Raw genomic sequence first — 57671 nt, 5'->3', positions numbered from 1 at the left:
TTACGCCGGAGTAGCCCGTTACGCTCTGAAGCGGGCGGGTGCGGCCCAAGCCCAGGAACATCGCTACTCTCCGTCAAGGCGCTGTGACCGTAAGCATCGTGCCCTCCATGAGGAGCTTGCCCTCCAATCAGCCATTCGACAACCTCCAGCTATGACGGCACGAGTCAACTGCTCCAGATTGCGCCTTGAAGCAGCTGATACAGCGGGAAAGCCGTTCCCAATTGCACGTGGACTGGCTTTGGCGGACACCTTCAACGGTGTCCGGACCCCCTCCATTGCCAAGGCCACGACACCGTCCATCGCCTGTTTTAGTTCACGTTCCGAGGCCAATTTTATAGGACGGGGCAGCTGCCAGCCTGGCGCTGGAAGGACCCGTGCTGCGAGGGGGCATGTGGCCCGATCCCGGGAGACCAGATGGCCTGCACGCATGCAGCGTGCAGCCGCCCCTATAAAGGGAGGCACTCCGCGCAATCCGCCGTGCACCACCATGAAGAGCCGAGCTTGCCGCGTGGTGTCCGGCGAGGTCAGAAACCGTACCGCCGGACAGGCAGTTTCAGGATGTCGGAAGGGTTCCAGGCCTTCAGGAGCCGCCGCGGACGCGATGCACCTGACCAGACGCCCAATCCCCAGGGGTTGCCGAGGCTTCCTGCCAGGATGGCCATCAGCGGCCTGTCTATCCCCGCCGTGGGGCAGGAGGCAATCTGCCTCAGGACCTTCCGGTCGTCCTTGCTCATTGCCGGGACGGAGGTGCCTGGGTGCGTGTGCCAATCCCCGAGATAGGTCGTGGTGCCGTTTGTCTCTGCAAACCGCCGAGCAATCACTTCCTCCTGCCAGCCATAGTCCGGCTGGAAGAACATCCGGGCGTGCTGGGCGTCCGGGCCGGGGCCGAGTACGTCGGTGATCACGTAGTCCTCACCGCTGCGATACCCCAGCAATGCCCCGCCGGTCTCGTCGGGGCACTTGCGTTCCGCCTCCGAGCACATGCCTCTGAAAAGGTCGTTGCCAAGCCAGACTATCCCTGGCATTCGCAACCACCGAACCGCGGCACGCCGTGGGCACGCCAGGCGGGCAGGCCGAGTTCCTCCTTGAAATCGAGCACGGCGGCGAACGTCTCGGCTGTGCGTCTTGGGTCAAGGGCCTGGACTGCCATCCGGACGCCTTGGAGGCTCACCTCGAGCAGGTCGTAGCCGGCGCCGGCGAAGGTCGGGTGGTTGCAGCCCGCGGGCAGGACCTCGGCGGCATCGTCGTGGCCCGGCTCCTGGATGGCTCCATCCTGGTACATGGCGTGCTGAAGGCAGAACCAGCAGCCTTGTCCATCCCGCGGCATGAAACGGGCGACGATGCCGCCCTTTGCACCGGGAGTCGCCGACGCGTAGATGTAGGGAATGCCGACCTCACGGCAGCGGTCGGACATATAGTGCTGGACGCCCACTTCCGCCGTCGCGTCGATCACCAAGTGAACGCCCTCCATGACCTCGTCAAGCGTCACCCCCTCGACAGGCCCTTCCGGCACCGCCGCGCCGCCGACCACGCCGGTGTAGGCCGTGACCTTGGCTTGGGGCCAGTGCTGCTTGATGTGGGCGGCCAGCGCCGCCGACTTGGACTCGCCGAAGAAGGACTGCCCGAGCGGCCAGCGCACGGTCGGCCCGGGTTCGACATGGTCATAGTCGAACAGCGTGAGGCGGCCCAGGCCCGCCTTGCTCAGTTCGACCGCGATCTGTCCGCCGATAGCACCGCACCCGACAAGTAGCACGTGTCGGTCACGAAGGATCTGAGTGGCCGGAACCCGCGCCCCCATGTCCTGCCGGCCGGCCCGCAAGCCGCGGATCCTGGCAACGCGGAAATCCCGCGTTCCCTTGGGGCGGTGGATCAGGAACGTCACGAAGCTGAAACCCCTGATGCCCTTCTGGATCTCCTCGGCGGCGAGCAGCGCCGCGACAGCGAACTGCCATTTCTTCCCGCCGACAGTGGACTCCTTGAGCCTGCGGTCGAGGCCGGGGAACAGGTGCGCCACTTTCGCCCAGTGCGCGTCGGGTTTCTCCTCCATGTCGAGGCCGTCCACAACGGCGAAGGGAAACTCGATCGTGAAACTGCCAGGGGCGGATTGGAATGGAACGACTTCGACCGGGATCTCGCGCCCGCCTGTCTTGGCCTTGGTTATGGCCATCCGCAGGAGCAACCGCTCCCCGGATGCCAAGAGAGCGCCCTTCGCCACGAGGGAACCAGATCGCGCACCAGCCGGTGGCGCCCAGGCGCTGTCGAAGAGCACGTATGACGGGTCATCGTAGGGCAGGTAGCCGGCGCGAATCTCGGCCTGCTGCTCGACCAGCGGGCGGCCGCCGTCGATCGCATCGAGCAGGGCCGGGATGCGCTCCTCGAGGAAGCCCGCGACCGTCGTCTCCGGGTGCCACTCCTGCGTTCGGGGCCCGAGCAGGCACAGGACGCCGTCAATAGGGTTCTGATGCTCCGGGAAACGGCCCGGCGGGGCGTAGACCGCCGGGCGGAAGTAGGGGAACTGGGCTGGGTAGGCGACGCGCAGGGGCAGGGCTTCTCCGTCCAGCGGGAACTCCACGTGGACGACAAGAAAGCCCTGAGCCTCGGCGGCCGGATCAACACGTACGCGCCACCCTCGGGCCTCAAAGGCGTCCATCTCCGCCTGCCGGAGACCGGGCAGCGTCTCCCACCAGAGCCGCATCAGCCTACCTGGCGCGGCTTCGGCGGCACCGGGGGGTTCTTGGGGCCGTTCGGCCGCCCCTCGGGCGGGCCGGGCGGGAGCCCGTCCGGTGGGCCATGAGGGACGCCATCCGGGCGGCCGGGAGGATTGCCCTTCCCATTGTTGTCGTTCTGAGGCATCGGACTCTCCATGATCAGGGATGACGAATCATGGGGACATCAGAGCAAGTAGCTCGTTAAAATTCGGTAACGTGCATTTATTCGACCCGAACTCCTCGTATTCTTGAGCGAACCGAACGGTCGTGCGCAACATTCATGAAGGAACCAGGTCGACCTATGCGCTGGATTCCCGGCATGCGAAGCGTCGGCGGTAGGAAGCGCTGCGAGCCACCGACCATGCCCGTCCGGGCAGCGGTTGATGGTATGCCGCGAAGGGCTTTTCGGAAGAGTTCCTTGGCATCTTGCGCGGGCGTAGCAGGTTGTTGGTCGTATGCGCCGGTGCGCCGGGATGCGCTAGTCTGATCTGTGGGCCGCACTGTATGGTAAGTGGGGGCGATGGGACCTGGGTCGCCTTGGGCCACTAAAGATCGCGATAGCTCAGAGCGGGCGACTCCCGACTGGAGCGTTACGTGCTAGCGCTGAGGAGGAGGTGCCCAGGCCCACGGTTTCAAGTCGGCCAGCCGTTGCTGGACTGCGCCATGTGTGGCAGGTGTCGGTCCGGCTCCAACTTTTCCGGCTGACGCGGCCAACTGGACCGTGTTGGGTCGCGGCGCATGTCCTCGGGCCCTACAATCGATCGGGCCATCCAGGCCTTGACAATTGAATCGCGACACCCCGCTTGCGGACCTGCTTCAACGATCCTGGCCGCACCGCTCCGCATGCCTCCTTCGATATTTCCCGTGATGCCGAGAACCACCTCCGGCTTGGACCGACCGTCCGAGCCTCCGCCGGCCTATGGACACGGCCCACGATAACGTCGCCCCGAGGCCTGACTGCCGCTGCGATGGCAAGCCCTGATCCGCCCGCCATGTCGCATCGGAGATTCTCTGCCCCGAGCATCCCGTGGCGCCTTTGCATGGCATCATGGGCTTTGATCGATGCGACTTGATATCACCGGACGTCGCTCCGCACCGTGGATCCGCTTGAGGACCTCGTGGCTGAGAAGGCTCAGCGCTTGGCTGGGCCAAAGCAGGGCTGTCGGATCCCTGGGCTTCGGCGCGCGGGCGGTCTCGTGCTCGAAGGGAATGCACCATTCGGCCGATGACGTGGTCCCATTCGCCGGGATATGCTTTTCGAGTCCCTCCACCTCCTGCTGACCGGGGTGACGATGCGCTTGCTCCCGGCTGCAGCCTCCTCCACTTCGGTTTGGCGAAGCCGGCGCTGCACAGCCAGGACGGGGATGTTTGTCATGGCGCCCGGCAGGACAGCATCATCCCGGCGGAAATGCCGCAGCGCGCAGTTGCCGGCTTCCAGCGCCCCCAGGCTCCGCCGTCGACGGCTACGGCACAGCGGGCAACGAGACGGCGCCCCTCGAGCCGGGGCGCGGTAATCTTTGCGCCGCCAGTGTGCTGTTGCGCGAAGGTTGCCGCTAACGGACGTTTAACTCTTTCGAGGGGAGTATTCGGCTGTTTTTAATGTAAAGGCCCGCTGTCATGCTTCGCCTTCCCATCCGCATCGTCCTTCCGGCAGCCATTGGCGGCTTGGCGCTTCTTTCCGTGTCCATGTCCGGCCGCGATGCCTGGGAGGCGTACGGGCATTACGCGCACTCCAGAGCCTATTTGGATGTGAATCGAATTTCGGCGCTTCTGTTGAACGCTGCGGGTGATCTGGCCCAGGAGCGTGGGGTGACCAACGGGAGCTTGCATGCGGCTGCTCCCATTACCGTCCAGAAGCGCGACCAGATCGCGGCGCTCCGCCAGACCGCCACGCGGGCGTTGAGCGAAGCCATGGAGAAGCTCAAGGGCATTCCCGGGATGAGGGAGCGCGCGGACCTGCTGACCGCCTTGCAGAACTCCATGGCAGAATACGAGAACGTGCGCCGGAACGCCGATCTGGCGCTGTCCCAACCGGCGAACGGTCGAGACGCAGCTGTCAGGGACGCCTTCTTCCAGAATGTCACGACCTTCATTGCCGTCGTGCAGGACCTGCGTATGCTACTTGAGGCGCTGGTCCTGCCGGCCGCCCCGGAAACACTGCAACTGGTCCAGTTCCGCCACCAAGCCTTCGAGATCTCCGAGTTCGCTGGTCAGGAACGCGGACTCATGGGAGGCCTGATCGCCTCGGGAGCAGCACTGGACGCGGAGCGGGCGCGCTTCCTTGCGCACGGGCGCGGTCGGATTGAGGCAGCTTGGTCCGCCATGAAGGCCCTGCGGGCGCAACCGAACATGCCGCAGGAGGTTCTGCGCGCCATCGACCCCGTGGAAGCAGCCTATTTCCGCGACTTCGACGCCACCCGTCGAGCCGTACTCGAGGGGGCAGCCGAGGGAAGCTATCCGATTTCTGCGGATGAGTGGATCGGGCGGGCGACGGCAGGCATCAACACGATCCTGGCACTCTCTCGGGCGGTCAGCACAGAGGTGGAGGCTGCGGTCGCGGCCGCGGCCAGTTCCCGCCTCATCGCCCTTTCCACCAGCCTGGCGCTCCTCCTGGTCAGCACGGGCGTGGCCGCCGCCGCGGCTTGGCTTGTCCTCGTCCGGATCGTGGCGTCGCTCTCGGCCATGACCACCGCGATGGGGCGGCTCGCCGCCGGGGACAACACCGTCGATGTGCCCGGCACGGACCGCACGGACGAGGTCGGGGCCATGGCCGAGGCGGTGCTCGTCTTCAAACGCAATGCGATCGAGCGCTTGCGACTGGAGGCGGAGCAGGCGGAACAACGCGAGGCCCGTGAACGCCGCCTCCGCACGCAAGAGCAACTGATCGCCCGGTTCGAGGCCTCCGTTGCAACAACGCTGAAGACAGTGGCGTCGGCGGCGACCGAGTTGGACGGCACGGCGAAAAGCATGTCAAGCATCGCCGCGGAAGCAAGCCGGCAAGCCTCCGCGTCAGCGGCTGCGGCCGAGCAGACTTCCGCCAACGTCCAGACGGTTGCCTCCGCTGCGGAGGAGATGTCCGCGTCCATCCGCGAGATCGCCCAACAGGTTGCCCGGTCCAACAGCATCGCGGGCCAGGCGGTTCGCGAAACCGAGCGGACGGACGAAACCGTCCGCGGCCTCTCGGCGGCCGCCTCGCAGATCGGCGATGTCATCAAGCTGATCCAGGACATCGCGGCGAAAACCAACCTGCTGGCCTTGAACGCAACCATTGAGGCGGCCAGGGCCGGCGAGGCTGGCAAGGGCTTTGCCGTTGTCGCCAGCGAGGTGAAGGCGCTCGCGAACCAGACAGCCAGGGCCACCGAGGAAATCGGCCAGCAGATCGCGGCCATGCAGGAGGTCAGCAGCGAGGCGGTCACGGCGATCCAGGCGATCGGCCGTACCATCACCTCCATCAACGATGCGGCGTCCGCGATCGCGGCCGCGGTCGAGGAGCAGCACGCGACCACAGACGAAATCAGCCGGAATGTGCAGCAGGCGGCGGCTGGGACGCGGGAGGTTTCTACGAACATCGTCCAGGCCACGCAATCGGCTGCGGAAACCGGTGCTGCTGCACAGCAGGTCATGGGGGCGGCGGCCGAACTGTCCCGGCAGTCAGAGGGGTTACGCGCTGACGTCGAGCGGTTCCTGGACGGCATCCGGGCTGCATGAACCTGGCATTTGACGACCCTGCGGGCAAGCGTGGTCAGGATTGGGGCAAGTGCAGACCATCCAGCTTCATATCAGCCTTGCGGAAATGTAGCTAAATTTTAGCGAAATTACATGCGCATTTCTGCCTATCGGAGTATGTTTAGGCCTCAAGGATTAACCCATATGGGAGATCGCTATGAACTTGGGGCAGTTCCGGATTTCAGCGAAGATCTTTGCTCTCATCACCTTGCTCGCCGCAGTTGCTGCTATCATCACAGGTACCAGCATAGTTGGGCTGCGTGCGATGGAAGGCGCCGTCATAAAGGTGGAGGTCGCCGCGTCGGAGGCACTGCTGGGCGCGCGCATGAACACCGCTCTGGTCGCCCTCAGCAGAGCGGAATACGAACTGGCCGCGAATCCCACGCCCGACAGCCTGCGCGAAGCCGAGATCAGGATCGCCGAGGAAAGGCGGGGTCTGGAGGAGCGCTTGGCTACCATAAGGACCACAGCCGATAACGCGCAACGCGAGATGCTGCTTCGAGTGGAGGCCCTGTACGCTCGATACCTGCCGCGGCTGGAACAGACATTGGAGACGGCTAGGCGCAAGGTTGGTTCGGTCGAGCTCAGCGATGCACAGAGGGAATTGCTGGCGTCTGTGCAGGAAAGCCGCGAGGCGGCTTCTGCATTCCGGGCGGAAGTCGTGAAGTACCTTGAATATACTGACGAGCAGGCGGCGGCGACGGTCGAGTATTCCCGCAGGGCATACTTCCGCACGCTATGGACGATGTGCATCGTCGCAGGTGTCGGCATATTCATCGGCGTCGTTGCCGGGCGGCTTGTCTCGCAACGCGGCATCGTCAAGCCGATCGCCGCGGTTGCTGCCGGCCTCCGCCGCCTGGCCGAGGGGGACCTGAATGTCGAGGTGTTCGGGATCGGACGCCGGGACGAAATTGGCGACATCGCGGATGCCGCGCAGGTATTCAAGGAGAATGCCGTTACGCGGGTTCGGCTGGAGGCGGAGCAAAAGGCATCTACCGATCGCCAATTGCATCGGGCAAGGATGATCGAGGCGAACATTGAGCGGTTCGATGGCACGGTGCGATCTATGCTCGATGGCTTGGCCTCGGCTGCAACCGAGATGCGCGCCACCTCCGAAGGCATGTCGGCGACCGCTGAACAGACCAGCCGCCAAGCTCAGGCGGTAGCCGCCGGCGCCAACCAGGCGTCCAGCAACGTCCAGACCGTGGCAGCCGCCACGGAGGAACTGGCGGCCTCCATCCTTGAGGTAACCCGCCAGATGACGCAGTCCGCCAGCACCGCCGGGCGAGCGGTGGCTCAGGTGGAGCAGACGGACGGAGCCGTCCGGCACCTCTCCCAGGCGGTGGGGCGGATTGGAGAGGTGGCTGACCTGATCAAGTCGATTGCCGGTCAGACTAACCTGCTGGCCCTGAATGCTACCATCGAGGCGGCACGGGCTGGCGAGGCGGGAAAGGGCTTCGCCGTGGTCGCCAGCGAGGTCAAGAGCCTTGCAAATCAGACGGCCCAAGCCACGGAGGAGATCGCCTCCCAGATTGCCGCCGTGCAGGATGCGACACGCCAATCGGTCGAGGCAATTAGGATGATTGGCGGCACGGTCCGCGAAATGGACGGCATCTCCGCCCAGGTTGCCGCCGCGGCCGAGGAACAGTCTGCCGCGACATCGGAGATTACGCGGAACGTGACCGAAGCGGCCCGCGGCACGTCGGAGGTGTCGCAGAACATTGACGGGGTGAGCCAGGGTGCCGGTGAAACGGGCGCTGCAGCCAGCCAGGTGCTCGCCTCCGCCGGTGAGCTTGGGCGCCATGCTGGAGTATTGCGCAGCGAGGTCGACAGGTTTCTCGCGGCCATCCGCTCTGCCTGAGCAGCAGGGACCGGTCCAGCCGGGCGCATGGGAGCGTCCGGCTGGGGCGGGAAAGTTGCCCACAGCATCCGAGGAATTGAAGGAACCAAGCGATGTCATCCGCTTCTGCTGCGACCATCTCACTGCACCCGCGCGCACGGCTAGAAATGGCGCGTCGCTTAGGCATGCTGCAAGCCGAGCTCGGGAGCTACGTGCTTCAAATGTGCAAGCAGCGGGATTTTGTAGCTGCCGTTGCGCTGGACGGTGGACGGGCCGAAATCCTACAGGATTATGTGGGTGTTCTGGCAGACGCGACCGAACTGCTCTCTACGGTTCCCGACCTGATGCACGACTTGCAGCACGGGACGCCCAGTTCCGCGTCGGTACAACAAGTGCTGAGCAACTGCGCCAATGTCCTTGACCGGATCCAACTATACCGGCGACAGCTGACCACAGACGAAAATGCAGGACCGGCCGCTACGGTCAGGTTCGCAGGTGCAGCCTGCGAATAGCGGAATTCGCGTCCGCCCTGGAACGCTCCTGCTCATGCGATAAAGTGGGCTGGAGCGGCCGTGACCTACCGGGCTCAGTACGATTGCCGCAATCGGCAGGACGAGGTTTCCCTAAAGACGCTGCGGACCGACCTTGCAGGGCGCAGCAACACCCTTGTAACGACACGGCCGGCGCGCAGATTGCCGCAATTCATACTAAACCCGGCCCGATCGCAAGTGGCGGCTGCACGGATTTGCGATGAAACATATATCGGCCACACGGATGCTTTCCCCGCTTCAGGTGCTTGGCAGCTTATATATAGTTAACGTGCAAATAACCTTGAATCCATGCGCCATGTAATATGTATTAGCTACGGCTTGATCTGACAGGTGAAGGATTGTCCGGTTTTGGCGGACTGTCCGATTGCAGATTATGCGGCCATGAGCTTCTCCTTTGCCAGTGGAAGCGTGTCGAGGAAGGTCTGCATTGGGGTCTTGCCATAACACCAGCGCCCCTGGTGCGATCGCTCCTCATTGTACTGGCGCATCCAGGCGTCCAGATCCGCCTGCAGCTCCTCGATGCTGGCGTAGATGCGCTTGCGGAACGCGATCCGATAGAACTCGTCCAGGACGGTTTTGTGGAAGTGCTCGCAGATCCCATTGGTCTGCGGGCTCCTGGCCTTGGTGCGGCTGTGGTCGATGTTCTCCACCGCCAGATAGAGCTCATACTCATGGCTCTGGTGGCTGCCGCAGAACTCCGTGCCACGGTCGGTGAGGATGCGGCTGATGCGGATGGCGTGCTCGTCAAAGAAGGGCACCACCCGATCATTCAGGATCTCGGCCGCGGTGATCGGTGTCTTGCGGTCATAGAGCTTGGCGAAGGCCACCTTGCTGTAAGTGTCGATCACGGTCTGCTGGTACACCCGCCCTACACCCTTGAGCGTGCCCACATAGAAGGTGTCCTGGGCCACGCAATAGCCCGGGCATTCGCTCTCGAACTCGCCATGCGCCTCCTGGTCCTGGCGGGCCTTCTTCAGGGCCGCCAGCTGCGCCTCGGTGAGCACGCCGCCCTCCTGGGCCATCTTGGCTTCCAGCGCTTTCAGGCGCTTCTTCATGGTTTCCAGATCGTGGCGCTGCCAGACACAGCGCACACCGGCCGGGGATACGGACAGGCCTTGCTGCTTGAGCGCATTGGCGACCCGCAGCTGGCCCCAGGCCGGCTGTTCGACAGCCAGTTCGACAACAGCACGCTCGATCTCGGGGGCGACCCGGTTTTTCAGCACCGGCTTGCGCCGGGTCATCTCCCCTGCAGGGCCATCTCGCCCCCCTGCTCATAGAGCTCCTTGAAGCGGTAGAAGCTGTCGCGCGAGTAGCCCATGATCTGGCAGGCCTTGCTGACATTGCCGAGCTGCCGGGCCAATTCCAGCAGCCCGACCTTGGCACGAATGACTTTCTGCTCCTGGGTCATGTGACACCTCGTCCGATCCGCCGGGGCGTTGCGGAGCGCCGGCTCGGGTGAGCGCTCCGCAACGCCCTCGGCTCCTCCTCAAAACACAAGATGTCAGATTAAGTCTCAGCTAGTGCATGTAATACGAATGTATGCCGGATCTAGTTCCAACTCAGCTTGCCGCGGTGGAACCAGCACCGCAGAAGGGGAGAGCATGGTGCGGGCAACAATCCAAACTTTGATGTCTCGCGGGCGCACCCAGGACAGCCAGCGTGGCGCGGGCGCGGTTCTTGACAGGCTTCCCATTGCCGTCATGACCTGTGATATTCGAACTTTCCGGATCGACTATGCCAACGCGGAGTCTCGCAGGCTGCTGCAAAGCATCCGGCACGTGCTGCGGATCGACCCCGCCCAGATCGTAGGCACGAGTGTCGATATCTTCCACAAGCATCCTGAACATCAGCGCAGGCTGATGTCTGATCCGAAGAACCTGCCGCACAAGGCGCGCATCACGGTGGGGGAAGAAGTCCTAGACCTCCACATTGACGCCGTGCATGACATCAGGGGCACTTACACCCATGCGGCCCTGACCTGGTCGGTCGTAACTGAAAGGGTGCGGGTGGAAAAGGAAAGCCGCCGCCTGCTCCAGATGATCGACCGGATGCCGATCAATGTGATGACCTGCGATCCGGATGACGACTTCAGGATCAACTACCTGAACCAAACGAGCCGCGAAACGCTCAAGCGCATTGAAGCCCACCTTCCAACCCCGGCCGATAGGATGCTCGGCCAGACCATCGATGTTTTCCACAAGCAGCCAACGCACCAGCGCAAGCTGCTCGCGGATCCTAGGAATCTGCCGCATCAGGCCAACATCCGCGTCGGTCCCGAAGTATTGAACTTGCGCGTTTCCGCGATCACCGACGGAACCGGCGCCTATCTCGGGCCCATGCTCACCTGGGCCATCATCAGCGACCAAGTCAAAATGGAAGAAAGCGTGTCCGAGGTGGTGCGATCTGTGTCCGCCAGCGCCGCCCAGATGGACGGCTCCGCCCGGCACCTGCTCGAACTGGCTGGCAATGGCGTCGGTCTCGCCGGCTCGGTCGCCGAGGCGGCCGAGCAGATGTCGGCTGCGATCGGTGCGATCACCGACAGGATTGCCGAGGCCTCGCGCATCGCCGGAAGCGCGGCCGAGGAGGCGGAACGAACCGACGGCTTGGTGTCGGGGTTGGCCGAAGTGGCAGCGGAAGTGAGCAAGATCACCGACGTGATCGGAGCAATTGCCGCGCAGACGAACCTACTGGCCCTGAATGCTACAATCGAGGCGGCAAGGGCTGGCGAGGCCGGGAAGGGCTTCGCCGTGGTCGCCGGCGAGGTCAAGAGCCTGGCCAACCAAACCAGCCGGGCCACGGAGGACATCAAGCGTCAGATCGAGCGCATGCAGGAAGCCACCGGTGCCACTGTCGCGGCGATCGGCCGGATTGGCAGCACGATCCAAGCGCTAAACGCTATTGCGGCCCAGGTGGCCACGGCCGCGGAGGAACAGAGCGTCACCACGGCGGAGGTCTCCCGAAACATATCAGGCGTGTCCGCTGCGAGTCGTGAAACAGGGAACGCCGCCCAGACGGTGGGGAATGCGGCGACGCAACTGAATCAGGCGTCGGGCCGACTAAGTGCGGAGATCGACGAATTCTTGAAAGCGGCGCGTCGGTAGGAGCGGCAGCAAAGTGTCATTCAGCTAAAGGAAAAATATTCCCAAGAGTATGCAATGCAGGAAAGGCAAAGGCCAGAGCCACGGAGCATGTGCAACCGGAAACGACTGGCTGCTGTTCATGGCAGTTTCTGACCTCTTCCGCAACGGGGGGGAATGGGGCTGCCTTCGAATACGGCAATCCAAGGCGACCTTCGTGCGGAGCGACAAGCTCGAGAACCCGCGACAGGCCCGGTTTCTAGGCTGCTTGCTGGGCTTGGCAAGGCCCCTTGTCTCTGATGAGCTATGGGCGGTAGTGAAGCCGCTGTTGCCTCCAGAGCACCCGCGTCCGAAAGGTGGCCGCCCGCCGGTTGACAACCGGGCGGCGCTGACCGGGAGCCTGTTTGTGCCGAAGTCCGGCCTGCCCTGGGAGATGCTGCCCCAGGAGATGGGCTGCGGCTGCGGCATGAGTTGCTGGCGCCGGCTGCGGGACTGGCACCAGGCTGGTGTTTGGGACCGCCTGCATGGGGTGCTCCTTACCAAGCTGCACCAGACTGACCGCATCGATGGGACCCGTGCCTCGCTTGACAGCGCCGCGATCCGGGCAAAAAAAGGGGCGCTGGCACGGGCCCGAACCTGAACCTGAACCGCTCCGGATTTGTTGGTGTGGACGGCCCTACGGTATCGATTGTGCCAAAACGCCGCCTCGCAGATCGCCTCGGCATCATTGTGGTCGTTCTTGCTTTGCTTGACGAAGGGCTTCATGTACTGCGGCGGAATCAGCTTCACCCAGTTTTCCATGCCGGTGAGCAGACGCCCCCAGTGATGCGAACCAGCACAGGCTTCCAGGGCGACCTCCGTCGCCGAAAGCTTCTCAAAGAACCCTGCAATCTGCGACCGCCTCAATTCACGCCGAAGAACCGGACGCTCCTGGGCATCCACCCCGTGCAGCGTGAAGACATGTTTGGACGTGTCGATCGAAATGCGCTGGATCTCCATCTGCTGGCGCTCCCTCGGCGTTGGTCGATGACGCTACCTTGGCACAACGATGCCGTAGGGCCGTCCACACCAACAAACCCGGAGCGGTTCACTACTTTTATTCCTGCCGTTCGAGTTCCAGGAGGCGCTCGGCGAGGAGCAGCCGCGCCAAGCGGCCAGCCGGTCCCCGGAAGGGAAGCCGCACAATGTCGCCCATGCCCGCCTCCCACGATGTGGTATGCGTAACCCGGGTATTCCGTCAGGGCAGCGCGGGAGCTTGCGTTCCCGACGCCAGGAAAGCCTCCCGCAGTTCCAATGCTGCTGCCGCCACCCCCGCAAGCCGCGCCAGCACGATGCGCTGATCCGGCGCGAGCGATCGCGGGGCATGTGAAATGATGCAGAACGAGCCCAGGGCAAAGCCGTCGCGGGTCAGGATCGGGGCCCCGGCGTAGAAGCGGATATGCGGCTTGCCGGTAACCAAGGGGCTGTGAGCAAAACGGGCATCGAGCCGGGCATCCTCCACCACCAGCGGATCACGTTGTAGAATGGTTTTGCGACAGAAGGAGGTCGCGCGGGGCGTTTCCCTTGCGTCCAGCCCCCGGACCGACTTGAACTAGAGCCTGGACTCGTCCAGCAGGGAAATCAGTGCGATCGGCACGCCGAAATAGGCTTGCGCCCAGCGGGTCAGCCGGTCGAACGCCTCCTCGTCGGCAGTGTCCAGTATGCGGCGGGCATGCAGGGCCTCCAGCCGTTTTCGCTCCGCGTTAGTGCCATGGTCCATGATGTCCGAATGCATTGCGATCTCCTCTGCTCGACAATCCGGCACGGGCGGTCAGCGCGCCAGCACCTCGGCGGCCTGCTTGGTGCTGCCGACCGCGTGCGTGACCTGGTCCACGGCGGCCGCGATCTCGCCGATGCTTTTCGTGAGCGCTTCAACACCCGCCGCGGCGCTCTGCATGGTGCTCGACATGGCAAGGGTGACGGCGCTCTGCTCCTCGACGGCGCCGGCCGTGCCAGCCACATGCTCCCGCACCGTGCCGATGGCTCCGCGGATTTCCGTCAGCGCACCCACCACCTCGGATGAGACGTCTTGAACCTGCTGGATCTCCCGCGCGATCTGGCTGGTGGCATTGGCGGCCTGACCGGCCAGGTTCTTGACCTCGGTAGCCACCACGGCGAAGCCGCGCCCGGCTTCGCCGGCGCGGGCGGCCTCAATGGTGGCGTTGAGCGCCAGCAGGTTGATCTGGCCTGCGATCTGCCGGATCAGGTCGACGATGCCGGTCATCTGCTGCGCTGCGCCGACGAGTTGCTGGGTCGCACGGTCGGCAGCCTCGGCACGGCCGAAGGCGCCCTCGGCGGCCTCCCGCGACTTGACCATGCTTTCAGAGATTTCACGGATGGACGCGGACAGTTCCTCCACGCTGGAGGCGACCATCTGCACATCGCCGGAGGTGTGGGCCGCGGCTTGCGTGGCGCTGCGGGTCTGTTCCGTCGATGTGCGGATGGCGGTGTCGACCTCGGCGAAGTTCCCGTCGATCAGCGACTTGAGGCTGATCAGCAGGTCGACCTGCTTGGTGACGTCGGTGGCAAACTTCACCACCTTGCAGGGCCTTCCGTTCAGGTCGAGCACCGGATTGTAGGATGCCTCGATCCAGACCGAGGAGCCGCCCTTGCTGACTCTCTTGAACTGCCCGGCCTGGTATTCGCCACCCCGGAGGCGCTCCCAGAACTGTGTATACTCGGCTCTGCTTCGCGTCGCGGCATCCAGGAACATGGAATGGTGACGCCCCTGCACTTCGGAGAGCGTGTAGCCCAGGGCCTTCAGGAAGTTCGGGTTCGCCGTGCGGATAGTCCCGTCGAGCTCGAACTCGATGACGGCCTGCGACCGCTCAATCGCGTTCACTTTCCCGCGGAGGTCCGCATGCTCGGCTTTCTGCCGCGTCACATCGGTCGCGTACTTCACAACCTTGAACGTCCTGCCCTTGGCGTCGGCCACGGGATTGTAGGACGCCTCGATCCAGACCTCACGACCACCCTTGCCGATGCGCCTGTACTGGGCTGCGTGGAACTCGCCCCGACGGAGGCCGTCCCAGAACTGGCGGTAGTCCGCACTGTCCCGGCCACCGGGTTCCATGAACATGGAATGATGCCTACCCTGGATCTCCGCCAGGGAATAGCCCATCAGCTTGAGGAAATTCTCGTTGGCACCGAGGATTTGGCCTTCCGGCGTGAACTCGATGACAGCCAACGCCTTGTTCAGGGCGGCGAACTCCGCCTTGAGCGCCTGCAACTCGCGTGCTTGAGCTAGACCGAACATCCGCTATCTCCGAAGTTGGAACAGCCTGTGTACGGGAATGAACATAAAACAGATTATAAACCAGGATAAAATATAACGAAATTTTGGCTAGAATGCCCCATTCGGGTGAGGGGGTCGTCCGGACCTCATATTGAACCGCCATGGCAGGGCGGGTGCCCGCAGATGCACCAGGAAGGGAACCTGCCACTGGTCATTTTCATTGGTTCTGAAGTGATCGAGTGGGAGCGGCGACATGGAGAAATCCGTCCTTACGGATGTAGGAGTCCGCCTGCATTGCCTGAGCAACCTGGACATCTCGGGGCGCGGCTCGGTCGATCAGCTGGCACAAGCCGCCTGGGAGGCGCAGGGCGGACCGCCCTGCCTGCTTGCTGCACAAAGGCTGCTGGAGCAATGCCGGGCGGGTCGGGCCGTGTTCCTGGCCAGCGGTTGGCATGACCGCCAGGGCGTGAATTCCAGGATCGCCGAGACGGACGGCCCGCCGGGGGCTGCGGTGCTCGGACTTGCCCTGCACAAGGCAACCGGCGCAATTCCGGTGTTCCTCACCGAGGAGGACCTGATCGGGCCGATATCGCAGGTGGTGCGCGCGGCTGGGCTCAGCACCCTGCGCATCGAGGAGGCGGTCGCGGGCATGAAGAAGGCTCCGTCGCCCATCCATGGAGCCGCTGTCCTCCGGTTTCCGCGCAACCGCCAGGAGGCGGAGGCCCACGCCGATCACCTGTTGAACGCCTATGAACCCACTGCCCTCATTTCCGTGGAGGTTGGGGGGGAGGATAGCGAAGGGGAAATCCACACATTCCGCGGCACTCCGGCGACCGAGGCGACCCCGAAGTTCGATGCTCTGTTCAGGAAGGCGCGGGACCGGTGCCTTCTGACCGTCGGGATCGGGGACGGCGGCAATGAGCTCGGCTTCGGCAGCATCCGGGATCAGCTGGGCGGCGTGCTCAGCCGCGCTGCCGAAAAGGTCGGGCGGGATCCGGCGCCGGTCACCAAAGTCGAGGTGCTGGTGACGGCGGCCGTTTCGAATTGGGGGGCATATGCGGTCGCCGCCTGCCTCGCGGCGGCGAGTGGTAACCTGGACCTGCTCCACACGCCGGATGCGGAAAGCCGCCTGCTCACGGCCAGCGCGGACGCCGGGCTTATCGACGGAATGTCCGGGTATACAACACCCAGTGCTGATGGTATGCCGTTGGCCGTACACCGGGGGGTGCTGACCCTCATGGGGGAGATTGTCCGGCAGGCCACAGGTTAGGAGCAGCAGAGCGGCGGCACTGCCAAAGAAAAGACCGCCGATGAGCGGCGGTCTTCAGTTCTGGAGACGGCAACCATCCGTCAGCCGTTCACAACAGAGAACAGGAGCACTTGTCCCGCCTGGAGCATCTCATGCAGGCGCGGAAGCGCCGCCATGGGTACCGTTCCGTATAGGCAGGCGCCAAGGGTACCGACCCGGATGCAGGAACATGCCGGAAGCCCCTCTACCACTCATTGGCAAGCGTAGGCCTGTTGCGGAACATGATAGAAGCCGCCTTTTTGGCGGCAATCCGATAAGCATGGACTTCCCGACAATAAGCGCATGGGCCGCCGCAGACGGCATCGACCCCGACCTGAACGAGGGCGCCTTGCGCGCGATGCTCGCCAGTCTGTTGAGCACCGCCGACGCAGCGATCTTCGTCAAGGACAGGAGCGGCCGCTATCTGGCTATGAACGAGTACGGGGCCAGGCTCCACGGGTGCTCCGCAGAGTCGTTCATCGGCCGGCAGGACGCGGAGTTCCACAGCGGCGAGGATGTGGCCCGTTTCCGGGAGGGTGACCGCCACGTCCTGGAGGCCGGCACTGCGGTCACCTACGATGTGCCCGTCACCATCAATGGTGTCCGGTCCATCTTCTCCACGACGAAGTCGCCCGTGCGCGGCCCGGACGGGCAGGTGCTCGGGGTACTGGGAATTGCAAGGGACGTGACCGCGACGCGTCAGGTAGAGGAAGACGGTGAGCGCGTCCTTGAGCGGGAGGCATTCTTCCGGGGGGTTTTCGATGCGGAGGTAACCGGGGTCAGCATCTTCGACGCCGTGACCGGCGAGACCCTCGCGGCGAATGACCGGCTCCTGGACCTGCTGGGCTACACGCGGGAGGAATTCGACCGCGGCGAGATGGACTGGCGTGCCGTGACCCCGGCCGAGTACCTGCCCATGGACGAGCGTGCTGCCGCGCAGATCCGGGAAAGAGGCTGGGCAGACAGTTTCGAGAAGGAGTATGCGCGGCGGGACGGGACACGGATCTGGGTGCGGCTGCATTCCACGCCGGTTCCCGGGCGACACGGCCAGGTCGCCCTTTCCGTCGAGGACATCACCGCGTGGAGGGCGGCACAGGCGGAGCGGGAGGAACTGCTCGCGGACCTGAGGATGGAGCGTGCCCGCCTGGAGTTGGTGCTCGAGCAGATGCCCGTCGGGCTGATCGTCACCGAAGTTCCCTCCGGCCGCATCCTCTCCTACAACCGCGCGGCCGAGGAGATCCTTGGCCATCCCTTGCTTCCGGCCGACGATGTCGGGGGCTACGGCGCCTATGGCGGTTTGCATCCGGATGGTCGCCTGTACGCGCCGGAGGAGTATCCCACGGCCCGCGCTGTCCTCCTCGGCGAGCGGGTGGAGGACAGCAACCTGTTGTACCGGCGCCGGGATGGCACCACGCGTCGCCTGTCGGTCCGCGCGGCTCCCGTCGGCCCGCCCGGTGAGCCCCCCGAAGCGGTTGTGTGCGCCTTCCTGGACGTGGAGGATCAGCGCAGGGCGGAGGCTGCCCTCAAGGAAAGTGAGGCCCGGTTCCGCGGGGTGTTCGAGTCCCGGGTCATGGGCATGGCCATCTATGACGCGAACATTGATCAGGCGCTGGCGGTCAACGACCGCCTGCTGGAGATCACCGGGGGCAGCCGGGAGGAGTTCAATCGCGGCGAATGGCACTGGCGGAACACGACACCGCCCGAGTTCATCGAGGTGAGCCAGAGGGCCGTGGCGCAGATCCGCGAGCGCGGCTGGTGGGATCCGTACGAGAAGGATTTCCAGCACCGGGACGGACGGCGCGTCACCGCCCGCCTCACCTGCGCGCCTTTGCCCGGAGAGCCGGGCCGCATCGCTGTCACTGTCGAGGACATCACTAGCCGCAGGCGCGCGGAGGAGGCCCTTCGCCAGAGTGAGCAGCGATTCAGGGCATTGGCTGATTCCATGCCGCAGATCGTATGGTCTACCAGGCAGGACGGCTACCACGACTATTTCAACAGCCGCTGGTATGCGTACACGGGTGCTGGTGAGGGTGAGGCGGATGGCGATGCATGGCTCGCTCTTTTCCACCCCGACGACCGGGAATGCACCCGGCAGGTTTGGCACAATTCACTCGCGACTGGTGACCTATACGAAATGGAGTACCGGTTGCGGTCCAAAGATGGAGCATACCGTTGGTTCATCGGGCGGGCCCTGCCTGAGCGGGATGCGGATGGCCGGATCGTCCGGTGGTACGGGACATGCACCGACATTGAGGAGCAGAAGCGGTTCGAGGCGGAGCTCGCGGACAGCCGGACGCGTCTGGAACTGGCCCAGGAGGCTGCAGGTGTCGGCACCTTTGAATGGGATGTCAGGGCCAACGTGATGCGATGGTCGGCGTCCCTCTACAAACTCTACGGCCGGAACCCGGCGGAGGGACCCTACAGCCTGGAACGCTCGATCTCGCTTCTGCATCCCCATGACCAGTCCCGCGCCGTGGCAGCCGTCATGGACCTGGTGGAAAACCCGCGTCCGCTGGACGTGGAGTTCCGTGCGGTGCTGCCGGACGGCACGTTCCGCTGGCTGCTCACCCGGTACCGTCCTGAACCCGGTCTGGACGGACGTGCGGCAGTCGTCCGTGGCGTCGATATGGACATCACCGAGCGTAAGAGGGCGGAGGAGCGTGAGCAGCTGCTGATGCGGGAAGTGGATCATCGGGCCAAGAATGCTCTGGCCGTGGTCCTGTCCTTGGTGCGGCTCACCCGGGCCGACACGAAGGCCGAGTTCGCGGAGGCGATCGAAGGCCGGGTGGCGGCCATGGCGCGCGCGCATTCCCTGCTGGCCCGGGACAGGTGGACGGGCGGACGCCTCGCGGCCCTGCTCGCCGAGGAGCTCGATATGGTTTCGCCAGCGCAGGCCAACGTGTCCGGACCCGATATAACCTTTGTCGCCGACGCCGTCCTTCCTATCGGGCTCACCCTGCATGAGCTCGCGACCAATGCCGCCAAGTATGGCGCCCTCTCGACTGAGGCCGGGCGACTGGACGTAGGATGGCACATTGCGCCCGAGGGCGATCTGGTCCTGCTCTGGCGGGAGCGCGGCGGACCACCTGTGCAACCGCCGACGCGGAGTGGCTTCGGGTCGCTGCTGGTGCGCACCAGCATCGAGGAGCAACTGGGTGGCCGGTTGACCCTCGACTGGCGCCCGGCAGGGCTCTATCTGGAGATGCGGCTTCCGGCAGAGCACTGGACCTTTGCGGCTGCATCCGCCTCCAGCGAACCACAGGACGGTGCCGTTCCCCTTAGTCTCCCCCGGCGGGTCCTGGTAGTGGAGGACGGAGCCCTAATCGCCATGGAGCTCGAGGATGCCTTGCGCAAGTTGGGGTGTGACGTTGTAGGCCCGGCCCTGTCCCTTGCGCATGCCGAGCGCTTGGCGCGTGACGCCGAACTGGATGCGGCCGTGCTCGACGTGAACCTGCACGGGCAGTCATCGCTTGCCCTGGCGCGGAAACTACACGCGCGTGGCGTGCCGGTGTTGCTATGCACCGGCTATGAGGACGTCACGGACGCGGACGTGGAGAAATTGCCGCGGTTGGGCAAGCCGTTCTCAAGGTCGGCCTTGGAAGCGGCCTTGGCAAGGCTGGTCGCCAGGGAGCCGAAGCACCAAATCGGTTGAGGCGCCATTCACGACGACTGCGTCCAGTGTTGAGAGCGGCGAACCGCGCCGATGTGCGTGGCCAGCTGCGGGAGCAATGAACTTCTGCCGCGACGCCTTTCCATGCGTGTAGGCGACGCATACATGGGAATACCAGGCCGATGTATCAATGTGGTATGAAATGGTGGCCCAATTCAGTACCACCGAAGTCCGGAATAGACTCTTCCTCAAGGTCCCATGCCCCCCACCATGCTTTTGCCCAATAATGAACCGGGACCGGCCTATGGCGTCTGACCGAGATGCGGCCCGGAAGGTATGGCCGACGGGCGGCGGGACCATGGGAGCGCTGCTCCGGTCGCATGACTGGGCGCGTACGACCCTGGGGCCGGTGGAAGCCTGGCCACAAAGCTTGAAAACGGCGATCGGGATCATGCTCAGCACCCGGCATCCCGTTCACGTCTTCTGGGGTGCTGAGCACATCTGCTTCTACAACGACGGCTTCGCGGCTTCGCTTGGGCCGGAAAAGCATCCGGCCATCCTGGGGGCGCCTGGGCAGGATGCCTGGCCCGAGATCTGGCCCATCATCGGCCCCCAGATCGACCAGGTCATGGCTGGCGGAGAGCCGACCTGGCATGAGAACCAGCTGGTGTCCATCGTCCGGCATGGCAAGCAGGATGAAGTCTACTGGACCTACAGCTACGGCCCGATCGCCGACCCAGATGCCCCGGACGGCGTCGGCGGCGTGCTGGTGATCATCTCGGAAACCACCAAAGCGGTGCTCGCGCGCCATGAGCAGGATCTGCGTCTCCGGGCAACGCAGGCCAATGTCGGGGTCGGCATCCAGGAAGTGGATGCCGAAGGCCATTACCTTTTCATCAACGAGACGTTTACCCGGGTGACCGGCTACGTGCTCGCGGACTTCGACGGGCGGACTTTCTTTGATTCCATTGAGGGAGAGGACGACCGGGTCCAAGCGCACGACAACTTCGCCCGCCTGATCCGGGGCGAGGTGGACAGCTACGCCGAGGAGCGGCCCTATACCAGCAAGGGCGGCCGTCGCTGGTGGGCGGAGGTCCGGGTCACAGCCGTCCGGGACGGGCATGGACGCTTCCTGCACGCCATCCGTGCTGTCCAGGACGTCACCGCGAGGCGGGAGGCGGAGGAGGCGCTAAAGGCGGCACGCGACGAGGCAGAGCGGGCGCGCACCGTCGCCGAGGACGCCAACCGGGCCAAGTCGCGTTTCTTGGCCGCTGCGAGCCATGACCTGCGCCAACCCGCGATGGCGGCGGGCCTGTATCTGGGGCTGCTGGAGAGCCGCGTGCAGGATCCGGATCTCCGCGGCCTCGTGGAGATGGCCTCGTTGTCCCTGGAGGGCCTGCGCGGCATGTTGAACGGCCTTTTGGAAACGGCCCGCTTCGAGGCGGGCGTGGTCCAGCCAAAGCTGGAAGCCTTCGCGCTCCAGGGACTGCTGCACAGGTTGGGGGTAGAATTCGAGGGACCTGCGCGCGCGGCGCGGCTGTCGCTCAGGGTGCCGCCGACCACCGTTACCGTGCGGAGCGATCGCCTGCTGCTGGAGCTCATCCTGCGCAACCTGATTTCCAATGCCGTGAAGTACACCGAATCCGGCGAGGTGGCCGTAGCATGCGTGCGCGAGGAGGGGTGGGTGCGCATAGACGTCACCGATACCGGACCGGGCATACGGCCGGAGCACCTGGAGCGGATTTTCGACGATTTCGCGCAGCTGGGAGAGGAGAGCCGGTCAACGGGCTTTGGACTGGGCCTGTCCACGGCCCGGCGCGCGGCTGCTGTGCTGGAGCACAAACTGGAGGTGCGCTCAAGTCCCGGGTGCGGGTCGACGTTCAGCGTCTGGGTTCCGGAGGGAAGGGAGACCGCCCCGCCGCCGTTGCCGCGATGCCAGGAAAGAGCTCTGGCAGCACACAAGGTTCTGATCGTAGAAGACGACCGGATGGTGGCGGCGGCCCTGTCCATGACCTTGGAGGATTGGGGGCTGGAGGCCACCGTTGCGCACTCCGTTGCGGATGCGCGAAAGGAATTGGCACGGGAGCGGTTCGGTGTGGTCATCTCGGATTTCCAGCTGCCGGACGGCGACGGGTTTGATGCGATAGAGGCAGCACGGGCAGCGGGCTCCGCCTCCGTCCTGCTGACCGGGGATACCAGGCCGCGGACCCTCCGGAGAGCCCACGAGGCAGGTTTGCGGCTGCTGACCAAGCCAGTGGACGTATGGGCGCTAAGGGAAACGGTGCTGGCGCTTACGGATGAACGCGCAGCCACGAAGCCAGACCGGCGGTAGCAGGAGCGAGGTAGGGCCTTCTCCAGCTGCAAGTCGCCTGGCGAGCACGCGCAGGCATGTTCGCCCTGTGCTGATTCGCTATCCCGGCGGAAACCCTGGCCTCCGGCGCCAGCCGCAGCGGCGGACCCGATCGGGGGCGGGCAGGGCGGCGATGTCATGCGACGGCAGGGGGAGCGCTAGCATCCGTCCCGTTCGAGGCCGTCGGCGGGCAATCCCAACCCGCGCGGACAGGATCTCTCCCGTTACGGGTGGCTGCGGCATCTATGCCGGTGCGAGCTTTTTCTGCAGCCGTCTCGATAGGCCGCTATGATGCAGGTACATCTCGTCGAACTTGCCTGCGTCCGCGAGACTTGCGGCGTCGTTGACCATCAGTTTCTGCCCGTCAATGTCGATCAGCCCGGCTTCTCGGAGGCGGCGCAACGTCCGGTTCACGTGGACAAGGCTGAGCCCAAGCGCATCCGCCAGGGTTTCCTGAGTGACCGGCAGAATGAACTGCCCTTTGTATGCCAGCTGGACGACTTGCAAGCGACGCAGCAACTCGGCGAGGAGATGCGCCATGCGCTCGAAGGCGGTGCGCCGCCCCAAGCTGAGCAGCCGCTCGGCGATGATCGACTCCTCCCGGGCACTCGACCAGGCAAGCGCGGCGGCAAGCCGGGGGAAGCGCTTGAAGATCTCGACGATCCGGTCGATTTCCACTGCGGCCGTGGTCGCGCCTGTCAGCGTGGTCACAGTATGGTCGGCAATTTCGAAGAGGTGGGCATACAACCCGATAAAGTCGCCGGGAATAACGAAGTTGACCACCTGCCGGCGACCGTCCGGGAGCGCCTTGTGGCGGATCGCCCACCCGGAGAGCAAGACATGGGCGGAGGCAAACTGCTCCCCCTGATGGATGATGTCGATCCGCGGCCGCACCACTTCGGCCCGGTCCACAAGCTGGCTTATATATGCCCGCTCCGGTTCAGAGAGTGGAACATAGCTCTCTAGCTTGAGGTGCAGCGCCGTTTCTTTCCGATCGGAGCCCAGCAGAGAGCAAGATTTTGGGGCCATCAACCTGACCTTTGTATGCCAACTGTCATCCTGCTCATCGGTTATACCGTCCGATGGAGACCCACGGATCATGGGCTGAAGAGGATTCCGCTTTTGCCCCGGGAAGGGCTATGTCCTGGGTTAAACCAGATGAGATTTTATTGAGTACAGATTGCGACGCTTCGGCCGCGGAACTGTTAATGGACCCGCCGTCGGCGTGTCGGCGTGTAATCTCTAAAGGCGTGGTACGTGGGGGCGTTCTCATGGGTAATAATCAGGATGGGGTCATGGGGCGGGCTGCATTCTCGATTTGCGAGAGCCTGTTGCTGACGCTCCTTGATCGCGGGCTCCTGAAGACGGAGGACGTGGTCGACGCCCTCGAGGACGCGGCTGCCGCTCATCGCAATGCGAATGGCTCGGCCGAGCACAGGGAGCGCGAGGCTGCGGCGGCTCAAGTGATCGAAGCACTCATTGGAAACCTCCCTTCGATGCAGCAGGGCCAGGACACGGTGCCGAAAGACAATACCTGAGAGCGGGAAGGCGGGGCCGCGCCAAGCCGGAGCTTCCGGTCTCGTCACGGAATGTCAGCGAGGCGGGAGCACCTCACCGGCCGGTCGAAGGTCTTCCTCCCCTATGGGGAAGTTGATGACGCAAGCGACACCGGTCGGCGCATAGTCGAGGCGAACGTTTCCGTCCAATTCGTGCGCAAGCATCTGCTCGATCAGCTGCGATCCGAATCCTCTCCGGTGCGGGGACGTGACCGCGGGGCCGCCGGCCTCCTGCCATGTCAAGGTAAGCCGGCGCGGCGACGCTCCGTCGAGCGACCATTCTAACCGTACGCTGCCACCCTCCCGCGATAGGGCGCCATACTTTGCGGCGTTCGTGCAAAGCTCGTGGAGAGCCATGACGACTGATACCGCAGCACGCGCAGGCACGCGAACACGCGGGCCAGCTATGGCGAAGTTGCCGGCCCTTCCGCGGTATGGAGCGGTTACCGTGCCCACGACGTCGTGAAGTTCAGTGGCCCCCCAGTTTTCCTTGGTGAGCAGGGCGTACGCGTTGGCGAGAGCCAACATGCGGCTCTCGAAATCCAGGCTCGCCTCGTTCCGCTGCTGCCCGATGGTCATCCGGGCGATGCCCAGGACCAAGGATAGCGTGTTTTTCAGGCGGTGGTTCAACTCACCGATCAGGAGCCGCTGATGTTCCTCTAACCGGACGCGCTCCGTCACGTCGGAGCCCTGGACGAGAATGCCCGTGACCTGTCCCGCCCTGTCGGTGATCGGCTGGAAAGCCCAGTCCGTGAAGCGCTCCCCTGCCGGTGGTGTGGCTTCGCCCTCAAGAGAAACATTCAAGGCACGGCCCGTATGCGCCTCTCCGGTGGCGTGGACACGGTCCAGGATATCAAGGAATGCTTGGTGGTCAGGTCCGCAGAGCGCCTCGCGGGCGGTCTTCCCGACCAAGCGGTGGCGGCCCGGGAGCCGCAGGAAAGCATTGCTGGCGAAGCTCACCCTGTGGGCAGGGCCTTCGAAATAGGCAAGGTAGCCGGGCGCCTGCCCAATGAGCGTCCGCAGCCGCTCAGCTTCTTCGCAAGTGGATCTCGCACTGGACTCCCCCGCCATCTCCCAGCCTGTGCAGAACACGCCCGACACTCGCCCGTCCCGGTCGCGCACGGGCGTGGACGAGAAGCGGAAGCGGGCCGCGCCTGGATCGCCGTTCCGGCGAAGATCGAAAGGAATGCCAAGTGTATCGGCGACTTCGCCTGCGTAGACGCGGTCCAGGACCGGGCCAGCGCGCTCCGCCAGGCGGCCGAACACATCCGCGAAGGCTTGCCCCAGCGCCGACGGATGCTGCTGCCTGCACAACGGGATGAAGGCGTCATTGTACAGCAAGGTGCGCTCGGGTCCCCAGACAATGAACGTTGGCTGGTTTGAGCCGAGCATCACGGACACCAGGGCCTTCAGGGACTGCGGCCAGCCAGCGGCCTGGCCGAGCGGCGTTTCGGACCAATCGCGCGCGCGCATGAGCGTACCGGTGTGCCCCCCGCCGGCCAGGAATGCCAGGCGCGTGCCAGCCAATTCACTGATCATGATCCGCCGAACGCCTTTTCGAGGTGGTGGTTTGCCGATCCGAGAGGACAGCTTGGGCGAGGATGGGCCCGAAACGCGATCTCGACTCCGGAGAAGCGCCGCTACGATAGATGGGTGCTGACGCCAGGGCAGTTGCGCACCTGGGGTCGAGGGGAATGCCGTTTAGGACGCACGTGCGGACTCCATGCGGGAAATGCAGTGTTCCTTATGCTAATCATTCGCGTTGATGCTGGCGGGAATGTGCGTACCGATCCTAGCAGGTCGGTACGCGGTACGTCTTTAACCTATGACCAATTACGGGTGCTCCCCGGTGCCGCTTGTCCTTCTGGGGATGGCTGGCGCAGGCGTGGATTTCCGATGTTGAGCTTCCATGTGCCCGTCGAGTGCCAGCCCCTACGGTGTTGGCGTCCGGCAGAAACTTCACCAGCCGGATGTGCTGGCAAACTTGGACTGAGGCGCCGACCCAGTGGCCTTTGTCGACACGCGTTTGTCGATAGTCCTTCGCTTGACGGCCCCATGGGCCCGCTGAGTGCGGCCAGGCACGATTTGAGAGTTCCGGATGCCGATAGCGAAACGCTCGATATTCGTGCCTTGGGCATGCGATCGGCAGGTGACCTTTCCGGCCCGATGCCGCCGAATTCTGTGCCGCAGGGAAGGATGCCGTGCCGACTTCTCCTAGGCCTCTCGCCGTCCCGCTGCAAGCTCTATCCGCGGGCGCCCTGTCCGGGGGCGGTATGTCTGGTGCCTATGGAACCAAGCTGCCGGAGGCGGCATGTTTGCCGTAGCTGGCCCTTTCCCGATGATCTTGCCGTTGGCGGCCGTCAGCAGCGCCAGGGGCATTCGGATGGCATGCGCCGTCGGCGGGAAATTGAGGAAGCCGCCGGTATGCTTGCCAGGGGCATGAGGTGGGCTGCATCTTCGGTCCTCTCCAGCACGGGGCCGAACTGTGCCCGGCGACCCCGTGCTGGGGGCGCATGCGGGGCAAAGTCGCCACAAATAATGCCAGTGGCGGGCAGGCGGCGGTACGGGTGCGGGACGGAAGCCCATTGTGCGCTTGCCTCTGTGGCTCAGTTCGGAGCGGCGCCAGGCGGCTTCGCCACAACCCTCCGGGAGCCACCGCGGGAGACGCCGGAAGACGGCTCCAGCAACCCCGATCCGCGAGTCGAAGGAGGCCAGCCGCCGCGGAAGTCCGCTGCGCCCCTTGGAAAACATTGGGCCGCGCCGTTTGCGAAAGGCAATTCACGCTCGTGTCGTTTTGGGAGAGGAGCTTGCGCCAGTGGCATCTTCAATATCGAGGTGTCTCACCTCGGGAAGGCCAATGGCACCCTTGCCGTGCCCGCCTTGCGAGATATTGTCCCTTGCGCAGCCCGCCGATGGGCCACAGGCTGCAACGGATTTGAGACTGGCCGGACACGGTGGTCCCGGTGCTTATCAGGATCAAGGGCATAGATGACATCCACTCCGTCGACCAGCACGCTGCACCGAACTTCCTGCAGCGGAGCCATCGGGTGGGGCGAAGAGGAGCGGAAGGCACAGCTGGCTGTCGTCCTGGACCTGTCGTCTGACGCGATTATCGGCATTGCCGCGGCAGACAAGCGCATTGTAAGCTGGAATCCCGCGGCAACCCGCCTTTTCGGCCACTCGCAGGCCAGTGCCATCGGCGCAACCGCCAGCAAGCTGCTGCCCGACCTTTTCCCTGATGCGGCGGACGCTATACTGGCGCGCGCGCTTGCCGGTGAGAAGGTGGAGGCGGAGGCTGTCCACCGGCACGGCAACGGTACCGCGGTTGGCATCGCGGTCACGGCAGTTCCCATTGCGTCGGCGGATGGAATGGCATCCGGGATAACCGTACTCTGCCGCGTGGCCGGTCCCGACCAGCAGGCTTCCGCCACGTTGCTGGGTTCAGAGAGCAGATTTCAAGCCATTGCCGATTCTGTCGACCAGATGATCTGGTCGGCGCGGCCGGACGGCTACCACGAGTATTACAACCGCCGTTGGTACGAGTTCACCGGCGTGCCCGAGGGCTCTACGGATGGGAGAGGGTGGAGCCATATGTTCCATCCTGACGATCGGGAGCACGCCTGGGCACGGTGGCGTCATTCTCTCTCCACCGGCGAGCCTTATCATGTCGAGTACCGGCTGAGGCATCGCTCCGGCGAGTACCGCTGGGTGATTGGCCGCGCCCAACCTGAGCGGGACGAGGCAGGCCGGATTGTTCGCTGGCACGGGACATGTACCGATGTCCATGATTTGAAGCAGGCGGAAGCGGCCCTCCGGGACAGCGAGGAACGGTTCCGCTTCGCGCTCGAGGCCGCTGGCGGCGTCGGCACATGGAATTGGGATATCCAGGGTGACCGCCTCGTTGCCGATGCTGCTTTTGCGGCCCTTTACTGCGTCGACCCCGTGAAGGCGGCCAAGGGCCTGCCTATCGCCTCGTACGTAACTGGGATCCATCCGGAAGACCGTTACCGCGTCCGCGCTCAGATCCAGCGGGCTCTTGCCTGCGGCGGCGACTTCACCGCTGAGTACCGGGTCGTTGCGTTGAACGGGACAGAGCGCTGGGTGCTGGCCCGCGGGCAGTGCTTCATGGACGGGGAGGGCAGGCCTGTCCGCTTCCCCGGCGTCGCGATCGACATCACCGACCGCAAGCGGACGGAGGAGGCGCTGGCGGTTAGCCAGCGGCGGCTGCAGGCGATCCTGGATACGGTGCCGGTGGGCATAATCATCGCCGATGCCCCGTCAGGGCGCATCGTCGGAGGGAACAAGCAGGCCGAAAGCATTTTCGGGCGCCCGATTCTCCCGTCGTCTGGCATCAGCGACTATGGCAGTTGGGCATGCTACCACCCGGATGGGCGCGAGGTGGCTGCGGCGGAATATCCCCTGGCGCGCGTCATTGCGGGGGCGGAGAAGCAGTCCGAACTCGAAGTGCTCTATCAGCGAGACGCCGTCCGGAAAACCTGGGTGCGCCTGATCGCGGCCCCGATCCTGGACGAGGCGGGCCGGGTCGCAGGAGGCGTCGTGGCCTGCCTCGACATAGACAGAAATCGCCGGACCGAGGCGGCGTTGCGTGAGGCGCACGAGCGCATCGAACTGGCGCTCAACAGCGGCGCCATCGTCGGCACCTGGGTCTGGGATATCCAGGCCGACCGTCTCACGGCGGACGAGCGTTTCGCGCACGCCTTCGCCCTGGACCCGAAGCAATGCCAAAAGGGTTTGCCGCTCAATGCGGTGACGGATTCTATCCATCCCGGGGACAAGGCGCGTGTGGAAGCGTTGATCGCCGCCGCCCTGGAGCAGGGCGGGAGCTTCAGCGCCGAGTACAGGGTCCTCCAGCCCAACGGCTTGTGTCGCTGGATCGAGGCGAGCGGTCGCTGCGATCTCGACAGCAACGGTCGACCGCTCCGGTTCCCGGGCGTGCTCATCGACATCGAGCACCGCAAGCAGGCCGAGGATAGACTTTGGCGGAGCGAGGTCGAGGCCCGTGAGCGCATGCGCCTGTTCAAGGCCGTGATCGATGCCGTGCCGGCCCTCATCTACGTGAAGGACCGGGAGGGCCGCATGCAGATCGCCAACGGCCCGGTCCTGGACCTGATCGGCAAGCCCTGGGGCGAAGTCGAGGGCCGCTCGGATCTCGAGTTCCTCGACGACTCGGAACAGGCCGCCCGGGTCATGGCGACCGACCGCCGCATCATGGAGGCCGGGCTGACGGAGGAGCTTGAAGAGGTTGTCGGCCATGACGAACATGGCCCACGCATTTGGCTCTCCCACAAGGCTGCGTTCAGGAATGAACAGGGTATTGTTGTCGGCCTGGTCGGGACCTCCACGGACCTGACCGCGCGCAAGCGGGCCGAGAACGACCGGCAGCTTCTCGTCCGCGAGCTCAACCACCGCGTCAAGAACCTCTTCTCGATCACTACAGGCATGGTCAACATGACGGCGCGCTCGGCCAGCAGCGTCCGCGACATGGCTTCGGCGCTGACCGGCAGGCTGATGGCGCTGGCGCAGGCCCATGAGCTCATACGGCCCGCGGTGACCGGGATCAGCTTCGGAGACGAGACCACCTCGCTTGACGAGCTCGTGAAGGCCATTCTTGCCCCCCATCTTCCCCCGGACACGGGCCGGTTGTGCAGCGGGGGGCCGGATGTGCGCATTGGGCCGACGGCCGCAACCAGCCTCGCGCTGGTGCTCCATGAGCTTGCCACCAACGCAGCCAAGTACGGTGCGCTCTCCACGCCCGCAGGATGCCTGGATGTCGCTTGGGCCTCCGCCGAGGGCCAGTTGACTGTGACCTGGAAGGAGGTTGGCGGGCCGGCCGTGGACGCCCCGCCCGCCCGCGAAGGCTTCGGATCGCGGCTGGCCCGCATGGGGATGGGCAGTCAACTGAATGGTACTATATTGTATGCCTGGCGGACGATAGGTGCCGAGATCACATTGGTAGCCTCGCTCGAGCGGCTCGGAAAGTGAACTGGCGGGGGAAACGTTGGTTGTCATGCGGAAGCGCATTAACGTAAGTGTGCAATATGGCTCAACTTGAGTCCGACATCGTTCATCCAAGCCTTGGCAGGGCCGAAGTGCTCGTCGTCGAGGATGAGCCGTTTATCGCAATGGACCTTGTTTATGCCGTTGAGGACGCGAATGGCATGCCGGTTGGTCCCGCGGCAACGGTGCGGCAGGCGTTGGCAATGGTGAAGGCCCAGGACATCAAGGCCGCGATCCTGGACGTGAACCTTCCAGACGGGGATGTCGGGCCAGTTCTGGAAGCCTTGATCGAGAGGTCGGCGGCGGTGGTCGTCCATACCGGAACGGCCTTGCCCCCGGAGGTCAGGGTCCGGTTTCCGCAAGTGCCGATCTATGCGAAGCCAACGCCAGCCGTAGTGTTGACAAGCCGCCTCGCAAGCGAGCTAAAGCGGTGATTCACTTGTGTAGCGGAGGGGCCAGGCTCCTGTTGGGTGCTCCCGAAAGGACTCCGCTGTCCTGCGGCCTTATCGAAAAGGCTTCGGACGGCATCCATTGGTCCGATGGGATTCGGCATTCCGGCGCGACGTCTTGCCAGGGCGTCTCATACAAGCGCTCGTTGGTAGCCGGAGGAGCGGCGCCCGCGGTTATCCTATGTTAATGCGCGCCTAGGCTGGGGTGCGTAGGCAGGGATTTAGGGGCGGGCACTTCGAAGGAGGAGTCCGACCCCACATTGCTCCCGCTTTGGCTGGATGCTTCGCTGACTTCCGCCGCATCGGTAGCGTGAGGCGAATGAGGAATGGAAGTGCAATGCCGACGTGTCCGGATGGCGGTGCAGACCTCGACACCCTTGCCGACGCCGACTTGGATGCCCTCAGCTTTGGTGTGATCCAGCTGGACGGCCGTGGAATTGTAACCCGTTACAATGCCGCGGAGAGCCGCTTTTCGGGCCGGCGGCCGGAGGAGGTGCTGGGCCGTCACTTCTTCCGCGAGGTGGCGCCTTGCACCAACCTACCCGCCTTCCACGGCCGCTTCCTCCAAGGCGTGCGCAGCGGCGCCTTGGATGAGAGTTTCGTGTACACGTTCAGCTTTACGCCACGCCCGGTCCGGGTCGCTGTCACGATGTGGAAAGCCCGGTCGCCGGACCGCTTCTGGATCACCGTCAGGCCGCTCGAATACCTCGAGAAGCGCACAAGGGCGGCAGTTCCCGCCATTGAGCAGAACGCGTCGGCCGAACAGGAGACCCTGAGTGCTTGCGCCCGAGAGACGATCCATATGCCGGGAGCGATTCAGCCCCACATGGCGCTGCTCGTCGCCGACCCGGTGACTTGGTGCGTTCGGGCATGCAGCGCCAACGCCGGGGAGGCATTCGGCTGCGGAGCTGACGACCTCATCGGGCGCGTGCTGGGCGATCTGTTCCCGGCAACTTTCACCTCGGAAATCACCCAGGTCCGGGCTCGTGCTGATCTGGCGCCCGGTCCGGCCCGTCAGGTCCAGCTTCCAATCCAGCTTGGCGGGATCGACTACCTGGCAAGTGTTCACGAGCATGCAGGCAACATCCTGGTCGAGCTCGAACGTGTTCCGCAGGACCGTGACTTCGCCGTGCCCAGTCGGGCCGCTGTTCGCAACGCCGTGTCACGATTGCGGTCCGTGACCGATGCCAAGGAGCTTGCACAGGCGGTTGTCGAGGAGGGCAGGGCGCTGACGGGTTTCGAGCGGGTGCTCGTCTACCGCTTCGACCGGGACTGGAACGGCGATGCAATTGCCGAGAGCAAAGTTGAAGACTGGGAACAGTCGCTCCTCGGCTTGCGCTTTCCTGCTTCCGACATCCCGGCCCAGGCCAGGGCGTTGTATGTCATCGCCCCGCCACGCTTCGTGGTCGACCGCGACTACGCGCCGGTGCCCTTGCTCCCAGGGGATCGCCTCGAAGGCGTCCCCATCGACCTCAGTTTCGCTACGTCCCGGAGCCTGTCGCCAAGCCACCTGGAGTACCAGCGGAACCTGGGTGTGAACGGGTCAATGTCAGCCTCCATCATCGTCGACGGACGGCTCTGGGGCCTGGTGATTGGCCACCATAGGCAGCCCCACTATGTGGCCCCGGAAACTCGTGCCGCGGTGTCGACGTTGGTCGAGGCGTTCAGTTTGCGCCTTGAGGGCGTCCAGGCTGATGACCTCTCCCGCCGTTATCGACAGCATGTTGCTGCCCAGGCGGCTCTGCTGGACCGGATGGCCGGGGCGGAGGATCTGGCCGGAGCGCTCCTGCATGGTCCCGTCACCCTGCTGAACCTGTTCGACGCGACCGGCGCGGCGATCGTGGACGATCGCGAGGTCTGTTTGCTCGGTGCGGCACCGGACCAGGGCCAAGTGCTGGACCTGGTGGATTGGCTCCTCGGCCAAGAGCCAGCCCAGACAAGTTTCGCTACGGAGCACCTGTCCCACCTGTACCCGCAGGCTGCCGCCTACCGCAGTATGGCCAGCGGGCTCCTGGCCGCCTTCAGTCCGGACCGTCGGCGGGCGCTGCTCTGGTTCAGGCACGAGGTGGTGAGGACCGTCGCCTGGGGCGGCGATCCCCGCCGGCCGGTGGGGGAGGCGCCCGATGGCGGCACGGCGGTCCTGCCCCGCCGCAGCTTCGAGCGATGGTTGGAGGAAAAGGCAGGATCGAGCACCCCCTGGGAGACGTGGCACCTGGACATCGCCAAGGCTCTTGCTGATGCCCTCGATGGCGTGGTCTGGCGTCAGAACCGGCAGATCGCCACCCTGAACGCCAAGCAGGAGGAACTCATCGCCGTCCTTCTCGACAAGGAAAAGCTCCTTGCCCAGAAGGACGTCTTGGTGCGAGAGGTCGACCACCGGGTCAAGAACTCGCTCCAGATTGTGGCCTCGTTCCTCCAGATGCAGGCGCGGGCGGCTGGCGATCCGTCCAGCGCGGCGGCGCTGCAAGAGGCCTATGCCCGGGTGATGAGCGTCGCGCGGGTTCATGGCAGCCTTTATCAGGCTGAGAATGTGGAGGAGGTGGATATCGGGCAGACCATCAGGCGATTATGCGAGGACCTCGCCCCGATTGCCGGGGACGGGCGAGACTTGGTGGTCCGAGCCGGCGAGGGCCTGATGATGCCGTACCGCAAGGCCGTGGGGATATCGATCATCGCGGCCGAACTGATCACCAACGCTATCAAGTACGCTTACCCGCCGGGACAGACCGGGAGCGTGGAGGTCAGGATCAGCCCCGATGCGGACGGTTGCGTGTGCATGGTGATCTCCGACCAAGGACGCGGCTTCCCGGCCGATCTCGTTGCAGGCGTTGGCCCGGGCGGGCTCGGCATGCGGGTGGTGAAAGCCATGCTCGATCAGATCAACGGGCGCATGCGCATCGAGAACGTCAACGGCGCGCGCTTCACGATCTGCGCTTAGCATCGACGCAGCCCAGGTCGGATGGACGTGTGTCCCGGACGGGCAGAGGGTGAAATCATCCCATTGCGTCGGGCCGTCCACTGGCAATCTCCTTGGAGCCTCTGCTTCCGACCACGCCTTCGGCCACATCTCCACGCGACCTGTCTTGAGAACCCTCCGGTGCGGGGCCAGCAGCTGCTGAGAGGCACGCCGGTTCGGAGCAGCGATCGTACGCCATTCCAGCGGGTGATCCTCCACATGCGGGGGCGCCGGTCACTTCCGCGGAGCGGGCACCGGGGGCACGAGCTCAGCTTCCGCGGCTGGAATACCAGTCCACCACGGTCATAGCGGCCTTGGCAAGCTGGCGTCCGGACGCATCAGTTGCTCTGAGCGCGTCGAAGAGGGCGCGCGGCAGCGCCCCCATGTAGCGGTCGTAATCGTCCGCTATGCGATCAGCTATCTGCGCGGCAGCGCCGCCCGTGGCGCCCAACGGGACGACGTGGCGTCCCGAGGCCGCTGCCGCCTCGAATTCCGAAATGACCCCGTTCGCGGTGATCCTCCGCGAACCACCGCCCATGGCCTCGTCGTCCTTCTCTCCCCCGACGAACACAACGATGCCCGCCTGGGCGAGCATGTCCTCGCGGTAGCGGGCCTGAAGGTCGGCGAGGTTCGGCCCGCTCTGGGGAAAAGGCCGCAACAGCAACGACCGGTCCAGGTTGGGCGAACCCGCCGCGTAGAGTTCCTCAAGGGCGCCGGACAGGAGCGCGGCGCCGACGGTCAGGCCAAAGCCGCTCACGATCCGCTTGCCGCTGGAAGCGAGGAGGCGACCAAGCTCGGTGGATGTCTCTACCAGCAATTTGCGGCGTAGCGGATCGCCGGGCTCGGTGTCATGCAAGGGGAAGCTGCCGGAGACGAGGACGCTTTCGAGGAAGAGCCGCCGCTCGACCGCGGCAAGCACCTCCTCGATCTCGTCGAAACGGTCGATCTCGAGAACCTCGATGCTGTAGCGGGCTAGGTCCCTCACCAGGTGCTCGTGGCGCTTCGTGTCGTACTCATGCTTCTCCCGGTCTTTCCTGCCCCCGCCCTGCGGTTTGGGGGGCCTGCGGAGGATCGTGAAATGCGACTGATGGTTACGGTCCGGATTGGCTTCGCGGATGGCCGCGAACACGTGCGAGAGATTTGGATCCCGGAAGCCGACGCCCAGGAACAGCATGCTCGTCGTGGTGAGGCGGCTCGTGAGCAACGGGATGAAACCGGGTCTCCTGGCCCGGTAAAGCTCGTAATCCTCCTTCGCGAGCACGATGCCTTCCGGTTCCCGGACGGTGCCGTGCATCTTGTAAAAGACGGTATGCGCGCCAGCATGTGGCCGGGTCAGGGACGCTTGGTTGGGCCTCACCTCCATCTGCTTTTTCGCCTCGGCCCAGGCGCGCTCGGGCAGCGTGTCGTAGTTGGTCGACCAGAGCTCAGGGATCGGCAGGCGCGCAAGGATGCGGAACGACCGGGGAATCCCGCGGTTCTCCGGGAACTCCTTGACGATCAGTTCGGTAATGCGGGTGCGCGCGTTGCTCTTGTGGTTCAGGTAGAACTGCGCGAGGCCGGGAAGGTCGTCCTCGCGCGATGCATCCAGGCCGATCTCCTGCGCTATGTCCTTCAGCAGTCCGGCCCAGTCGGGATACATGGCCGGGCGTGACAGGCCTGCGCCGATGAAGACGCTGATCGTTCCGGCCCGGAACCTTTCCGCGAGCGCCTCGATGAATTTGTCTTTGTGCACCGCAAATCCCTTGGTTGCGGACCCGCCATGTTGCCCTTGGATCCCCAAGGCCAGTGGGCGCCCTGGCGGCTCGGACGCACAATGTTCGAGCGCCCGGGCCGGTGGGCCGGTCAGCGACCGGCGTGTCTTGCCGCCGCGTCAACCCATGTCGCGAAGTTGTTGTACCCGTCGTCCTGCACCCAGTCGTAAACAGGAAAAAGGTCCGATAGCGTGGGAGTCGTCCCTGCCGTCAGGTAAGTCGCCGAGGAGGCGGGAATAGGGTCGGCATCGTCGTAGACAGCCCACTTCCCGTTCTCCAGCACGTTGGGCACGAGTTTGGCGGAGCGCTCGCTCCAGCCGTAGCCAAGATAGTCAAAGATGTTCGGGCCTTCGGGGTCCGTGCTCCGGGTCCGGGGGTCCTTGAGGTCGTGGACCCGTACGCCGAAAATCCCGTTCCCCTTCTCGATGCTCTTGAAGACTTCGTACTGCACCCACCGGCGCTCGTAGGTCTCGGTGCCAATCAGGACGCATGTGACGGATGATCCGGCCAGACCCTTGTTGATGGCGCGCTTGACGGCCACGGAGCCTTCCTTTTTCGCCAATTCTTCGAGGGAGCCGTCGAAGTAACCCGCTTCCTTGCGGTTGGGCTTGGTCACCCAGTGGTTCTTGACTTGGTGCAGCCGCATCACGTCGCGATCAAAATGGAAGCTGAAATAGACCCACCGCATGGTGGTGGGCGCGTTGAAAAACATGGCGATGTCATCCTTGAAGACGTAGCCAAGCGCGGCGAGGATCCCCATCCCGAGCAGGCGCGACAATCCGAACTCCCGTATGCGTGCCGCCGGGGACTGGGCCCACGGACGGCCAACGTTCGTCCATTCTGATGCCCGGCACCAACGTTGTCATGCGCAATCTGGATGCAGGGGCATTAGCGGGGTATCCTCCGGCGGATGCCTGGAGGGCGCCCCGCCTGCCGTTGCCGCCGTTACGGCGGAGCGGGCAGTAAATTCTTAACCGTGGAGCGGAAAACTGCCGAGGCGACCGCCGTGGCGGATCAACCTGGCACGAGGGACATGATGGCGCTCCTTACAGAACAGCGGCTTAGGGCAAGGGCTCAACGCGAGTTCCAGCGTTCCTACAAACCGGCTCCCCAGCGCTTGAACGAGGCCGTAGCCGCGGCGTCCAGGACGGATCACTTCGACGTGTTCCTGAGCCACTCCATAAAGGACGCGGAGCTCGTGGACGGGGCCAGGCTGGAGCTAGAGGACAAGGGGCTGGTGGTCTACGTCGACTGGATCGTCGACGCGCAGCTGTCACGGGAGTCGGTCACGCCGGACACCGCCCGCGTGCTGCGAACCCGCATGCTGCAATCTGAATCGCTCCTCTACATGCATACCGAGAACTCGCCTTCGTCGAAGTGGATGCCGTGGGAGTTGGGGTTCTTTGACGGCCGCAAGGGGGCTGTCGCGATCCTGCCGGTGGTAAAGAGACCGGCCAGCACATTCGCCGGTCAGGAGTACCTGGGCATCTACCCATACGTCGACGCCGACATGGCCGTCGGCAGCGGGCGGGAGGAGCTCCGGGTCAACAAATCGATATACGAGTACTCCAGCTTCCAATCTTGGAAGAGCGACCCGGGAAAGCTCCGCAGATAGCTGCGGCCGGACGCCCCTTGCGCCGGAGGATACAAGAGGCCCTGCCATGCGCCTGGACTGTCCGGTGCACCGTGCCCGCTGCCCGGCCCGAAATGGCCCAGGTCGAGGTCGGGACGACGCTGTGCGCCACTCCCGGAAACATCGCGAGTTGCCGGACCCTATGTGGGTCCGGAGCGGTATGAATTTTCCCGCTCAGCAAGTTCTGGAAAGGAATCGGTCAGCAACTTGCCTCCAACAGCGATGTTGTCGTACGAGTGCTCCTCAAAGTGAATCGTTAGAAGCTCAGCAGAATGCCCTGTGGCGCTTTCAAAGGCGCGTGTCACTGCTTCTGCGCAGGCAATCTTCACTTCACGAGTAAGTCGTGGGGAGTAGATGACGATGTGCGGCATGCCATGCCTCTCCGATTGCTGCCGCAGGCCTTGGATGCAGTGCCATCGGCCAGCCAGCATGATGGGTCTTCCGCCATCATATCACCCGTCATCGCCCACGCGCCCGCACGACAGCCGCCGCACCGCATGCGATGAGCGCACGTGCCGCAGGCGCCACTCACCTCGCGGGACTTCAAGGTTCTGACGGTGGGTGAGGTCGACCAGATCTCTGCGAGCGGCCGCTCTTTGAGATTCCCGAGGGACAGGGGGAACATCACGCACGGCGTAACATCCCCGGTGGGGGCGATGCAACCGATGCTGATCCCGGCTTGGCAACCGCCACGGCAATTCCCCGCGTCGGGCGAAAGCGCTGCGAGGCCTGAAGAATGCGCTGTCAGGTGTAGCTCCGGATGGCGAATCTTGGCGTCGAGCCAGATCTCGAGCAGGCGTTTCGCTGTCGAAGGCGCTAGCGCCTCGATGGCCGCGCCCCGCCCCGTCGGTACGAACTGCGACAAGTTGAAGCCATGGACCCCGAGTTCCAGGGCGATGCCTATTATTTCAGGCAGAAGATGCGCGTTGCTGCGCATCGCGGTGAAACAGATGTGGGTGCGCAGCCCTGCATCTAGGCTCCGCCGGATTGCACCGACCGCGTGGTCGAACGCGCCGCTCCCGCGCACGCGCTCATGCGCTTCGCGCGTGCCGTCAAGGCTGACCTGCAGCCGGTCCAAACCCGCAACCTTCAGCGAGCGGGCCCGCCGGCCCGTCATGGGATAGCCATTGGTACTCGTGCCGGTCGACATCCCCTCGTCGCGGGCAAACCGGATCAGTTCCTCGAGGTCCCGCCGAAGCAGCGGCTCGCCGCCGGAAAAGGCGACATCGACAACACCGACCGCCGACATCTGGCGCAGTATGGCCTGCGCCTCTGCTGTCGAATACCCCAGCGACCCATGGCTGTCGGCGTTCGACGAGCAATGCGTGCAGGCGAGGTTGCACTTGTAGCCCAGGATGAACACGAAGTGCAGCGGGAAGGACGGCCGGAACATCTTCACCCTCGCATCACATGAATGACTGCCGGATCCGCGCCTCTACACCGGCGAGATCAGGTGGCCTCGCGGCACCCTCATAGGCGCGATGGAGGCGGTGCAGATTGGAGACGATGAAGCGGCGCAACCGGAGCGCAGCGGCCGTGATCTCGTCCCGTGTCGCTTCCGCGGTCTCATGCGCAACGGCCTCCGAAAACATCACGGCCTCGGCGAGACTGATTTCCGAAAAGATCGCGTAGTCCGCGAAGCCCTCAAACCGACGCCGCACGCCGTAGCGCTCTGGGTTGAGGTGAATGTCCGTTTGCGGAAACAGGATGAGTGGGCTCACCCAACGCGGGATGCCGCCGGCGTCCATCGTCCGCCCGATCAGTTCCTCCGTTTCAGAGAGCGCTGCTTCGTCCTCGCCGGGCAGTCCGGCCATCCACCAGCTATAAGGCTCAAGGCCAAGCGAGGCAGCGCTGGCGACGCGCTCCACGACCTCGTCGGGATTAAGCCGTCGGTTGTTGATGGCAGCAACCCGCGCCGAGCCGGTCTCGATGCCGTAATCGATGCTGCCTAGCTCGCAGCAGGCGGCTAGCGCGCTCATGCCATGGGCCGTGAAGCTGTCGGGATGAGCGAAGATATTGAGGTGCCCTGGCCGGATAGCTCGCCGTATCAAAGCGTCAGCGAGTGCCACGAGCTTGCGGTCGCCGCCGACGAAGAAATTATCCTGGATCGTGAAGCGGGTGATGCCTTCCGCCGTCAACGCCTCGATTTGGTCCACGATCCGGTCAGGCGAGTGGAACCGAAGTTTGGGACGGCCCTGCATCCGCCCAACAACGGGTTCGATGCACCAGGCGCAACGGAACGGGCACGCGCCACGCGCCGTCGAGATTGCCGCAACGTCGGGCCGGAGGGGCCGGGGTTTGAGGCTCCGGTAGCTGTAGACGGGCAGGCTGTCAAGCTCATCGACAACCTTTGGCGGCGGGGCCGGTGCACGGCCGGTGTGAAGTCCCGGTACGTCCGTCGGAAAGCCTCCTCCCGTTGATATGGCCTCAGCCAAGCGGAGAAGCGGCACCTCGGCCTCGCCGCGGATGACGCCGTTGACCCAGTCGGCGGCCAATGCGGCTATCTCGTCAGCGAACAGCCCGGCATGCTGGCCGCCGATGACGATCGGCAGGTCCTGGCTCCGTTCTCGCAGGCGCCTTGCCGTCTCAAGGGCGCCGTGGCTGAAATGGACCCAGTTCAGCCCAATGGCGACCAGGATCGGCTCCTTGGCGAGAATGAGCGAGATAGCGTCCTCCGCCGAGAAGCCCTGGTGGAGCATCAGCGGGATGTGGATGCCATCAACCGCAAAGCCGTGACCTTGCAGCCAAGCTGCGTTCGCCAGAATGCCGAGCCCGAACTGCTTATCGTCCAGGCAGGGGGACGGATTGCTGAACGACGCCGGCGGCTGGACGAAGAGGATCTGTCCTTTCGTCATGTCAGCGCATCACGACAAGGTCGCGCCTCTTCAGCGCGCAAAGGAAATCTAGAACCTGCTGGGCCGCCACCGTCGAAGCAGTTCCCTCGAACAGGGCGCAGCCCTCGCGCACGACGTCGTCGATCGCGCGTCCGTCGCACAGGTCGAATATCTGCTTGCCGCGTAAGTCCACGATGTGGAGCAGGTCGGTCCGCGGGTTGTAGAGCAAATGGTTACCTGCTTCCTCGGGGCGACAGCGAATCTTCTCCGCCTTCGAAACGAACGAGAAGAACTCAGTCATGACGGCACCATCCTATTCGGGACGAAACGGTTGCCGACCTCAGTACCGTCGGGCCTAATCCAGCAAGTAGGGTCTCCGAGATAGGCGTCACCATATCGGGCGAAGCTAGCAGCCCGGCAGCCGCCACAACGCTCGAGATGCTCGCACCCTGCACAGTTGCCGGCGCGGATATTGCCTCTGTCCCGGATTTTCCGCAGTTCGGGCGCTGTTCTCCATATCTCGGCAAAGCTCATCTCGCGGAGATTGCCGACTGGGAGGGGAAGGACGACACAAGGCGTCACATCGTGGTCGACGGTGATCCGGCAGTGTGTGTACCCGGCGCCGCATCCCTTGTAGGGATCCGCCTCGGCGCCGGGCAGGATGAGTGCTACCCGGCAGTCGTGCCAGTCGACCTCGATCCGCCCTTTCCATTCTGCGGCGGCCTTCGTCCAGCGTGCCATGAGCGCGCCGAGTTCCGAGGGCAGCGGCATCAGGTTGATCCCCCCCCGGGTGGTGTAAACATATTCGGTGAGGTTGATTTTCTTTGCGCCGAGCCCATGGGCGAGCGCGATCAAGTCTTCCGCCTGCGCAAGGTTGGTGCGCATTGGCGTGTAGTTGACTGTCACGCGCACTCCAGCCTCAGCGAGGCTGCGCACAGCCTCGCAAGCCTTGTTGAATATGCCGGGAACCTGTCGGATGGCCTCGTGCACCTCCGCGGTCGCACCGTCGAGGCTGACGCTTACATTCGCGACGCCGAGTTCCTTGATCCGACGGCTGACGGATTGGCACACCCGTAGGCCATTCGTGGCAAAGGTAACCTGCATGCCACGGCTTTCGGCTCGCTCGACCAAAATCTCCCAGTCGTCGCGGAGTAGGAATTCTCCGCCGGAGAACGCAATGATGATGACACCCGCCGCCGCAAGTTGATCAATCAGATCCAGGCTTTCCTCGAGAGGCCAGAAAAGTGGCCCATGCCCGAAGACGGCGTCCGAGTAGCAATGAACGCAGCGGGCGTTGCAGTCTAGCGTGGTCTCCCACACGACGTAGAGTGGCGTGCCGAGCTTCATGACGTCCTCTCTTCGGCTGAGCGAGAAACGGGCTTTACCCTACGCCCGCTTCTACGCGACCATCCATGCCATCGCGGAAAGATGGCCAAGATCTTCGATCTGTAGCGCGCCTAGCGGTGCAATCTTGGATTCGGCCGGAGTGCCGACGTGGATCCGCAATTCGGCGATGCGGCCGTCGCGCAGCGTGAAATTGTGCGTGAAGGGCACCTGCAGGCCTTCTTCCTTGTGCGTTACGACATAGCGCAACCCGCTCGCCACGACATGGTCGGCACTCTTCGCGTTCGCGACCTCAATGGAGGAGACATTCACGGCGATTTCGCCGTCGACGCCTTTGGCTCGGCGCTCGTAGAAGCCCGAGATCTCATCCGCGCCGGAGTACGAGTGATCGCCGCCGAGCGGCTTTCCTCCAATTGTGAGCTTCCCGTCCTCATGCCATAGAGCCATGATACGGCCCGTATCGAACTTCTTGTTTGCGACGGCCGCCCGGTCCATTGTCTTTACGGCAGAGAAATACTTCCTTATGGTCTCGATATTGTTGAACGGCTGGAGGCTTTTACGCACTATTTCTTTTCGGTCCATGATGTTCACTCCCATACAGCTGCCTGTATTGAAAAAGACCTCAGCCAAGCGAGCATTGATGCAGGTCAAAAGCGCGGACGTTACTTGCCTGCTCGGCTACATGCGAAGTATTAATACGAGCGTATATTGGACAGTGACCGCAATACTTATTCGCGAGCTTGGTCAGGCTCCTTGATTACGGGCGCGGCCAGCCATGACTCCTTAAAGCGCACGAAGTTCGCCGAACAGGAGATGCTCTCTTCAGCGAAGGTGCACGAACACCTCTTCGCCTGGCTCGCAATCGTTGGCGGGAAAGGCGCGGTCGATTGCGCAGTCCTCGAGCGGGAAATCGCACCCGTCGGGATGCGTGTGGTGGATGATGTCGTGCAGGGGCCGGTCCAGCGCCAGCACCTCGTCCAGCGTGAACCCGGTAAGCTCCTCGGCCGCCCATCAGGAAGATCGCCACGGTGGCGTTGTTCAGCACCGCCTTCAGCTGGCGCTCCGTATCGCTCAACGGCCCAGCAGCACCAGCGGCGGTCCGCAGGGCGGAACGGACGGACTCGAGGTGAGCCTCGTCCGCTGAGTTGAGAACCGTATCCACCATTCCGCCGGAATCCCCCGCCGGTGACCCTAATGTCTCCACGCCAACATGCGCGTGCTATGTCGGACAGAATAACGCGTTGCGTGAAGAGGATGTGGGTATTGGATCTGGGTGTTGACCTGCTCCCTCGAGTGGGCCGCATAGGTCCGATTGCGTCAAGACGCCGACCGCACTGGAAAAATGAACCCCGCCCATTCCCTTAGGAAAGACGCTGAGCGTCAGCCGAGGCAAATCACCGTACCGGTCAATCGAAAATGTGCGTCTGGCGTGCCTCGTCGCTGTGAAGAAGCTTAGGCTGACCGGAGGGCGGCGGTTCCCGCAAACCGCCATCACTGTTCTCCGGAACTCCTTCCGCCGCCCTGCGCACCTGGTTGCGTCCTGCCGCTTTGGCGGCGTAAAGGGCCCCGTCGGCATCCGAGACCAAGGTGTGGATGCTGATCTCCATGTCCGGGTTCAACGCGGGGTGCATTGTCGCCACGCCGAAGCTCGCGGTGACCATACCCCCGCCATTTCCCTCGTGCAGCATGGAGGCATGGGCCAGCGCCGCCCGCACACCCTCGGCCACGTCGGCCGCACCGGCCAGGTCCGTGCCGGGCAGGAGCAGGGCGAGTTCCTCTCCGCCGTAGCGGGCGGCCAGATCGCCCGGACGCCGGGCCGCCTTGGCGACGATGGCGCCGATCCTGGCGAGGCAGTGATCGCCGCTCACATGCCCGTAGCGGTCGTTGTAGGCTTTGAAGTGATCCACGTCGATCAGGATGAACGACAAGGGTTCGGCCTTGCGGGCCATTCGCCGCCACTCGAGCCGGAGTGCTTCGTCCAGCCGTCGTCGGTTGGCCAAGCCGGTCAGCTTGTCAGCATTGGCCAGCACGCGCAGTTCGCTGTTGGCCGCCTCGAGGCGCTCCTCCAAAGCCTTGCGCCTGGAGATGTCGCGTATGTTCGCCACCAGCAGCGGGGTTCCGACCTTGGTGTCTGGCATCAGCCGCAACTTGGCCTCAACCCACAGGTAGCTGCCGTCATGGCGGCGGATCTGGAATGTGGCCGTGGTCTCCGCTCCCGACCATGTTCGCTGGATCGCCGCCTCGACATGGCCGCGCTGGTCCGGATGGACGCCCTCCTGCCACTGCTTCCCAACCGCCATGGCCGCGGGCAGGCCGGTGAGCACTGCATAGGCGGGCGAGGCGTAACGGCGGATGCCATCCGCGCCGAGGCTGGTGATGGCGTCACCCGAATGCTCGGCAAGGAGGCGGTACTGCTCCTCGGCCTCACTCAGGCGCCGGGCCTGGCTGACAAGGCGGAACCCGAGAACAGCGATCAGGCCCGCGATGACCAGCATCGCGGCCAGGCGAAAAAGCGCGTCCCGCTCCCAATCGGCCAGCATCTCGGATACGGAGCGGGATACGATCACGACCAGCGGGTAGTCTTCAACGCGCCGGTAGCTGCCGATCCGCCCGACGCCGTCAACGGGGGAGATGGACTCGTAAGTGCCGACCGGCGCATTCGGCAGGTAGACGCTGAAGACCGGTCCCTTTGAAAGGTCCATCCCGATCGCAGCCTCGCTGAATGGCTTGCGAGCGAGGATGGTGCCATCGGCGTGGCCGAGGACGATCAAGCCCTGCCGGCCCACGTCGAAGCTGTCGAAGGCATTCTGGAAGAAGGCGATCGAGACGGTCGCCAGGAGGACGCCAGCGAATCCGCCGTCTGCCGTATCGACCCGCCTCGACACCGTCAAGATCCACTCGCCGGTGGTTTTGCTGCGGACGGCCGGCCCGATGTATGCACGCCGGTCTCTGTTCAGACGGTGGTACTGGAAGTAAGTCCGATCCGCGTTGTTCCGGCTGGCGAGCGGCGCCGCCGGAAATGAGGTCGCAAGCCAGCGGCCTTCGGCATCATACAGGAACAGCCCGTGCAGGCTGGGCAGCTGGCCGACACGGGCCAGCATCCGCTCGCGCATGTTTTCGATCGCCACCTCGGACAGCCCGTCCCGTTCGATCTCGTCCAAGAGGCCCAGCAGCAACGTGTCGGCGCTCTGGACGACGCCGTGAACGTGCTGTGCGAGGGAACGTCCGAGGTTGGTGGTTTCCACTTCGGTGCTGCGGATCACCGCGGTCCGGGCGTTCCATGTCCGCTGGCTGTCCAACCCGACCAGGAGTACGCAGACGAGGAGGATGAGGGCAACACCCCTGGCATGAAGAGAGAGCCGGGAGAACTGCACTGGCCGCGTTAGGAGTCTCGTGGCTTGCTGAATACCCAAGCTGCCAAGAAGGTCTGCAAACGTCCTCATGGCGGCTACTCCCCAGCCAGCGAAGCTGCCAGTGGCCGATGGGGCATATCTTGGCCGCTCCGGCCATTCCACGCGGTCCGGTCCCCGCACTGGCATGCGTGTACGGACTATACGATCTTTAACGTTAGAACATCGCCAATGTCTACGAAAGTGGGTTTATAGGGAGGTGTGAAATCCTGTCATAGCTGCTGCATGACGGGCGTCCTCAGACATGCCGCTCCAGTCGGCAGGGACCTGAGCACATCCTCAAACCGGAATTTGGATGCGGGCGCCGGCGACTATGAGCTCCTCAAGGCGACCGGACATCCTGTCCCGCTGCCTGGCTTTCTACATGAGCAGGATGGACATTATCGTCCGAATATCACTCCTGTTCCCGGTGAACCAACTCGCGCGCTGATATGCTTGGGCGCTTGAGTTGGCAGCGCGGCAGTCGCTTCCACCACATTTGCCTAGAGCAGCCGCTCCAAAATCCAGAGCAACCTGAACCCGGATGCATGATCAGGATGCCTTGGCTCACGGGCTGATGGGTGTTGCCCATCATTTTCGGGACCACCGCCGTGGTTTAGATGCGGACGACCCCGTGGTCGTCCGTAGCGCTGCCCCCCACAGTCGCCGACATCCAATGGCAATGGCAGCGGGTTACCGGCCCTTCCACTCTCCATCTTGTCTACCGCCCGGTTTCTGCAGGCCATCTCTGCCCTGAGTCCCCCGAACCGGTCGACGGCGCCGCAGGTTCCGGGGCGGCGGTGGCGCGCCTACTCCAGCCAGGCTCCTGTTTCCTTGGCAGCAATCCTTGCCGAGCCGATCGGCGTCCGATGCCGGGCAAGCAGGTCATATGCACCGGTGCACCAGGAACTTTGGCGGGGGTTGTAGTCCGGCAGCCTTGGATCATCGATGCCGGCCAAGTGCCAAGGAATCCACAGCCACCTGCCGACAGGGGCCGCTAAGGATTTCGGGACGTCCGCCGGGGCTGTGACATTGGCGCGACATGTGGTGAACTTCGGCGCGATTTGTAGTGAACTAAACCTGCAAGCCATTGATCCAAAACGCCGAAATGCCCCCGAATCTATTGAATGAATCAGGGGGCCGGAATCACCGCCGGCGCGGGTGCCTGGCGTCGGCCCCGAAAGCCTCCCTGCACCGCGCGAACCCGGCCTCGTCGACGCAGACGCTGCTGGGCCGGGCCATACCCAGCCGGGCATTGGCCGACCGCATCCAGAATTCGGCGTAGCCCCTGTCGGTGTGGGCTGCGACGTGCTCCCGCATGCGCTCTCGCCATTCCTCGGCCCTGGCCGCCGCGGCCTCCTGGCGGCCCAGCCGCCGGCTCTCCTCGTCGAGCGCCTGATCCAGCCAGATGAAATGGTGGTCCGCAAGGCCGGTGGCATTCGCGGGGGCTTGCCCGTCCAGCAGCCGGGTCGGCGTCGCCAGCCACGCGGCGGCCCCTTCCTCGCCGAGTTGCGTGATCGCCCGCTGGACCAGCCGGCGCCGGCGGATTTCCTCCTCCTGCCGTTCGCGGGCGGCCTCAGCGCGCTGGTGCTCCTCGCGCTCCAGCCGCGTCCGCTCCTCTGCGGCCGCCCGTTCCAGCCGGCGGGCCTCGAGTTCGGACTCCAGGGGCAGCCCAAGAAGGTCCTCCTCGATGGCCGTGCCGGGCCGGAGGAGAAGCTTCAGACGATCCAGCTTGGCCATCAGCGAGGAATGGGGAAGGCCCCCGCCGGCGGCGAGCCCCGCGGGGGTTTCGGGACGTCCAGGCAGGGAGGTCCGGAGCCAGAGAGCGGTATCCACGCGGGACTGCCGGCCCGGCGGCAGCATGCCGATCAGTTCCTCCACCCTGACCTTCAGGTCGGCGACGCGGGCGCGTGACTCCTCCGCGTCCCGAATACGGGCGCGGGCTTGCGACGCGCGCGTCTCGTTGGTGGCGAAGTCCCCATGCGGCAGCGGGATGAGCAGGCCCCGTGTGACGAGGTGGGCCAGATACGCCTCGACCACCTCTCCCGATGTCCTGTAGTCCGGGTCGAGGCTGCGCGCCGCTGCGGTGACCTGGTCGTCCTTCCACGCGGGCGGCGCCCCCGGCTTCAGGAACCCGCTGTCGCGCAATGTGCGGAGCGCCTGGGACGGGTAGAAGCTGCTCTGGCGGATGCCGCTTTTCCGGAGCAGGAAGATGTCCAGGATGGCGGCCTGCCAGACCCTGTCCTGCACGGCCATGTGGGCCTGCGCACCAAGAACCGGAATGCCCTCGTGCTCTCCCCACCCGGCATCGGCGCAGCGCGCGAGGTGCATCCGCTGCTCCCGGGTTCCGCCCGAGCGCCGGATCGCCGTCCTGGTCCTGAAATCCGCCACGACCCGCTGCGCGGCCGCTCTGGTCCGGCGCGCGGCCTCCGCCTCCTCGCGCTCGGCCCGCCGCTCGGCCTCCTGCCGCAGCCGCTCGTTTTCGCGCGCCGCCACCTCGTTGTAGATCCAGTGCCGCGGGGCCGTCGTCAGGATGGCGGCCTCCATCTCCTCCCGGGGCGCGTTCCGCGGCAGCTTGCTGAGGTCGATCTCGATGCAGGCCAGCTTGCGGTCCTGGATCAGCGCAACCTTCTCGGGCCCGCAGAAATGCGTGACGGCGACCTCGACGAGGAGCCTCTTGGTCCCACTTGGCGCCTGGACGCTGGCGACGATGTCCGGCCGGATGCCGTCCATTCCTTGCTCCAGCACAACCTCGTCCGGCCGGAACTCCCTGGCCCTGGCCTTCAGCACCTTGACACCGCCGTGCCCTGCCTGGACGGGCGGCAGCATCACCAGTCGGCGTTCTGCGATCACCTGCTTGGCCAGCAGGTGGAGCATGGTCTCGTAGGCGCCCGTGCAGGAGGTCGGCGCGTGATGGGCGAAGTGGGCGGCCCGCTGCCGCCCCATCCGGGCGACCAGCGGCGTTCCGCAGCCTGGGCAGACGCACCGGCACGCCAGGCCCGAACTAACCTCGGAGACATGCAGTAGACGGTTCCTGTCGGGCGACCAGCCGTAAGGCAGGCGCACCTTGGATTTCCGCTCCTGCTCGGGCAGGGGCACATCCCGAATGATTCCGCCTTCAGCGCACGACGTGTCCATCCACTCGCCTCCCCGGACGGAGATCACCCTGGCAAGCTGTCGACGTCAAGCCCGCGGCTGTTCCGCTATCCTGACGGCGCGCCATCGCAGGCGCGGCGTTCCATGCTTCGGCTATTTCCTTCCGAGGCCCGCGGTCCATATTGCCCCAGAATAGCGCTTGAGCAGGAGGCTGAGGGGAACCCATGCCGCTCATGTGCCGTATCAGATTGGCGGCACCTGCTCTGGAGCACGGAGCCTGAGAACATTACGGCCACGAGACGAGCATTGCCGATTGACCGATCCTGAAGTCCCCAACCGCACATGGACGGAAGCCGACCGCCTCGCGGCGCTTGCCCGCTACGACATCCTCGACACGCCAGCCGAGGCGGCGTTCGATGACATCACGCGTTTGGCCGCCCAGATCTGCGACGTCCCTATCGCGGTGGTGAACCTGATCGCCAAGGAGCGCCAATGGTTCAAGTCGGAACGGGGTCTGGGTGTACGGGAGACGCCGCTGGACGTCTCGATCTGCGCGCACGCCATCCTCCAGCCCGGCCTTTTCGTGATCCCGGACACCACCAAGGACGCGCGCTTCGCCTGCAATCCTCTGGTCACCGGAGAGCCGGGGCTTCGTTTCTATGCCGGCGCATTGCTCGAGACACCCGAGGGATTGCCGCTCGGCACCCTCTGTGTCCTGGACTACAAGCCTCGGGAGATCACAGAGGACCAGGGCTTCGCGCTCAAGGTGCTGGCGCGGCATGTCATGGGATTGCTGGAAGCACGCCTACGCGTGGCAGAGGCGGAACGCCTGGCAGAGGATCTGCGCCGCAGTACGGCACAGTTCAGGGTGCTCGCGGACTCCATGCCGCAGATCGTATGGTCCACCCGGCAGGACGGCTACCACGACTACTTCAACAGGCGCTGGTACGCGTACACCGGCACCCGACCCGGCGACACCGATGGCGATGGCTGGCTTGGCCTGTTCCACCCCGAGGACCTGGACCGCATCCAGCGGACTTGGCGGCATGCCTACACAACGGGTGAGCCGTATGAGATCGAGTACCGCCTGCGTGCCGCCGACGGGAGCTACCGCTGGTTCATTGGCCGCGCCCTGCCTGAGCGTAATGCCGATGGACAGATCGTCCGCTGGTACGGCACCTGCACCGACGTCGAGGACCAGAAGCGAACGGAGGCCGCGCTCGCCGAGAGCCGGGCGCGCCTGGAACTTGCCCAGGAAGCGACGGGAGTCGGAACCTGGGAATGGGACGTGAAGGCCGACGCCATCCGCTGGTCTGCATCCCTCTGCCAACTCTATGGCCAGGACCTGGCCTCCGGGACTTTCGATCTTATGCATTGGGTATCGCGCCTGCACCCCGATGATCAGTCCAGGGCGCTTGCAGCCGTGACGGACTTGATCGAGCATCCACGGCCACTCGATCTGGAGTTCCGGGCTGTGCTGCCGGACGGCAGGGTGCGGTGGCTTCTGTCACGCTACCGCCCGGAACCCGGCCCGGACGAACGGGCGATGGTCGTGCGCGGCGTCGACGTGGACATCTCCGAGCGCAAGCTGGCGGAGGAACGTGAGCGGCTGCTGATGCGGGAGGTGGACCACCGGGCCAAGAACACGCTTGCGGTGGTTCTGTCCCTGGTGCGGCTGACGCGTGCCGAAACCAAAGAGGAGTTCGCCGATGCCGTCGAGGGGCGGGTGGCTGCCATGGCGCGTGCGCATTCCGTGCTCGCCCGTGACAAATGGACCGGTGCCGACCTAGCCACCCTGGTCCGGGACGAACTCGATCTCTTTCCGCCGGTCCAAGTCCAGGCTTCTGGCCCTGAGGTCACCTTCGTCGCCGATGCCGTCATGCCGGTTGGGCTCGCCCTCCACGAGCTTGCGACCAATGCCGCCAAATACGGCGCGCTCTCGACGGAGGCCGGGCAGCTCGATCTCGCTTGGCGGATTGACGGACAGGGCAGCCTGGTCCTGGATTGGCGAGAGAGCGGCGGTCCGCCAACGGCTCCGCCGACGCACCGCGGTTTCGGCTCCACCTTGCTCCGCACCACAATTGAGGAGCAGCTGGGCGGGCGGCTGCTGTTCGACTGGCGTCCGGAGGGGCTGATGCTGGAAATCCGGCTTCCGTCTACGCATCTGTGCCTCCGGTCCGGGCTAGGCATTGCACCGGAGGCGGGCGCACAAGGCGGGCCGTTGCCGCGGCGGGTCCTGGTGGTGGAGGATGGCGCGCTGATCGCGATGGAGCTTGAGAATGCCCTGCGTGGTATGGGCTGCGATGTGGTCGGCCCGGCCCTGACGCTGGCCGATGCCGAAAGGCTCGCCGGGAACCCGATGCTGGATGCCGCCGTGCTGGACGTGGATATGCACGGGTGCTCGTCATTGCCCCTGGCCCGGCGGCTGCGCAGCCGTGGCATTCGGGTCCTGCTGTGCACAGGCTATGAGGACGTGCTGGATGCGGATTGGGGAGACGCGCCCCGCCTGGCCAAGCCGTTCTCCCGGCAGTCCCTCACGGCGGCCATGGCTGCACTGATAAGCCCGCCGCCGAGTTCGTGAAGCTGGTGGCCCGACCCCGGAGATGGCCCAAGCCTGCTCTGCCTTCCGCGCTGATTGCTGCCTCCGCCCGGAGAATACATCAAACCCTGTTCGCTGCCCGGCACCTTTCCAACCTGGTCCCGGACGCAATATGCGTTACGGTACCTACAATGCGTAGCGGAACTCCCTTGGCAGGCGCACGTTGGCGCTCCGTTCATTAGAAGTTTGTGAGGTACCCAAATGGCACCGAACATCTTCAAGGTCCTTGTGGCGGAGGATGAGGCGCTGATCGCCATGGCGCTGGAAGACACGCTCGCCGAGTTGGGCCATGAAGTCTGCTGGATGGCCCGCACTGGGCCTGAGGCGCTGGAGCTTGCGCGACAGCATCGCCCGGATCTGGTCACCATGGACGGGGTGCTGGCGGAAGGGACCTCAGGCCTGGTCGCCGCGGCTGCCATTTCCAGCACGCTCGGCATTCCGGTCATCATGGTGTCAGGAACGGTCGGCAGGCGCGAGGCCACTCTGGTCGGCGCCTCGGCAGCAGTGCCCAAGCCCTTCACCCCGGAGCAGATCGAGGCGGCCGTCTGGAAGGCGACGAACCTCGGGCCAATGGATGGCCGAGCCTTGGCACATTAGCGGCCTGTTCAGATCGCGGCACCCATGAATGCCAACCTGACCGCCACCAGTTCTGATCCCGCTTCCATCCTGTTGGTCGAGGATGATCCCATGGATCTCGACCTGATGCTTTGCGCCTTGGAGGAGGCTGGGTTCAGCGGCAAGGTGTCCGTCGCCCGCTCCGGTCGCGAAGCCTTGGAGGCGCTGCTGGAGAACCCTGGAACAGCGGCCGCACGGCTTCGGCCATCCGTCATGTTCATGGACATCCACATGCCTGGTGCGAGCGGTCTCGACGTCCTCGAGCGCCTCCGGGGCAATCAGCGGACACGGAGGCTGCCCGTTGTCATGCTCACCGGCGTGTCCGACGCTGGGGCAATCGCGGCCTGCTACAGCCTGGGCGCCAATGCCTGCCTGGTGAAGCCGAACGAGTACCGGGGGCTGGTGCGGATGATGCAGACCAGCGCCCGGTTCTGGACCGGATGCAACCGGTCACCGCCCCCGTAAGCCGCGCATGTTCTGGATCTGCGAGAAGCGAACCGGAACGACGGACTGGTTGCGCACAGTTGGTCGGGAGCGGTGTTTCCGATCGGCTCGGGAAGATACGACGCGCCCTGGCGGGGAAGGTCTTAGGCACATCGGTTTGCGAACCGCCGGTCCGGTCACCCTGGCCAATGGCGTGAGCAACCGTATCTAGGTGGGGCTGGACCATCACCCGAAACATGCGCCTAGATTGGCTTCCTTGCTTCACCATGAGGTCAGGATCATGGCCGTAGATACGTGCAAGGAGGAACTGAGACGGCTGCTTGAACACGAGGAGGCGCTCCAATCGCTATGCCGTTCCGTTGGTCTCGACCCTTGCACCGCCACCGTGTTCCAGCTGGCAGGTGATCCCGTTGCGCAGCTGAGATAGCTGACCGCGGAGTGAGCATGGATGTCAGCGGTGTCCGCCATCCTGATCCGGCGGCAACGCCGAGCTTTCTGAGGTGGCGGGCTTGCCTTTCCGTCCATTCGCGATTGCATGCCTCCTGCCGGTACGCGATGTAACAATGCTCGCGCCGGACGCGGGCTCGTTTGGGAGGACCTGCGCGCGGGCGTGAACGAAATGCCGTGGTTCCGGCGCAGCGACATTGCAGATACCGACCTGTTGGGCTGGGTACGCTTGCGTACGCAGGCGTGCGATGGAACAGGAGACGGGCAATGGACAAGGACCGGAGCGAAGGCTCAACGAAGAAGATGAAGGGCGACGTCAAGGAAGCCGCCGGGAAGGTGACCGGTGATTCCAAGCTCCAGAGCGAAGGCAAGACGGACCGGGCCGAAGGCAAGGTCCAGAACGCCGTGGGCGGGATCAAGGACGCCCTCAAGGGCAAGTCGCGCTGAACCCGGTGGGGTCACCGCCGGCCGGCGGTGACCCCAACCAACCGCTCCGCCTCAGTCCACCTGACCTGGCAGGATGCTCAGGTTGGTAGCCAGGGTGGCGCGGGCACGCGCAATCCGTCTGGTCAGAGCGGCGATGGTGATGTTCAGCCGATCAGCTGCCTCGCGGTAGCGGAGACCTTCCACAGTCACCAGGACCAGTGCCTCCCTGAGGTCCGGCGGCAGCGCGGCTAGGGCATTCTGAACCGCCCGGATCTGGGCATAGCCGATATCAGTCATGCTGCCAGTCCTGCCATTGAGAACGCGGACGCTGACCGGCGACTGGCATTCGGCAACTCCGGCTCCACTGCGAAAAGAAGGGACAAGGTACGGTTCGGAACCGGAGCACATGCCTGCGCTACCGCTGTTCAATGCCCTTGGAATGTGCAGCCCATCCGCCCATACTCCCCCGCATCGCTCCCAGGGACGACCGACGGGGGCGGCTGAGAGAGGCTAGTGCTCCCGCTACACCGTTCAAGGGAGCGGCAGCGCCGCATTTCCAGACGATCCAGAACCGCGTCCTGCTCGCCCTGCCTGCGGTGGAGGAGCCAGTGGAGCTTTCGCACGGGCAGATCCTGCACGAAGCAGGGGAACCCATCAGACATATCCATTTCGCCGGGGAAGGCGTCATCTCCCAGTTGGCCCTCATGGAAGGCGGCCAGGAGATCGAGGTCGGGCTGATCGACCGCGAGGGGCTGGTCGGCTTCTCCGTCGCAATGGTGGCCGAGATTACTAATATCGAGAGCATGGTCCAGGTGCCCGGGTGGGCCCTTCGCATGAGCGCCGACGCCTTGCGGGCCAAGATGGAGCGTGGCGGCCTTTTGCCTGCCCTTTCCTGCGCCTCATGCAGTCCATGCTCGTCCAGACCACCCAGGTGGCGGCCTGGAACGTCCGGCACACGTTGGATGAGCGGCTGGCACGCTGGCTCTTGATGATGCACGACCGAGTGCATGCCGACCGGATCCCGGTCACCCACGAGTTCATGGCCATGATGCTGGGTGTCCGCCTGGCCAGCGTCACGGGCGCGGTCAACATCATGGACAAGGCGGGAGCGATCGCGTCCGAGCGCGGCATCATCACCGCGCTCGACCGCTCCCGCCTGGAGGCTGCGTCCTGCGAGTGCTACGCCGCTTATTAAGCAGGAAACCGACCGGCTGCTGGGGTGAAGAACCTTGCTGCGATGCTGCCGTCAGTCGCATCGGCTGGCCAGCGAAGGGCGGTCCCGTAAGAGCGGCTTGCGCGCGGAGGCGCTTCGCCCAGGGCATGGCGGCGTTGTTCCCCCTTCCAAATCGGCTTTCCTCGTCCGCCGTCCGGGCTTGGAACGGCCTTGAATGAGATGGCGCGATGGCTGGCGGCCAGCCTGCCACCTATGGGCTTTTCCATTCAGTACCGCAATAGCGGCTGGCCCTGGGTTCCGCTCCCGCTCCTTGTCCAGGACCCAATCGACAGAGACGGTGAAGCCGCGATCTTGCAACTCAAGCTGTGCGCCTTCCACTACCTCGGCGTCCGCAGTCGAATGGCTGACAAAGATGCCGAAGCGGTCTTCCGAGCCCGCGCCCGCAACTGCTGTTCTGTGACGAGCGGCATGGCGTGCTCCGGAAGCCGTTGCTGGTGCCGGTCGCCCGGCACCTAGTCTAGGGGCATCACGCTGATCGTGGCTAATTGGTGGTTAGCAAAGTCCCTGTTACCGCTTCTAGGTTGGCGTTTGCGCGCCTATCCGCCACAGATTGGTACCGTTAGCGCCCCTCGGGGGTGACGATGCGCGCGGGCAGGGAGACTGGCTGTTCCTCGGGCCGTTTGTACCTTCGTTCCCTGGCAGGTATTTCCAAGTGCCGGTGGAAAAGCGCGATATAGTCCATGTCCGTGGCCAGATCCTCGCTCGCTGACGGGAGCCTGTCCTTGAGCCTCAAGGCCGCGCCGCCCGTCGACAGAACTGGCACCACGGCGGCATCCGGGTGCATGGCGCGGAACAGGTCGAACTCATCGACGACCCCGCCCATCCCACCTATGAATACGGCTGCCGCGAACTGGTGGGAGTTGAACATCCGCTCACGCATGACTTGGAGGCTTCGCCCCAAGTCTTGCCCCACGGCGTCCGTGTAGACCACGTTCTGGAAGCGCTCGTTGTCCTCCGGGTACTCGTCCTTGAAGAAGCTGCTTTGGTAAAGGCGGACCCAGCGACCGTAGTCTACGTTGATCGCCTCCGCGACCATAGCCACCATCGGCGTGATGGCCGGGTGGCCGCCCCAGACTAGCAGTCGGCGCCCCAACACGACGTGCACCAGCGCCGAGACTGCGGCCGTGATGGCGACCGCGTCAGCCGTCGCCGCGTACTCGGGCCCGCGCCTGGGGTCGGGGACCCCGGCCGAGAGGAAAACGGCCTCCGGCATTCTATTCCTCCCACCCGCCGAGCGTCCAAGCGGCTTCCAAGACCTTCAGCGTGCGCACCGAAGCGATGTTGGCGTCAAGCCACTTGAGGTGAGAAACCCATTGCTCGCTGATGCCCACATGGTTGTAGGCAAGCACCGGCATTCCATGCTGCTCCGCGCGGGCAGCCTTCTCGTGAACGTCGTTCAGGAGCTCAGCTGTGGGGATTCCGACGACCGGGTATACCCAGTAATGCTTGCCCCCCATTGAACGCAGCGAGATTGCCCGGTGTGCGCCGACGCCCTCGATGGTCGCCCCAGCCCTCTCAGCCTCCATACGAAGGTGTCCTACCAACGACATGTGCCTGGAAGCGATGCTCCGGCTACGCAGCCCCTCCGCTGCGAGCACGATGGCATCGACCTTGTCGGTGGAGATGGGTCCCTGTTCGCCTTCGAGGTCGCCCGCCTCAAGATAGACGGTCTCGGCCATCTCCGTCAGTCTGCTCGGGCTGTGCCCCGGCCACACCACGCGTAGGACGTGGATCTCCTTTGCGCGCGCGCGGCAGATCTCCTGACGTGTCCACTTGCTCTCGAAATAGGTGGGCGTATCCAACATTACCATGACGTCGGAGTCGCACAGACGGTGCCAAAGCACGTCCTGGAAGGGCTCACCCGGTCGGATGTCGTGGGTGTCCAGGAAGACGTCGAAGCCCCGGGCAGTGAAGAGGTCGTGCAACTGGACCGCCGCCGCGCGTGACTCAATTCGCCGGTAACTGACGAAGACACGACGCTGCCTGCGCAGAAGGCCCAAGCACTCGAGCATGGCTGAGGCGAGCAACACCAGCCCCTGGTCGTCGGCCCGACGCCGCAGCCCATTGGACGCATGCAGGAAAGTCGGGATATCGCGAATGAAGTCGCCGCCCGGTCCCACGGTGGGGATCACGGGCACACTCGACCGCACGACCCGTTCGGTCAACTCTTCGTCCGCGTGCGGATCGCCGCCGAAGTAGGCTGCTGCAAATGCCGCCTTCGGGTTCCGGCTGGCCACGGCTTGGCCCTCGAGGACCAGCAGTTCACTCCCTACCCGCAACCCGAAAGGTGCCACAAGGGCCCCCACCGTCTCCAAGAGGGACTTTCGTTCTTGGGACGTGGCGCCGCCGAGGACGCCGAGTTCGTACAAGGCCAACACAGCCCCCATAACTGAGATCAAAAGCCCCACTTATTCGGCGTTTGGGCTCTGCACGCCTGGACTTGGGGGCATTGGTGCCGATCGGGATGGGTGACACAACCATCAGCGGTTCTGGTATGCCTTCTCAATCCAGTCGCCCAAGGACGCAACGTCCCTGTACCGGTAAATCGGTGCCTTATGCTTCGTGAGCAGGCCGGGCACCGTCCCGTCAGGGTCGCTCTTCCGGTCAGGACCCAACAGCCCGTTGACCATGAGGCCGATGATGCCGTTGCCGCGGGCGAGGGAACGCTCAATCTCATAGTTGATGTAGGTACGCCCAGCTGTCTTGTAGCCGATGCAGACCACGGTGACGGTAGTATATTCCAGAGCGTCGTCGATCATCCTCTTGATGACTCTGTCGCCCTTCTTTTTGGCCTCCTCCCAAAGCGACGCGTCTTGGAAGCCGGCGGCGGCGGTCCCAATGAACTGGTGTCCGTTACGGATCTGGTTCACGCGCCAGACGTCGCGCTGGTAATGGAACGAGAAGAAGGTGCGACGGGCCATGTGGGATCTCCTTGGCTACGTATGCCAGGGTCACTGTTCCAGGTTAAGGGACCATTGATCGCGAAATGGGATTTGTCCGCGAAGAGGTATTAACCTACCCCCCTGAGTTTGCGGGCGACATCGTGCGCTGGATGTCTATGCTTGGCTGAGTAAGCATGGTGGGCGCGGCTACGTCTTGATTTTGGAGGCGTAATGCATAGAAGCGACGAGGTTTCATCGCTTCGCGTGAGCCTTCGCGCTATCCACTTGGCAGCCATCCCAGTCGCCTAACCTGTATTTCAGGCGCGTTGGTTTCGGCGGTGGTCCCGGCTGGGATCAAGGGAAGCCACTACTAGGACACCGCCATTCCCGCCACCCGAAGAACACAGAGCACCGGACTGCCGGGGATGCCGTCCTCTGCCGACGCAGCCGCCGACAGGCTGCTCGCTGTACCCATGGAGTTGCAATCGGCCGCAAACGATGTCGACGCCGGCAGCAGCGCAACCTACGCTGCGTCTGTTCTGGACGCGCTGCGCAGGACGGTCCCCAAGGCCAGCCATGCCTTGTCCTCATATGCCACGGCTCTCCTGGACGACGATGATCATGGCCTGGCGGAGTTCCTCGGCTACGGCGAGGACATGGCCAACGATGCGCGCTATGGAGCCAGGGGCAGTGCGGGAGCTTGAAGGCTCGGTCGGCCATGGCGAACGTGGCCCGCGGACTTGGCTGCTGCGGAAGGCTGCATTCCGGACCGACGAGGGTGTTATCATCCGCTCGACATGCTTGGGGCCTGAGACATCACGGCAACCCTGGTCGGAGGGGGAACCCTCGTGGGCTTTAGGAGGCTAGCTGCTGGGGCGTGCCGTCGGCCCGGTGCTTGGCTGCCTTGCCGAGCTCGCCGGTGGACTTGGCTTTGTGCCCGTCTATGTCAAAATCCTTGGACCATAGGGACGTATCACCGCGTTGCACGGAGGAAATCATGTGCTGCCAAGCCGCCGTCGAACGCGCCTTTGCCGAGATGAAGGCGTCCGGCGCACCCGAGAAGCACGCCGTCGAGGCGGCGCTGTTCATCTTCCGCCTTCACCATCCCGACGTTCCCGCCGATCGGGCCGAGGCAGAGGTCTTCCGGTGGACCGTCGGACGCAGCGTCCACTGACCGGCCGGCTCACGGCCGCATGCATGTCAATGAGGACAATGGCGGGCGTTTCGCGGTCTGCGCGTGAGGGGGGCCAGCTGATTGGCGGGAGATATTTGGCTGACCCGGTTCAAGGGAGCGGAGCATGCCGCTCCCTTACGCCTGCATCAGCCGTTGACGGCGTCCTTCAGCCCTTTGCCAGCCGTGAACTTGGGCTGCTTGGAGGCAGCAATCTCTATGCTCTCGCCGGTGCGCGGATTCTTGCCCTGGCGGGCTGCGCGCTGGGCAACCGCGAAGTTGCCGAAGCCCAGCAGGCGCACGTCGTCCCCCTTCTTCAAGGCATCTGCAATGCCGTCGAACACGGCGTCGACGGCCTTCGTGGCGTCGGATTTGGACAGGCCGGTGGTCTGGGCGACGGCGG

The 57671-nt window shown here is 64.5% G+C and carries 41 protein-coding genes and 4 pseudogenes (1 of these 45 cut by a window edge); 21 read left to right on the top strand and 24 right to left on the bottom strand.

The window, feature by feature from the left end:
- Positions 1–524: 524 nt before the first annotated feature.
- Together DOL89_RS21765 and DOL89_RS21760 are read right to left on the bottom strand one after the other, a co-directional pair.
- Positions 525–1025 carry a Mov34/MPN/PAD-1 family protein gene (locus DOL89_RS21765; protein ID WP_119681485.1) on the bottom strand — a complete coding sequence of 167 codons (501 nt, stop codon included), beginning with the start codon at positions 1023–1025 and terminating at the stop codon, positions 525–527.
- Positions 1013–2695, bottom strand: a complete 1683-nt coding sequence (locus DOL89_RS21760; protein WP_119681484.1) for a ThiF family adenylyltransferase — start codon at positions 2693–2695, stop codon at positions 1013–1015. The genes DOL89_RS21765 and DOL89_RS21760 overlap by 13 nt, the downstream gene beginning before the upstream one ends.
- Positions 2696–4325: 1630 nt before the next feature.
- Between DOL89_RS21760 and DOL89_RS21755 the strand changes: the two genes are divergently transcribed.
- From DOL89_RS21755 to DOL89_RS21745, 3 genes are all read left to right on the top strand, one after another.
- On the top strand, positions 4326–6416 hold the full coding sequence (locus tag DOL89_RS21755) for a methyl-accepting chemotaxis protein (protein ID WP_119681483.1): 2091 nt from the start codon (positions 4326–4328) through the stop codon (positions 6414–6416).
- Between the two features lie 175 nt (positions 6417–6591).
- Complete coding sequence (locus DOL89_RS21750) at positions 6592–8295, top strand: methyl-accepting chemotaxis protein (protein ID WP_119681482.1); 1704 nt, start codon at positions 6592–6594, stop codon at positions 8293–8295.
- A 92-nt stretch (positions 8296–8387) separates the two neighbouring features.
- Positions 8388–8786, top strand: coding sequence for a hypothetical protein (locus DOL89_RS21745; protein WP_119681481.1), 399 nt, complete (start codon positions 8388–8390; stop codon positions 8784–8786).
- A 410-nt stretch (positions 8787–9196) separates the two neighbouring features.
- Here DOL89_RS21745 and DOL89_RS21740 read toward each other — a convergent pair.
- Positions 9197–10233, bottom strand: a pseudogene (locus tag DOL89_RS21740) (IS481 family transposase).
- Positions 10234–10426: 193 nt separating this feature from the next.
- On the opposite strand from DOL89_RS21740, the gene DOL89_RS21735 reads away from it, so the two are divergent.
- Together DOL89_RS21735 and DOL89_RS21730 are read left to right on the top strand one after the other, a co-directional pair.
- Positions 10427–11926 carry a methyl-accepting chemotaxis protein gene (locus tag DOL89_RS21735; protein ID WP_162937779.1) on the top strand — a complete coding sequence of 500 codons (1500 nt, stop codon included), beginning with the start codon at positions 10427–10429 and terminating at the stop codon, positions 11924–11926.
- 253 nt (positions 11927–12179) lie between these two features.
- Positions 12180–12527: pseudogene (locus DOL89_RS21730) on the top strand (transposase); the annotation flags it as partial.
- 77 nt (positions 12528–12604) lie between these two features.
- On the opposite strand, the pseudogene DOL89_RS25705 reads toward DOL89_RS21730, so the two are convergent.
- From DOL89_RS25705 to DOL89_RS21710, 4 genes and pseudogenes are all read right to left on the bottom strand, one after another.
- Positions 12605–12901, bottom strand: a pseudogene (locus tag DOL89_RS25705) (IS110 family transposase); the annotation flags it as partial.
- Between the two features lie 238 nt (positions 12902–13139).
- Complete coding sequence (locus DOL89_RS21720) at positions 13140–13475, bottom strand: GAF domain-containing protein (protein WP_119681479.1); 336 nt, start codon at positions 13473–13475, stop codon at positions 13140–13142.
- A gap of 18 nt (positions 13476–13493) precedes the next feature.
- The gene (locus DOL89_RS21715) at positions 13494–13676 is read right to left on the bottom strand and encodes a hypothetical protein (protein ID WP_119681478.1); all 183 of its coding nucleotides are present in this window, start codon (positions 13674–13676) and stop codon (positions 13494–13496) included.
- Between the two features lie 36 nt (positions 13677–13712).
- Positions 13713–15197, bottom strand: coding sequence for a methyl-accepting chemotaxis protein (locus DOL89_RS21710; RefSeq protein ID WP_119681477.1), 1485 nt, complete (start codon positions 15195–15197; stop codon positions 13713–13715).
- Positions 15198–15429: 232 nt separating this feature from the next.
- Between DOL89_RS21710 and DOL89_RS21705 the strand changes: the two genes are divergently transcribed.
- The 3 genes from DOL89_RS21705 (at position 15430) to DOL89_RS21695 (ending at position 22406) form a co-directional block, all read left to right on the top strand.
- Entirely contained in the window at positions 15430–16446 is a 1017-nt protein-coding gene (locus DOL89_RS21705; RefSeq protein ID WP_119681476.1) for a glutamate cyclase domain-containing protein, read from the top strand.
- A gap of 298 nt (positions 16447–16744) precedes the next feature.
- Positions 16745–20116: a PAS domain S-box protein gene (locus tag DOL89_RS21700; protein WP_162937778.1), complete on the top strand. Its 3372-nt coding sequence runs from the start codon at positions 16745–16747 to the stop codon at positions 20114–20116.
- Positions 20117–20525: 409 nt separating this feature from the next.
- Complete coding sequence (locus tag DOL89_RS21695) at positions 20526–22406, top strand: PAS domain-containing hybrid sensor histidine kinase/response regulator (protein WP_162937777.1); 1881 nt, start codon at positions 20526–20528, stop codon at positions 22404–22406.
- Positions 22407–22667: 261 nt separating this feature from the next.
- On the opposite strand, the gene DOL89_RS21690 is transcribed toward DOL89_RS21695, so the two are convergent.
- The gene (locus DOL89_RS21690) at positions 22668–23453 is read right to left on the bottom strand and encodes a Crp/Fnr family transcriptional regulator (protein ID WP_162937776.1); all 786 of its coding nucleotides are present in this window, start codon (positions 23451–23453) and stop codon (positions 22668–22670) included.
- 242 nt (positions 23454–23695) lie between these two features.
- Here DOL89_RS21690 and DOL89_RS21685 point away from each other — a divergent pair, with 242 nt between their 5' ends.
- Positions 23696–23962, top strand: a complete 267-nt coding sequence (locus tag DOL89_RS21685) for a hypothetical protein (RefSeq protein WP_162937775.1) — start codon at positions 23696–23698, stop codon at positions 23960–23962.
- Between the two features lie 54 nt (positions 23963–24016).
- Here DOL89_RS21685 and DOL89_RS21680 read toward each other — a convergent pair whose 3' ends face one another.
- Positions 24017–25519: a sensor histidine kinase gene (locus DOL89_RS21680; protein ID WP_119681471.1), complete on the bottom strand. Its 1503-nt coding sequence runs from the start codon at positions 25517–25519 to the stop codon at positions 24017–24019.
- A 1449-nt stretch (positions 25520–26968) separates the two neighbouring features.
- Here DOL89_RS21680 and DOL89_RS26090 point away from each other — a divergent pair.
- From DOL89_RS26090 to DOL89_RS21665, 4 genes and pseudogenes are all read left to right on the top strand, one after another.
- Positions 26969–27367, top strand: a pseudogene (locus DOL89_RS26090) (PAS domain-containing protein); the annotation flags it as partial.
- Between the two features lie 12 nt (positions 27368–27379).
- Positions 27380–29983 (top strand): PAS domain S-box protein, encoded by a 2604-nt coding sequence (locus DOL89_RS21675; RefSeq protein ID WP_225890091.1) that lies wholly within the window; start codon positions 27380–27382, stop codon positions 29981–29983.
- A gap of 56 nt (positions 29984–30039) precedes the next feature.
- Positions 30040–30432: a response regulator gene (locus DOL89_RS21670; RefSeq protein WP_119681469.1), complete on the top strand. Its 393-nt coding sequence runs from the start codon at positions 30040–30042 to the stop codon at positions 30430–30432.
- A 334-nt stretch (positions 30433–30766) separates the two neighbouring features.
- A complete protein-coding gene (locus DOL89_RS21665) occupies positions 30767–33385 on the top strand; it encodes a histidine kinase dimerization/phosphoacceptor domain -containing protein (protein ID WP_225890079.1) in 2619 nt (872 codons plus the stop codon).
- Between the two features lie 286 nt (positions 33386–33671).
- Here DOL89_RS21665 and DOL89_RS21660 read toward each other — a convergent pair whose 3' ends face one another.
- On the bottom strand, positions 33672–35135 hold the full coding sequence (locus DOL89_RS21660; protein WP_119681467.1) for an SIR2 family protein: 1464 nt from the start codon (positions 35133–35135) through the stop codon (positions 33672–33674).
- Positions 35136–35245: 110 nt separating this feature from the next.
- The gene (locus DOL89_RS21655) at positions 35246–35932 is read right to left on the bottom strand and encodes a TIR domain-containing protein (RefSeq protein WP_119681466.1); all 687 of its coding nucleotides are present in this window, start codon (positions 35930–35932) and stop codon (positions 35246–35248) included.
- Between the two features lie 255 nt (positions 35933–36187).
- Here DOL89_RS21655 and DOL89_RS21650 point away from each other — a divergent pair, with 255 nt between their 5' ends.
- Positions 36188–36769: a toll-Interleukin receptor gene (locus DOL89_RS21650; RefSeq protein ID WP_162937774.1), complete on the top strand. Its 582-nt coding sequence runs from the start codon at positions 36188–36190 to the stop codon at positions 36767–36769.
- 343 nt (positions 36770–37112) lie between these two features.
- Here the strand turns inward: DOL89_RS21650 and DOL89_RS21640 are convergent, their stop codons facing one another.
- The 8 genes from DOL89_RS21640 to DOL89_RS21605 form a co-directional block, all read right to left on the bottom strand.
- Positions 37113–38180, bottom strand: a complete 1068-nt coding sequence (locus tag DOL89_RS21640; protein ID WP_119681465.1) for a radical SAM/SPASM domain-containing protein — start codon at positions 38178–38180, stop codon at positions 37113–37115.
- A 13-nt stretch (positions 38181–38193) separates the two neighbouring features.
- On the bottom strand, positions 38194–39642 hold the full coding sequence (locus DOL89_RS21635; protein WP_119681464.1) for a B12-binding domain-containing radical SAM protein: 1449 nt from the start codon (positions 39640–39642) through the stop codon (positions 38194–38196).
- A gap of 1 nt (position 39643) precedes the next feature.
- Entirely contained in the window at positions 39644–39922 is a 279-nt protein-coding gene (locus DOL89_RS21630) for a PqqD family peptide modification chaperone (protein ID WP_119681463.1), read from the bottom strand.
- Positions 39919–40968 (bottom strand): radical SAM/SPASM domain-containing protein, encoded by a 1050-nt coding sequence (locus DOL89_RS21625; protein WP_119681462.1) that lies wholly within the window; start codon positions 40966–40968, stop codon positions 39919–39921. The genes DOL89_RS21630 and DOL89_RS21625 overlap by 4 nt, the downstream gene beginning before the upstream one ends.
- A gap of 51 nt (positions 40969–41019) precedes the next feature.
- The gene (locus tag DOL89_RS21620; RefSeq protein ID WP_162937773.1) at positions 41020–41547 is read right to left on the bottom strand and encodes a nuclear transport factor 2 family protein; all 528 of its coding nucleotides are present in this window, start codon (positions 41545–41547) and stop codon (positions 41020–41022) included.
- Positions 41548–41787: 240 nt separating this feature from the next.
- Positions 41788–41937, bottom strand: a complete 150-nt coding sequence (locus DOL89_RS25980) for a hypothetical protein (protein ID WP_318658556.1) — start codon at positions 41935–41937, stop codon at positions 41788–41790.
- Positions 41938–42371: 434 nt separating this feature from the next.
- Positions 42372–44228 carry a sensor domain-containing diguanylate cyclase gene (locus DOL89_RS21610; RefSeq protein WP_205574740.1) on the bottom strand — a complete coding sequence of 619 codons (1857 nt, stop codon included), beginning with the start codon at positions 44226–44228 and terminating at the stop codon, positions 42372–42374.
- 1272 nt (positions 44229–45500) lie between these two features.
- A complete protein-coding gene (locus tag DOL89_RS21605; RefSeq protein ID WP_119681459.1) occupies positions 45501–47492 on the bottom strand; it encodes a competence protein CoiA family protein in 1992 nt (663 codons plus the stop codon).
- A 271-nt stretch (positions 47493–47763) separates the two neighbouring features.
- Between DOL89_RS21605 and DOL89_RS21600 the strand changes: the two genes are divergently transcribed.
- The 4 genes from DOL89_RS21600 to DOL89_RS21585 all read left to right on the top strand — a co-directional run bounded on the left by DOL89_RS21600 (position 47764) and on the right by DOL89_RS21585 (position 52002).
- Positions 47764–50031 (top strand): PAS domain-containing protein, encoded by a 2268-nt coding sequence (locus tag DOL89_RS21600; protein ID WP_225890078.1) that lies wholly within the window; start codon positions 47764–47766, stop codon positions 50029–50031.
- Between the two features lie 219 nt (positions 50032–50250).
- Entirely contained in the window at positions 50251–50646 is a 396-nt protein-coding gene (locus tag DOL89_RS21595) for a response regulator (RefSeq protein WP_119681457.1), read from the top strand.
- 24 nt (positions 50647–50670) lie between these two features.
- A complete protein-coding gene (locus DOL89_RS21590) occupies positions 50671–51129 on the top strand; it encodes a response regulator (protein WP_119681456.1) in 459 nt (152 codons plus the stop codon).
- Positions 51130–51822: 693 nt separating this feature from the next.
- Positions 51823–52002 (top strand): CsbD family protein, encoded by a 180-nt coding sequence (locus tag DOL89_RS21585; RefSeq protein WP_119681455.1) that lies wholly within the window; start codon positions 51823–51825, stop codon positions 52000–52002.
- Positions 52003–52053: 51 nt separating this feature from the next.
- Here DOL89_RS21585 and DOL89_RS21580 read toward each other — a convergent pair whose 3' ends face one another.
- Positions 52054–52278 carry an RNA polymerase sigma factor gene (locus tag DOL89_RS21580; RefSeq protein WP_162937770.1) on the bottom strand — a complete coding sequence of 75 codons (225 nt, stop codon included), beginning with the start codon at positions 52276–52278 and terminating at the stop codon, positions 52054–52056.
- 613 nt (positions 52279–52891) lie between these two features.
- Between DOL89_RS21580 and DOL89_RS21570 the strand changes: the two genes are divergently transcribed.
- A complete protein-coding gene (locus DOL89_RS21570) occupies positions 52892–53176 on the top strand; it encodes a Crp/Fnr family transcriptional regulator (RefSeq protein WP_162937769.1) in 285 nt (94 codons plus the stop codon).
- A 598-nt stretch (positions 53177–53774) separates the two neighbouring features.
- Here DOL89_RS21570 and DOL89_RS21565 read toward each other — a convergent pair.
- The 3 genes from DOL89_RS21565 to DOL89_RS21555 form a co-directional block, all read right to left on the bottom strand.
- The gene (locus DOL89_RS21565) at positions 53775–54428 is read right to left on the bottom strand and encodes an SLOG domain-containing protein (protein ID WP_119681451.1); all 654 of its coding nucleotides are present in this window, start codon (positions 54426–54428) and stop codon (positions 53775–53777) included.
- A 1-nt stretch (position 54429) separates the two neighbouring features.
- Entirely contained in the window at positions 54430–55593 is a 1164-nt protein-coding gene (locus tag DOL89_RS21560; RefSeq protein ID WP_225890090.1) for a toll/interleukin-1 receptor domain-containing protein, read from the bottom strand.
- 102 nt (positions 55594–55695) lie between these two features.
- Positions 55696–56136 (bottom strand): TIR domain-containing protein, encoded by a 441-nt coding sequence (locus DOL89_RS21555; protein WP_119681450.1) that lies wholly within the window; start codon positions 56134–56136, stop codon positions 55696–55698.
- A 386-nt stretch (positions 56137–56522) separates the two neighbouring features.
- Between DOL89_RS21555 and DOL89_RS21550 the strand changes: the two genes are divergently transcribed.
- Both DOL89_RS21550 and DOL89_RS25150 read left to right on the top strand, forming a co-directional pair.
- Positions 56523–56801 (top strand): hypothetical protein, encoded by a 279-nt coding sequence (locus tag DOL89_RS21550; protein ID WP_119681449.1) that lies wholly within the window; start codon positions 56523–56525, stop codon positions 56799–56801.
- A 293-nt stretch (positions 56802–57094) separates the two neighbouring features.
- Entirely contained in the window at positions 57095–57271 is a 177-nt protein-coding gene (locus tag DOL89_RS25150; protein WP_162937768.1) for a hypothetical protein, read from the top strand.
- A gap of 146 nt (positions 57272–57417) precedes the next feature.
- Here the strand turns inward: DOL89_RS25150 and DOL89_RS21545 are convergent, their stop codons facing one another.
- Positions 57418–57671, bottom strand: partial view of an HU family DNA-binding protein gene (locus tag DOL89_RS21545; protein ID WP_119681448.1) — the 3' portion only. Its footprint extends 22 nt past the window's final position; the window shows 254 of its 276 coding nt (coding positions 23–276); the start codon falls outside the window, past its right edge — the gene reads right to left on this strand; its stop codon occupies positions 57418–57420.

This window comes from Indioceanicola profundi, assembly GCF_003568845.1.
GTDB classification, from domain to species: domain Bacteria; phylum Pseudomonadota; class Alphaproteobacteria; order Azospirillales; family Azospirillaceae; genus Indioceanicola; species Indioceanicola profundi.
Note: the sequence above shows the minus strand (reverse complement) of the source record. Positions and strands in the feature narration are given on the sequence as shown.

What these genes read in the sequence shown, in the direction of transcription:
- DOL89_RS21635 (WP_119681464.1), bottom strand. Translation starts at nt 39,642, where the DNA reads ATGACGAAAGGACAGATCCTCTTCGTCCAGCCGCCGGCGTCGTTCAGC.
- DOL89_RS21650 (WP_162937774.1), top strand. Translation starts at nt 36,188, where the DNA reads ATGATGGCGCTCCTTACAGAACAGCGGCTTAGGGCAAGGGCTCAACGC.
- DOL89_RS21595 (WP_119681457.1), top strand. Translation starts at nt 50,251, where the DNA reads ATGGCACCGAACATCTTCAAGGTCCTTGTGGCGGAGGATGAGGCGCTG.
- DOL89_RS21715 (WP_119681478.1), bottom strand. Translation starts at nt 13,676, where the DNA reads ATGCATTCGGACATCATGGACCATGGCACTAACGCGGAGCGAAAACGG.
- DOL89_RS21765 (WP_119681485.1), bottom strand. Translation starts at nt 1,025, where the DNA reads ATGCCAGGGATAGTCTGGCTTGGCAACGACCTTTTCAGAGGCATGTGC.
- DOL89_RS21695 (WP_162937777.1), top strand. Translation starts at nt 20,526, where the DNA reads ATGCTCAGCACCCGGCATCCCGTTCACGTCTTCTGGGGTGCTGAGCAC.
- DOL89_RS21690 (WP_162937776.1), bottom strand. Translation starts at nt 23,453, where the DNA reads ATGGCCCCAAAATCTTGCTCTCTGCTGGGCTCCGATCGGAAAGAAACG.
- DOL89_RS21590 (WP_119681456.1), top strand. Translation starts at nt 50,671, where the DNA reads ATGAATGCCAACCTGACCGCCACCAGTTCTGATCCCGCTTCCATCCTG.
- DOL89_RS21550 (WP_119681449.1), top strand. Translation starts at nt 56,523, where the DNA reads ATGCCGTCCTCTGCCGACGCAGCCGCCGACAGGCTGCTCGCTGTACCC.
- DOL89_RS21630 (WP_119681463.1), bottom strand. Translation starts at nt 39,922, where the DNA reads ATGACTGAGTTCTTCTCGTTCGTTTCGAAGGCGGAGAAGATTCGCTGT.
- DOL89_RS21555 (WP_119681450.1), bottom strand. Translation starts at nt 56,136, where the DNA reads ATGGCCCGTCGCACCTTCTTCTCGTTCCATTACCAGCGCGACGTCTGG.
- DOL89_RS21705 (WP_119681476.1), top strand. Translation starts at nt 15,430, where the DNA reads ATGGAGAAATCCGTCCTTACGGATGTAGGAGTCCGCCTGCATTGCCTG.
- DOL89_RS21580 (WP_162937770.1), bottom strand. Translation starts at nt 52,278, where the DNA reads ATGACTGATATCGGCTATGCCCAGATCCGGGCGGTTCAGAATGCCCTA.
- DOL89_RS25150 (WP_162937768.1), top strand. Translation starts at nt 57,095, where the DNA reads ATGTGCTGCCAAGCCGCCGTCGAACGCGCCTTTGCCGAGATGAAGGCG.
- DOL89_RS21735 (WP_162937779.1), top strand. Translation starts at nt 10,427, where the DNA reads ATGGTGCGGGCAACAATCCAAACTTTGATGTCTCGCGGGCGCACCCAG.
- DOL89_RS21605 (WP_119681459.1), bottom strand. Translation starts at nt 47,492, where the DNA reads ATGGACACGTCGTGCGCTGAAGGCGGAATCATTCGGGATGTGCCCCTG.
- DOL89_RS21700 (WP_162937778.1), top strand. Translation starts at nt 16,745, where the DNA reads ATGGACTTCCCGACAATAAGCGCATGGGCCGCCGCAGACGGCATCGAC.
- DOL89_RS21625 (WP_119681462.1), bottom strand. Translation starts at nt 40,968, where the DNA reads ATGAAGCTCGGCACGCCACTCTACGTCGTGTGGGAGACCACGCTAGAC.
- DOL89_RS21750 (WP_119681482.1), top strand. Translation starts at nt 6,592, where the DNA reads ATGAACTTGGGGCAGTTCCGGATTTCAGCGAAGATCTTTGCTCTCATC.
- DOL89_RS21760 (WP_119681484.1), bottom strand. Translation starts at nt 2,695, where the DNA reads ATGCGGCTCTGGTGGGAGACGCTGCCCGGTCTCCGGCAGGCGGAGATG.
- DOL89_RS21710 (WP_119681477.1), bottom strand. Translation starts at nt 15,197, where the DNA reads ATGTTCGGTCTAGCTCAAGCACGCGAGTTGCAGGCGCTCAAGGCGGAG.
- DOL89_RS21670 (WP_119681469.1), top strand. Translation starts at nt 30,040, where the DNA reads ATGGCTCAACTTGAGTCCGACATCGTTCATCCAAGCCTTGGCAGGGCC.
- DOL89_RS21685 (WP_162937775.1), top strand. Translation starts at nt 23,696, where the DNA reads ATGGGTAATAATCAGGATGGGGTCATGGGGCGGGCTGCATTCTCGATT.
- DOL89_RS21585 (WP_119681455.1), top strand. Translation starts at nt 51,823, where the DNA reads ATGGACAAGGACCGGAGCGAAGGCTCAACGAAGAAGATGAAGGGCGAC.
- DOL89_RS21565 (WP_119681451.1), bottom strand. Translation starts at nt 54,428, where the DNA reads ATGCCGGAGGCCGTTTTCCTCTCGGCCGGGGTCCCCGACCCCAGGCGC.
- DOL89_RS21755 (WP_119681483.1), top strand. Translation starts at nt 4,326, where the DNA reads ATGCTTCGCCTTCCCATCCGCATCGTCCTTCCGGCAGCCATTGGCGGC.
- DOL89_RS21680 (WP_119681471.1), bottom strand. Translation starts at nt 25,519, where the DNA reads ATGATCAGTGAATTGGCTGGCACGCGCCTGGCATTCCTGGCCGGCGGG.
- DOL89_RS21745 (WP_119681481.1), top strand. Translation starts at nt 8,388, where the DNA reads ATGTCATCCGCTTCTGCTGCGACCATCTCACTGCACCCGCGCGCACGG.
- DOL89_RS21665 (WP_225890079.1), top strand. Translation starts at nt 30,767, where the DNA reads ATGAGGAATGGAAGTGCAATGCCGACGTGTCCGGATGGCGGTGCAGAC.
- DOL89_RS21640 (WP_119681465.1), bottom strand. Translation starts at nt 38,180, where the DNA reads ATGTTCCGGCCGTCCTTCCCGCTGCACTTCGTGTTCATCCTGGGCTAC.
- DOL89_RS21620 (WP_162937773.1), bottom strand. Translation starts at nt 41,547, where the DNA reads ATGGACCGAAAAGAAATAGTGCGTAAAAGCCTCCAGCCGTTCAACAAT.
- DOL89_RS21570 (WP_162937769.1), top strand. Translation starts at nt 52,892, where the DNA reads ATGCTCGTCCAGACCACCCAGGTGGCGGCCTGGAACGTCCGGCACACG.